Annotated in this window: 30 protein-coding genes, 3 tRNA genes, 1 pseudogene and 2 riboswitches; of the genes and pseudogenes, 26 read left to right on the top strand and 8 right to left on the bottom strand. The window is 59.7% G+C overall.

The annotated features are described in order from the left end of the window. Nucleotides 1-298: 298 nt before the first annotated feature. The 3 genes from HMPREF2874_RS00455 to HMPREF2874_RS00445 form a co-directional block, all read right to left on the bottom strand. Entirely contained in the window at nt 299-1,126 is an 828-nt protein-coding gene (locus HMPREF2874_RS00455; RefSeq protein WP_049347304.1) for an ABC transporter permease, read from the bottom strand. Beyond that, complete coding sequence (locus HMPREF2874_RS00450; protein ID WP_005507251.1) at nt 1,126-2,187, bottom strand: aliphatic sulfonate ABC transporter substrate-binding protein; 1,062 nt, start codon at nt 2,185-2,187, stop codon at nt 1,126-1,128. Before HMPREF2874_RS00450 ends, HMPREF2874_RS00455 begins: the two co-directional genes overlap by 1 nt. 119 nt (nt 2,188-2,306) lie before the next feature. After that, complete coding sequence (locus HMPREF2874_RS00445; protein WP_049347302.1) at nt 2,307-3,146, bottom strand: ABC transporter ATP-binding protein; 840 nt, start codon at nt 3,144-3,146, stop codon at nt 2,307-2,309. Nucleotides 3,147-3,151: 5 nt separating this feature from the next. Continuing rightward, a riboswitch (SAM riboswitch) is annotated at nt 3,152-3,247 on the bottom strand. Nucleotides 3,248-3,422: 175 nt separating this feature from the next. Next, a riboswitch (SAM riboswitch) is annotated at nt 3,423-3,531 on the top strand. A gap of 112 nt (nt 3,532-3,643) precedes the next feature. Here HMPREF2874_RS00445 and HMPREF2874_RS00440 point away from each other — a divergent pair. Both HMPREF2874_RS00440 and HMPREF2874_RS00435 read left to right on the top strand, forming a co-directional pair. Then, nucleotides 3,644-5,071 (top strand): LLM class flavin-dependent oxidoreductase, encoded by a 1,428-nt coding sequence (locus HMPREF2874_RS00440; RefSeq protein ID WP_070648379.1) that lies wholly within the window; start codon nt 3,644-3,646, stop codon nt 5,069-5,071. A 183-nt stretch (nt 5,072-5,254) separates the two neighbouring features. Further along, complete coding sequence (locus HMPREF2874_RS00435; protein ID WP_070648377.1) at nt 5,255-5,683, top strand: YchJ family protein; 429 nt, start codon at nt 5,255-5,257, stop codon at nt 5,681-5,683. A gap of 126 nt (nt 5,684-5,809) precedes the next feature. Here HMPREF2874_RS00435 and HMPREF2874_RS00430 read toward each other — a convergent pair whose 3' ends face one another. Then, a complete protein-coding gene (locus tag HMPREF2874_RS00430; RefSeq protein ID WP_070648375.1) occupies nt 5,810-7,258 on the bottom strand; it encodes an NCS2 family permease in 1,449 nt (482 codons plus the stop codon). Nucleotides 7,259-7,578: 320 nt separating this feature from the next. Beyond that, nucleotides 7,579-9,045 (bottom strand): NCS2 family permease, encoded by a 1,467-nt coding sequence (locus HMPREF2874_RS00425; protein WP_070648373.1) that lies wholly within the window; start codon nt 9,043-9,045, stop codon nt 7,579-7,581. 390 nt (nt 9,046-9,435) lie between these two features. Between HMPREF2874_RS00425 and HMPREF2874_RS00420 the strand changes: the two genes are divergently transcribed. The 9 genes from HMPREF2874_RS00420 (at nt 9,436) to HMPREF2874_RS00380 (ending at nt 16,985) form a co-directional block, all read left to right on the top strand. Further along, the gene (locus tag HMPREF2874_RS00420; protein WP_049343598.1) at nt 9,436-9,825 is read left to right on the top strand and encodes a DUF2218 domain-containing protein; all 390 of its coding nucleotides are present in this window, start codon (nt 9,436-9,438) and stop codon (nt 9,823-9,825) included. A gap of 278 nt (nt 9,826-10,103) precedes the next feature. After that, the gene (locus tag HMPREF2874_RS00415) at nt 10,104-11,507 is read left to right on the top strand and encodes an FAD-dependent oxidoreductase (RefSeq protein WP_070648371.1); all 1,404 of its coding nucleotides are present in this window, start codon (nt 10,104-10,106) and stop codon (nt 11,505-11,507) included. 1,488 nt (nt 11,508-12,995) lie between these two features. After that, a tRNA-Glu gene (locus tag HMPREF2874_RS00410) sits at nt 12,996-13,068 on the top strand. Between the two features lie 69 nt (nt 13,069-13,137). Continuing rightward, nucleotides 13,138-13,211: transfer RNA gene (locus HMPREF2874_RS00405), tRNA-Asp, on the top strand. 73 nt (nt 13,212-13,284) lie between these two features. Continuing rightward, a tRNA-Phe gene (locus HMPREF2874_RS00400) sits at nt 13,285-13,357 on the top strand. Between the two features lie 258 nt (nt 13,358-13,615). Then, nucleotides 13,616-14,566 (top strand): ABC transporter ATP-binding protein, encoded by a 951-nt coding sequence (locus tag HMPREF2874_RS00395; protein WP_070648369.1) that lies wholly within the window; start codon nt 13,616-13,618, stop codon nt 14,564-14,566. Continuing rightward, nucleotides 14,563-15,312, top strand: coding sequence for an ABC transporter permease (locus HMPREF2874_RS00390; protein WP_070648367.1), 750 nt, complete (start codon nt 14,563-14,565; stop codon nt 15,310-15,312). Before HMPREF2874_RS00395 ends, HMPREF2874_RS00390 begins: the two co-directional genes overlap by 4 nt. A gap of 3 nt (nt 15,313-15,315) precedes the next feature. Then, entirely contained in the window at nt 15,316-16,014 is a 699-nt protein-coding gene (locus HMPREF2874_RS00385; protein WP_070648365.1) for an ABC transporter permease, read from the top strand. A 5-nt stretch (nt 16,015-16,019) separates the two neighbouring features. Beyond that, the gene (locus tag HMPREF2874_RS00380) at nt 16,020-16,985 is read left to right on the top strand and encodes an ABC transporter substrate-binding protein (RefSeq protein ID WP_070648579.1); all 966 of its coding nucleotides are present in this window, start codon (nt 16,020-16,022) and stop codon (nt 16,983-16,985) included. 144 nt (nt 16,986-17,129) lie between these two features. Here the strand turns inward: HMPREF2874_RS00380 and HMPREF2874_RS00375 are convergent, their stop codons facing one another. Beyond that, nucleotides 17,130-18,944 carry an alpha,alpha-phosphotrehalase gene (locus HMPREF2874_RS00375; protein ID WP_070648363.1) on the bottom strand — a complete coding sequence of 605 codons (1,815 nt, stop codon included), beginning with the start codon at nt 18,942-18,944 and terminating at the stop codon, nt 17,130-17,132. 402 nt (nt 18,945-19,346) lie between these two features. On the opposite strand from HMPREF2874_RS00375, the gene ilvD reads away from it, so the two are divergent. Together ilvD and HMPREF2874_RS00365 are read left to right on the top strand one after the other, a co-directional pair. Next, nucleotides 19,347-21,191, top strand: coding sequence for a dihydroxy-acid dehydratase (gene ilvD, locus HMPREF2874_RS00370; protein ID WP_070648361.1), 1,845 nt, complete (start codon nt 19,347-19,349; stop codon nt 21,189-21,191). Between the two features lie 253 nt (nt 21,192-21,444). After that, nucleotides 21,445-22,479: a 2-oxoglutarate dehydrogenase gene (locus HMPREF2874_RS00365; protein ID WP_070648358.1), complete on the top strand. Its 1,035-nt coding sequence runs from the start codon at nt 21,445-21,447 to the stop codon at nt 22,477-22,479. A gap of 87 nt (nt 22,480-22,566) precedes the next feature. Here the strand turns inward: HMPREF2874_RS00365 and HMPREF2874_RS00360 are convergent, their stop codons facing one another. Further along, a complete protein-coding gene (locus tag HMPREF2874_RS00360) occupies nt 22,567-22,845 on the bottom strand; it encodes a putative quinol monooxygenase (protein ID WP_049342736.1) in 279 nt (92 codons plus the stop codon). A gap of 255 nt (nt 22,846-23,100) precedes the next feature. Here HMPREF2874_RS00360 and HMPREF2874_RS00355 point away from each other — a divergent pair, with 255 nt between their 5' ends. After that, the gene (locus HMPREF2874_RS00355) at nt 23,101-24,297 is read left to right on the top strand and encodes an RNase H family protein (protein WP_070648577.1); all 1,197 of its coding nucleotides are present in this window, start codon (nt 23,101-23,103) and stop codon (nt 24,295-24,297) included. Nucleotides 24,298-24,503: 206 nt separating this feature from the next. Then, complete coding sequence (locus HMPREF2874_RS00350) at nt 24,504-25,601, top strand: YdcF family protein (RefSeq protein ID WP_246823727.1); 1,098 nt, start codon at nt 24,504-24,506, stop codon at nt 25,599-25,601. Nucleotides 25,602-25,700: 99 nt separating this feature from the next. Here HMPREF2874_RS00350 and cls read toward each other — a convergent pair whose 3' ends face one another. Next, nucleotides 25,701-27,179 carry a cardiolipin synthase gene (gene cls / locus HMPREF2874_RS00345; RefSeq protein WP_070648356.1) on the bottom strand — a complete coding sequence of 493 codons (1,479 nt, stop codon included), beginning with the start codon at nt 27,177-27,179 and terminating at the stop codon, nt 25,701-25,703. Between the two features lie 171 nt (nt 27,180-27,350). Here cls and HMPREF2874_RS00340 point away from each other — a divergent pair, with 171 nt between their 5' ends. The 11 genes and pseudogenes from HMPREF2874_RS00340 to HMPREF2874_RS09430 all read left to right on the top strand — a co-directional run. Then, nucleotides 27,351-28,028: a TetR/AcrR family transcriptional regulator gene (locus HMPREF2874_RS00340; RefSeq protein ID WP_070648354.1), complete on the top strand. Its 678-nt coding sequence runs from the start codon at nt 27,351-27,353 to the stop codon at nt 28,026-28,028. A 128-nt stretch (nt 28,029-28,156) separates the two neighbouring features. Continuing rightward, a complete protein-coding gene (locus tag HMPREF2874_RS00335; protein ID WP_070648352.1) occupies nt 28,157-29,899 on the top strand; it encodes an MDR family MFS transporter in 1,743 nt (580 codons plus the stop codon). Between the two features lie 283 nt (nt 29,900-30,182). Continuing rightward, complete coding sequence (locus HMPREF2874_RS00330; RefSeq protein WP_070648350.1) at nt 30,183-31,136, top strand: phosphoglycerate dehydrogenase; 954 nt, start codon at nt 30,183-30,185, stop codon at nt 31,134-31,136. A 551-nt stretch (nt 31,137-31,687) separates the two neighbouring features. Then, nucleotides 31,688-32,683 carry an ABC transporter permease gene (locus HMPREF2874_RS00325; protein ID WP_070648347.1) on the top strand — a complete coding sequence of 332 codons (996 nt, stop codon included), beginning with the start codon at nt 31,688-31,690 and terminating at the stop codon, nt 32,681-32,683. Next, on the top strand, nt 32,680-33,657 hold the full coding sequence (locus HMPREF2874_RS00320) for an ABC transporter permease (protein WP_070648345.1): 978 nt from the start codon (nt 32,680-32,682) through the stop codon (nt 33,655-33,657). Before HMPREF2874_RS00325 ends, HMPREF2874_RS00320 begins: the two co-directional genes overlap by 4 nt. Next, nucleotides 33,657-35,750: an ABC transporter ATP-binding protein gene (locus HMPREF2874_RS00315; protein ID WP_070648343.1), complete on the top strand. Its 2,094-nt coding sequence runs from the start codon at nt 33,657-33,659 to the stop codon at nt 35,748-35,750. The genes HMPREF2874_RS00320 and HMPREF2874_RS00315 overlap by 1 nt, the downstream gene beginning before the upstream one ends. Nucleotides 35,751-36,163: 413 nt before the next feature. Beyond that, entirely contained in the window at nt 36,164-37,861 is a 1,698-nt protein-coding gene (locus HMPREF2874_RS00310; RefSeq protein ID WP_070648342.1) for an ABC transporter family substrate-binding protein, read from the top strand. Between the two features lie 376 nt (nt 37,862-38,237). Continuing rightward, nucleotides 38,238-39,971 carry an ABC transporter family substrate-binding protein gene (locus HMPREF2874_RS00305; protein ID WP_070648339.1) on the top strand — a complete coding sequence of 578 codons (1,734 nt, stop codon included), beginning with the start codon at nt 38,238-38,240 and terminating at the stop codon, nt 39,969-39,971. A gap of 368 nt (nt 39,972-40,339) precedes the next feature. Then, on the top strand, nt 40,340-42,040 hold the full coding sequence (locus HMPREF2874_RS00300; protein WP_070648338.1) for an ABC transporter family substrate-binding protein: 1,701 nt from the start codon (nt 40,340-40,342) through the stop codon (nt 42,038-42,040). Nucleotides 42,041-42,482: 442 nt separating this feature from the next. After that, complete coding sequence (locus HMPREF2874_RS00295; RefSeq protein ID WP_070648336.1) at nt 42,483-44,192, top strand: ABC transporter family substrate-binding protein; 1,710 nt, start codon at nt 42,483-42,485, stop codon at nt 44,190-44,192. 409 nt (nt 44,193-44,601) lie between these two features. Next, a pseudogene (locus HMPREF2874_RS09430) lies at nt 44,602-45,311 on the top strand (ABC transporter family substrate-binding protein); the annotation flags it as partial.

Below are 45,311 nucleotides of genomic sequence, written 5' to 3'. Positions count from 1 at the left end.
CAGGTCTCTCGGTCGCTCTGGATGGTTTGCCTTCTTAGTAAAGCGCGCCGCGGGGCCCGATGCAAAGGTTCCCGTCATAAAAGGCACACTGTGTAGCGCTTCGTAATATAACGACACATTAAGAACCCCGCCCCGCGCTCACTACTGTGGGGCGCGGGGCGGGGCACATCATCATCATTCAGTAGGCGACAGGTTTCCCCGCCGACTTCTTTTTCCGGCGCATCACGATGACTGACGCGCGGACATCTCTCCTGAAAACTCAGCGTGTGCTGAGCGTTGTGTTTAGCTGCCGGTGGCGCTAGTTACTGGGATACTTTGCCTTGACCCAGCGCTCAAACAGGCCGACGAGGGCGTCCGTAATCTTGCCCAGGATGGCCAGCGCCACGATGGCGAGCAGCAGGCGGTCGGTGCGGCCGTTGTTCTGCGAGTCGGTCAGCAGGTAACCCAGGCCCATGGAGGCGCCCAGCAGCTCGGCGGCGACCAGGAACAGCCACGCCTGAGCGAGCGCGAGGCGCAGACCCGAGATGACGGCGGGCAGAACCGCGGGAAGCTGAACCGTGGTGAACAGGCGCAGGCCCTTCAGGCCGAAGGCGCGGGCCATCTCCACGAGCTTGGGGTCCACGTGGGCGAGGGCTGCGGAAACCGTGGTGTACACGGGGAAGAACGCGCCGATGGCCACGAGGGTCACCTTCGAGTTCTCGCCGATGCCAATCCACAGCAGAAGCAGCGGGACCCACGCGAGCGAGGGGACCGCGCGCAGAGCGCCGATGGTCGGGGCGACGAACACGCGCACCGGGGCTGACAAGCCAATCAGTGATCCCAGCACCAGGCCGAGTACCGCGCCGATGCCGAAGCCAATCAGCACGCGCTGGGTCGAAATCGCGACGTGCTTGGCCAGCTCACCGCGCTGCGCCAGCTCGATACCGGCGCCCACCACACGGTCGGGGGAGGGCAGCTGGACCTGCGTGAACACGCCGTTGGTGCTCAGAATATACCAGAGCGCAATGAGCGCCAGGGGCAGGATCAGGCCCAGGTACTGCTTGCCGGCGAAGGGGTTCGAGGGAAGCTTCGGCGTCGGGAGCTTGGCCGCGCTCTCCTGCGCGGGGGCAATGGTTGCGGCGGTCATTACTTCTCCACCGCCTTGGCAATCTTCTCGACTGCGGCGCTGTCAGCCTTCTTCGCGAACTGGTCGTCCACGATGCTGTTCAGGGCCTTGTCCACGTCGGACTGGGAGGGGACGTCGCCGGACTCGACCAGAATCGGGCCAACGCCCTTGAGTACCTCAACCTGCTTGGCGCCCGGAACCGGGTCGATGTCCAGGTGGGTGCGGTCCATGACGACCTGGGCGGTCTCGTGCTTAATGCCGGACTCTTCCTCCACGATCTTCACGGCCTCTTCGGGGTTCTTCTTGGCCCAGGCGCGAGCGTACTCGTACACGTCCACGATGACCTGCGCGGCGGTCGGGTTGGACTGAATGAACTTCTCGGTGGCGTTCAGGAAGCCGTAGGTGTTGAAGTCCAGGTTGCGGTAGAAGAGCACGTCGCCGCTCTCCACCTCGGCGGCAGCCATGATCGGGTCCAGACCGCTCCACGCGTTGACCTGGCCGTTGTCCAGGGCGGTGCGGCCGTCGGCGTGCTGCAGGTTCTGAATGTTCACGTCGGAGGCGGAAACGCCGGCCTGCTTGAGGGCCTGCAGGAGCAGGAAGTAGGGGTCGGTACCCTTGGTGACGGCCACGCTCTTACCCTTCAGGTCGGTGACCTTGGTGATGCCCGAGTCCTTGCGGGTGACGAGCGCCGACCACTCGGGCTGCGAGTAGAGGCTGATGACCTTGATGGGGGAGCCGTTCGCACGGGCCAGCAGCGCCGCCGAGCCCGCGGTGGAGCCGACGTCGATGTTGCCGCTGCGCAGCGCCTCGTTGGCCTTGTTCGAGCCGGCGGACTTGACCCACTCAACCTTCTTGCCCTCGGCGGACAGGGCGGTCTCGAGCCAGCCCTTCTTGCGGATAATCAGCGAGAGTGGGTTGTAGGTGGCGTAGTCAATGGTCACGGTGTCCTTGCCGCCGCCGGCCGCACCGGAGGCGTTGGAGGAGCCGGAACCCTCACCGGCGCAACCGCTGAGCAGGGTTGCGAAGGCGGCGGCTGCGGCCAGGGACTTGAGGGCGGTACGGCGAGACGGGGAGAAAGTCATGATGGTTCTTTTCGCTTCTGAAGATGATGATGTGATGAGATGGGGAGCGCGGCCCGCAGGGTATAGCTAATTGGCTATATACCCTAGACAGCGCTAATACCGAGAGGGCTTGGGGCGGCTTAGACCGTGGTTTCCTCCACGCCGAGCTCGGCGAGCAGTTCGCTACGCAACGCGGTGATTTCTGCATCCGCGCGGTCGCGGGGGTGGGCACGGTCAACGGTCACGATGCGCTGGATGGTCGCGGGGCCCTCCGGGGTGTCCTTGCCGAGCACGATGACCCGGTCGGAGAGGTAGAGCGCCTCCTCCACGTCGTGGGTGACCAGCAGGATCGTGGTCGGATCCTGGCGGTGCACGTCCAGCAGCAGGTCCTGCATGTTGATGCGGGTCAGCGCGTCGAGGGCTCCGAAGGGCTCGTCGAGCAGCAGCACGCCGGGGGTGCGGGCGAGCGCTCGGGCCAGGGAGACGCGCTGCGCCATGCCGCCCGAAATTTCCTTGGGACGGTGGTCGGCGTACTCGCTCAGGCCGACCAGGCTCAGCAGGCGGGTCACGGTCGCCTCGCCCTCGGCCTTCTTGGTGCCCTGCGGCAGGCCGAGCGCCACGTTGTCGGCGACGGTGCGCCAGGGGAGCAGGCGCGGTTCCTGGAAACCAATGGCCACGCGGGGGTCGAGTCCGGTCACGGCCTTCTCACCGATGCGCACGGTGCCGGCGGTAATGCGGTTCAGGCCGGCCGCGGCGCGCAGGAGGGTGGACTTGCCGCATCCCGAGGAGCCAATCACCGAGATGATTTCGCCGGGTTCGGCGGTGAAGGTGACCTCGCGCAGAACCTCGTGGGTTCCACCGGGTACCGCAAAGGACTGGCCAACGGCATCGAAGACGAGGGGCACTGCGGCGCTGGATACGGCGTGCCGGTTCGCTGAGGATTCGGATGCGCCGGGAGTTACTGCACTGTTGAGTGTCATAGTCACTTCCATCGTTCCTGGCGTTAGCACCGGGGCGGAAGAGTCCGTGCCGGTTGCTGCGACGTCGTGGAGCCAGGTCTCTCGGTCGCTCTGGATGGTTTGCTCTACTCACCCTATGGGCTGTGCCACGCCTCAATCAACCCTGCGGGCGCGTATGAATTTCTATGACTCTTTATTTCGCATTTATCACGAAATATTTCGGTCCCACGTCACAAAAAGATTTTTTCGTCACAAACGTGACCTCCCTCCCGCGCGCCCCGTACACTCAAACCACGAGATCATGAGTCCCGGCGCTAAGCTCTGGCTAGCCGGGCGGCAACCCTCTCCCGTAGCGGGGTGCCCCAGATGATGATCTGGCCTCAACGTAACGAGGCAAGTACGGCGCGAACGCGCCACCTGCACGAAGGCCACCACCGAACGCAGAAGGCATCAGGAGGCGGCGCGCGGGGTGCAGGGTACAACCCGATCGTCCCCGATCATTCGCGAAAGGAAAATCGATGGCTGAGCAGAAGAAGCGCATCGTAGTCAACGCATTCGAGATGACCTGCATCGGTCACCAGAGCTTCGACCTCTGGCGTCACCCCCGCTCCCGTGCAACCGAGTACAACACCATCAAGTACTGGACTGACCTGGCTAAGACCCTTGAGCGCGGCCTGTTCGACGCCGTGTTCATCGCTGACGTGGTCGGTATCTACGACGTGTACAAGAACTCTGCCGCTCCCGCTATCGAGGGTGCTGCTCAGGTTCCCGTGAATGACCCCGCAACCCAGATTTCTGCAATGGCCGCCGTGACCGAGCACCTCGGCTTCGGCGTGACCGCTGCCGCTACTTTCGAGCAGCCCTACACCCTGGCTCGCCGCTACGCCTCCCTCGACCACCTGACCGAGGGCCGCGTCGGCTTCAACGTGGTGACCTCCTACCTGCCCTCGGCTGCTGAGAACCAGGGCCTGCCCACCCAGATTCCGCACGACGAGCGCTACGAGATTGCCGATGAGTTCCTGGACGTCTGCTACAAGCTGTGGGAAGGCTCCTGGGAGGACGGCGCAGTCGTCAAGGACCGCGAGCGCGGCATCTACGCTGACCCCTCCAAGGTTCACCCGATTGGCCACAAGGGCAAGTACTTCTCCGTGCCCGGCATCTCCCTGACCGAGCCGAGCCCGCAGCGCACCCCCGTGATCTTCCAGGCTGGTGCATCCAGCCGCGGCCAGAAGTTCTCCGGTAAGCACGCCGAGGCTGTGTTCATCAGCGCCCTGCGCCCGGACCTGACCCGCGTTGTGACCGACCGTATTCGCGCCGCTGTCGAGGAGCAGGGCCGTAGCCGCGACGACGTGAAGATCCTGGCAATGCTCTCGGTCATCGTGGATGAGACCGAAGAGAAGGCAAAGGCAAAGTACGAGGATTACAAGAAGTACGTGAACCTCGACTCTGCACAGGCTATTGTCGGCGGCTGGTCCGGTGTTGACCTGTCCCAGTTCGACGAGGACGAGGTCCTGAACTACGTGCAGACCGAGTCGATTCAGTCCTTCCTGACCCCCTTCACCCTGCAGGCGAAAGACAAGAAGTGGACCCGCAAGGACATCGCTGAGCACACCACCCTCGGCGGCATGGGCGAGGTCATTGTTGGTGACCCGGTTCAGGTTGCTGACGAGCTGGAGCGTTGGATCGACGAGGGCGGCCTGGACGGCATCAACCTGGCGTACCACGTCTCCCCGGGTTCCTTCGAGGACTTCATCGAGTACGTTGTTCCCGAGCTGCAGAAGCGCGGCCGCTACCGCACCGAGTACGAGGGCAACACCCTGCGCGAGAACATCTTCGGCAAGGGCCACACCAAGGTCGCTGACTCCCACCCGGCCGCTAAGTACCGCGGCGCATACGTGGGCAAGCCTTCGGCTGCCGACACCCCGGCTCGCGCAATCGCTGAATAAGCGGTGCCGTTGATGCGTACCGTGTAGGTTCGCTCAAACTTAACGATTGAAAACAAGAACGCCCGTTCTGCTGAGGACTGTGTCCCCGGCGGAACGGGCGTTTCCTTGCGTTGTGCTTTCTCTATGCTGTGCCTTCTTGACGCGGGGCTTTCTCTATGCGGCGCGTTCCCTATACTGGTTGGCATGACTGAACTGAATCATGATGACCGCTGCCTCTGCTCGAGCGGCGAGGTATACGGCGCCTGCTGCGGCAGGTTCCTGGGCGAGTTTGCCGCCTCCGGCACGCTGACTGCCCCCGCGCCGGAGCAGCTGATGCGCTCGCGTTTTACCGCCTTTGCGACTGGCGACGCGGCGTACCTGTTGGCGAGCTGGCATCCGAGTACTCGCCCGGCGACGCTGGATTTGGAGGATGATATCCGCTGGTACCGCCTGGATATTCTGGGCGCTTCGGGTGGCCCGTTTGATGCGTCCGGTACGGTGGAGTTTATCGCCTACTACCGGTCGGTGCCGGGCACCCCTGCGGAGGAGCGGGTGAAGGGCAGCATGCACGAGCTGTCGCGCTTTGAGAAGGTGGGCGGCGCCTGGTTCTATGTGGACGGTGACGTCCGCTAGCTTTCCCGCCCTCGCCTCCTGTGGGGCAGGCGCATAAAGAAATGGCAGAATCATTTCGAAACCGGAACGATTCTGCCATTCTTCGTATATGCCCCTCAAAGAGGCGGTTATCGGGAGTTAGCGGACTTAGTGGGTCCAGCCGTTAATGATGCCCATACCGAAGTAAATCACGAACACTGCGGAGACCAGGTACATCAGCCAGTGCACATCCTTGCCACGGCCCTGCACCAGACGAATGAAGGTGTAGGACACGAAGCCTGCGCCAATACCGTTCGCAATCGAGTACGACAGCGGCATGAAAATAATGGTCAAGAACGCCGGAATGCCCAGACCCCAGTCGGTCCAGTCAATGTTCACGGCCTGGCGAATCATCAGGAAGCCGACCACAACCAGAGCCGGAGCGACCGCCTCGAAGGGAACGATGGTGACCAGCGGCGAGATGAAAATCGCCAGCAGGAACAGCACACCGGTCACAATGTTCGCGAAACCGGTGCGTGCGCCCGCACCAATACCGGTAGCGGACTCAACGAAAATCTGGTTCGCCGAACCGGAGGCGCCACCACCGACAACGGAACCGAAAGCGTCCACGAGCAGGACCTTGTCGATGTCCTCAACCTTGCCGTCCTTCATGGTGCCGGCCTCGGCGGCAAGACCCACCGAAACGCCCATCGCGTCGAAGAACACGGACAGCAGAATGGTGAACACCAGCAGCGACGCGGCCAGCGGGCCAATGTGGGAGAACGCGCCGAACAGGTCGGCGGAACCGATGAGGGAGAAGTTCGGGGTGGTGAACTTCAGGTCAGCCAGGGAAGGCACGTTCAGGGACCAGCCGGTCGCAGCCTTCTTCACGGAACCGGAGGGGACGACCGCCTCCAGAATCAGGGACAGCGCGGTGGAGGCGAGCACGCCCCACAGGATTGCGCCCTTCACGTTGCGGATGAACAGGGCGATGGTCAGGAACAGGCCGAAGAGGAAGACGAGGGTGGGCCAGCCGAGCAGGTGGCCGCCAACGCCGAGGCTCACCGGAACGGTGGAGCCGGCGGCGTCGGTCATGCGGCGGATAATGCCGGAGTCGACCAGACCGATAAAGGAAATGAAGAAGCCGATACCGACCACGATCGCGGTCTTGAGCGATTCGGGGACCGCCTCGAACACCGCGGTGCGGAAGCCGGTGAGCACCAGAACGGTCATGATCAGACCGGCGAGAACGACCAGGCCCATGATGTCTGCCCAGGTCAGGTTCGGGGTGGTGGCAATGGTGGAGGCGAGCAGTGCGTTCACGCCGAGGCCCGCCGCCATGGCGAAGGGCTGCTTGGCGATAACGCCCATGAGGATGGTCATCACGCCGGCCACCAGCGCGGTCACAGCGGCGACGGGTGCGATGCCGAGGGCACGCTCGGAAGCGTCAGCACCGGTACCGATGACGAGGGGGTTCAGCACCACGATGTAGCTCATGGCGAAGAACGCGGCGAGGCCGCCGCGGAATTCTGCGGCGATGGAGGAGCCGCGCTCGGAAATCTTGAAGTAGCGGTCGAGTGCGCCGGTGGGTGCGGCCGCCTTCTGAGGTTCAGACATGTAAGGATCCGTTGATGTTGTTCGGTGTGTACTGTTGCGCCGCCGGTTTCGCGGGCGAAGCTCGCGGGCTAGGCTCATAACCGGGCGTCATAATGGTTCAACCATTGTAGGCGTCGCCGAGCGGCTCGTGCCGGGGAAACGCGTTGTGCGCGGCGGTTCAGCCGGTGATGTGGTGTTTCCCGACCCCTGCTAAATAGCCAGAATCGGCAACCGGGGCAGAGGGGAGAATAGCGCAGGGCGGGGTACCGGCAACCTAAAGGTGCCGATACCCCGCCCTGATGGTGCCCGCCTCCATGTGCGGAGGCGGGCATCCGATGTGTTTAGTGCATCCAGCCGGTAATCAGGCCGTTAGCGAAGAAGATGAGGAACACTGCGGAAACCACGTACATGAGCCAGTGAACTTCCTTGCCGCGGCCCTGCACCAGGCGGATGAAGACGTAGGACAGGAAGCCTGCGCCGATACCGTCCGCGATGGAGTAGGACAGAGGCATGAAGATGATGGTCATGAACGCGGGGATACCCAGGCCCCAGTCGGTCCACTCGATGTTCACTGCCTGGCGAATCATCAGGAAGCCGACGAACACCATTGCGGGTGCAACAGCTTCGAAGGGCACGATGGTGACCAGGGGGGTCAGGAAGATCGCGACGAGGAACAGCACGCCGGTGACGATGTTTGCGAAGCCGGTGCGTGCGCCCGCGCCGATACCGGTTGCGGACTCCACGAAAATCTGGCTCGAGGAGGAGGAGGTGCCACCGCCGGCTACGGAGCCGAGGGCGTCCACGAGCAGGACCTTGTCGACGTTCTCGATCTGGCCGTCCTTCATGGTGCCTGCCTCGGTTGCGAGACCGACGGAGGTGCCCATTGCGTCGAAGAAGGCGGAAATCAGGATGGTGAAGATCAGCAGAACGGCTGCCATGCCGCCGAGGGTGCCGAAGGCGCTGAACAGGTCAGCGGAACCGAACAGCGAGAAGTCGGGCAGCTTGCTGGTGCTGGAATCCCAAACGGGGACGTTCAGGGACCAACCGGTGGGGGAGGTCTGAACGCTGCCGGAGGGCACGACCTGCTCCAGGATGATGGAGAGGGCGGTGGAGGCAATCACGCCGTAGAGGATTGCACCCTTCACGTTGCGAATGAACAGCGCAATGGTGAGGAACAGGCCGAAGAGGAAGACCAGGGTGGGCCAGCCGAGCAGGTGGCCGCTCACGCCGAAGGAGACGGGCACGGTGGTGCCTGCTGCGTCGGGCATGCGGCGGATGATACCCGCGTTAACGAGGCCGATGAAGGCGATGAAGAAACCGATACCGACGACGATTGCGACCTTGAGCGATTCGGGGACCGCGTTGAACACCGCGGTGCGGAAGCCGGTCAGCACGAGGATGGTCATCAGCACACCCGCCCAGACGACCAGACCCATGATGGCGGGCCAGGTTAGGTTGGGGGTGGAGGCGATGGTGGTTGCCAGCAGCGCGTTCACGCCGAGGCCTGCGGCCATGGCGAAGGGCTGCTTGGCGACGACGCCCATGAGGATGGTCATGACACCTGCGACCAGTGCGGTCATTGCGGCGACCTGCGGCACGCCGAGCGTGTTGCCGGATACGTCCTTGCCGAGGCCGATGATGAGGGGGTTCAGCACGACGATGTAGCTCATCGCGAAGAAGGTGGCGAGGCCGCCTCGGAATTCTGCGCCGAGGGTGGAGCCACGTTCGCTGATCTTGAAGTAACGGTCCAGTGCGCCCTTGGCTTCTGCCTTGGGGTTCTGGGGAGCCGCGGTGTTCTCAGAAGACATTCGTGAAAATCCGTAGATACTCTTAGTAGGGGCGGGCACCGGGGTTCCGAGCCCGCATAAGAAAAGCGTCACGTCCCGCAAAGTGGGGATGTGACGCTGTTGTTACCACGATATTTTACGGCTAAAGGTATTTTCTTCGCTAGTTCAGCAAACTTTCAGGTAGTTTTCAGCCGTTGGAACCGCCCTCGGAGCCCTCCCCGCGGTGCCTGCGAGGGTGTCGAGGGAGGATGCGTCATAGAGGTAGTTATCTCTCGCCCCTGCGCGAACATCGACGAATTATTAGGTTAGTGAACCCTAACTACCTGTTATATTCGAAGTGAAATAACGTGTCGCCGGATGCAGGGTTCCGTGTGGTGAGCCTTTTCCGACATAGATGAGAAGGAGTCCACCGTGACTGAAACCCCGCAGGAAAACACTGCAGTCCCCGCTGAAAACCAGCCTGCCGAGAACTACCCCGCCGCAGAATCCCTGCCGGTACGCCAGCGCGCCGTCGTAGCAACCGACCGCCCCGCCCGATACATCAAGCAGCTCGGCTCCCACATGGGCCGCAAGCTCGGCACCGCAGAACTGCCCGACGGCATCCGTCTCACCTTCAACCGCGACGGCATTTTCCGCGGCTACGGTGACCTGCGCGAAACTGACGGCGCACTCGTCATGGAGGTGCGCGCCGAAAGCGACGAGCAGGCTGCCCACCTGGCGGATGTGCTGGACCGCCACCTGGTCCGCTTCGGTGAGCGCGACGAACTGACCGTGAACTTTGAGGCGGTACCCGCCTCCTAGCAACCGACCCCCTAGTCTTCGTTACCCTGCCCCGCCCTCCTGCACCTCGGAGGGCGGGGCGGTTTTCTGTGCGGAGCGGCTCGCCCGCAACCCGTCCCGCGGTTCTCCACCGAGGCCAGATTAGGTGATAGAAAATTATCCTATTTGCTGAGCTTGTCCCCTTTTCCCCGTAAAGGGGCGCTCCTGCCCGGTAAAATAGGCACGAAGTGAACACTAAGCTCACCGCGCCTTCACGCCGTACCTGGCGTTTGCCGGTGAACTTTGAAAGGAAGATATTCGTGTCTGAAGCAGCACGCCCCCTGCGCGTCGCCGTTATCGGTGCAGGTCCTGCCGGTATTTACACCGCCGACATCCTCACCAAGTCCGAAGAGGTCCGCACCGGCGCCGTTGAGGTCGCCATCGACATCTTCGACCGCTACCCCGCCCCCTTCGGCCTGATTCGTTACGGTGTGGCACCGGATCACCCCCGCATTAAGGGCATTATCACCGCACTGCACAAGGTCCTGGACCGCGGCGACATCCGTTTCTTCGGTAACGTCGAGTACGGTAAGGATCTAACCCTCGCCGACCTGCGCGAGCACTACGACGCCATTATCTTCGCGACCGGTGCCATCCACGACGCAGCGCTGAACATTGAGGGTATCGACCTGGACGGCTCCTACGGTGCAGCCGACTTCGTCTCCTGGTACGACGGCCACCCCGACTACCCCCGCACCTGGCCGCTCGAAGCTGAGCAGGTTGCGGTGCTCGGTAACGGCAACGTCGCCCTGGACGTCTCCCGCATCCTCTCCAAGCACGCTGACGACCTGCTCGTCACCGAAATCCCCGACAACGTCTACGAGGGCCTGAAGGCTTCCCCCGTGACCGACGTGCACGTCTTCGGTCGCCGCGGCCCCGCACAGATGAAGTTCACCCCGCTCGAGCTGCGAGAACTCGCACACTCCCGCGACGTGGACATCGTCCTGTACGAGGAAGACTTCCAGTTCGACGAGGCTTCCGAGGAAGCAATGGAGAAGAACGCGCAGACCAAGGTCATGATGAAGACCCTGCGCGGTTGGCTGGAAGACCAGAAGAACAACGAGCAGACCGCATCCCGCCGCCTGCACCTGCACTTCCTGCAGTCACCGCACGAGGTTCTCGGCGAAGACGGCAAGGTCGTGGGTCTGCGCATGGAGCGCAACAAACTGGACGGCAAGGGCGGCATCATCGGCACCGGCGAGTACGTGGATTACCCCGTGCAGGCCGTCTACCGCGCCATCGGCTACTTTGGTTCCGAGCTGCCCGAGGTCGGTTACGACAGCAAGCGCGGTGTGGTCACCAACGTTGAGGGTCGCGTCGTGGACGAGAATGGTGAGGTTGTTCCCGGCCTGTACGCAACCGGCTGGATCAAGCGCGGCCCCGTGGGCCTAATCGGCTCCACCAAGTCTGACGCACTCGAGACCATTACCCACCTGCTCGAGGACCGCGAGAACCTCTACACCGCGCCCGAGCCGGACGCCGAAACCTTCAGCGCCTACCTGGATTCCAAAGGCATCAAGTACACCACCTGGGAAGGCTGGCACCGCCTGGACGACCACGAGAAGGCACTGGGCGCAGCATCCAAGGACGCTGCCGGTGAGCCTCGCGCTCGCGTGAAGGTTGTGGACCGCGACGAGATGATTAACATCTCTCGTGGCGAGTAATCCTCGCGTTTAGAACGTAGAGCGTAGAAATCGACCCCGCACCGTGAGCCGGTGCGGGGTCGATTTTTGTCTCTGCAGGGATGCGGGGGGAGGTTAAAGAAAACCCACCCCGCATCATGAGGTAATGCGGGGTGGGCGGGGTAGGTGCCGAAGACACTCGAGGACATACCCTCCGGCTACCCTGAACGCGCGGCGAACCCATGCAGTGGCTCCACGTGCGGCGCGTCCTCTAACGGGGTCTAGAAAGCTAAAGAAACACCAAGATTAGCTCTCTAAACAAGCACGCGGTCCTACGGTGTGTAGACCGCGCACACTTATTCAAACCTGGGATGCTACTGGCGGCGCGGCATGATCGACGCGCTCAGCGAGCTAGGGACACAGTTGGAGGATCCAGGGTTGCATGCTTCGTACGGGATGGTGCCCGTGCCCGTCACGCGGTGATTCGTGGCAGGCGTTGCTGCTGACGCTGGATCCCCCATTAGATCTCTATGCGGTTTATCGGTAAATAATGTGCGGCGACTTTCGTCATTGGGACTTATCGGAAGCAGTCCCGTGAGGTCCGGAAGTGATCTCACGTCTCCTATAGTACGGTGCTCAAAGAGGGGGCTTCAAGCAATATAGGGGGCTATTTCGGGACGGATATTATCTCGCCTTGTCAATCGCTGGAGGTTTATCAAATCTTTATATTTGTGTGTCGTCATAAATCTCAATTTAAGTGCACGGCTATAAAAATATGCCTCTGACAAGCCGGTTTATTGTATTCCCTGGAGTGAATATTTGCATTATGGTGCACACTGTGAGGCAAGAGACGTAAATTTCTACCAAAAGTGCATTTTCACTCAGTGCATTGTTGGGTGGGCATTTGATATGCATGATGGGTATATCGCCATTTTTATTTAATATGCACAAAGTGCATTTTTGGTAAATGTCAAAAAGAATAAAAGTAATCCGGGTTCGCCCCGCAAATAGGGGAATATCGGTGGGGGTCTTTCGGTGGCATCGGGGGCACGGGATTGCGCGGGGGCCGAGACGATCGGGACGGTGGGGATTTTGGGTTTGCGCGAGCTCTCGCCGGCTCCTTTCTCTAGCTTTCCTGGGTTCCTCTTGCTGGCCCCTCCGCGAGTTCACGACAGGGGAGCGCATCTTCTCGGGGTTTCTAGTTCGGGATGTCGGAGAAAGGACAATGCCGACCTCTTTGCGGAGAGTCGTTGGGGACAATTTGAGGGTGGTTTGGGAAGTGGGGAGGGGGTTTGCAACCTCAAAAGTGCACTCAAGAGGGGTTTTCGAAGAAAATTTAAAATTTTTTTGATATCCGCTTAATCCTTTCTGACCTGTTAGAATGATGGTGTCATGGGGCATAAATACCTGCATTTCGGCCTTGAAAACACCCAAAATCGAACAAAACGATTTGCGCACCTTTTTGAACCTGGCGTAGACTAGTGGAGGTTCGAACGACGGGATGAACAAAGAACCTGTTCGATCGACTAGGCCCCCATCGTCTAGCGGCCTAGGACGCCGCCCTTTCACGGCGGTAGCACGGGTTCAAATCCCGTTGGGGGTACTTGCAAATCACCTCGATTTGCAAAGCCAAGTTAGATGACGTAGGATTTACTCCTGTTGATTCCAACAAGGCCCCGTAGCGCAGTTGGTTAGCGCGCCGCCCTGTCACGGCGGAGGTCGCGGGTTCAAGTCCCGTCGGGGTCGCTCTGGCCGCGTAATTTCAGATGAGAGATCATCGAAAGACGCGGTCATTGCGTATCTAAAACAAAATACGCAAGGCTCTGTAGCTCAGTTGGTAGAGCGTACGACTGAAAATCGTAAGGTCACCGGATCGACGCCGGTCGGAGCCACGAAATCCGCCTCCAGGCTTCTACAGTGGGGCGGGTTTTGTTTTTAAAAAACTTTGCGGTTCCAGATATTGCAAAACCGTCGAAAAGGCGGCATCTTGGGAATAAAACCCTGAGATGCCGCCTTCTTCTATACAGTACGGACCCACCGCACTGCTGCGGATAGCTCCTGTAGATAGCTCCGCGCCGGAACCTAACCGGGTAATTCCTGCGCACAGGCACACACATACACGATGGCCAGCAGAAAGGATCACTGCACCCATGACCGCTCAGAATCCCAGCTCACAGCCTCCGGAGAGCTCACCTCAGATTCCGAGCTCAGCCCAGATTCCCTGGGCAAAAAATTCTGCCGCTGACAGCAACCCCGCAGGCGGAATCCGCTTCGAGAACATCACCAAGAACTACCCGAGCCGAACCGGCGAACCCACCACGGTGCTGCAGAACCTGAACCTGCATATTCCCGCCGGGCAGATTACCGTGTTCGTTGGCCCCTCCGGCTGCGGTAAAACCACTAGTCTACGCATGATTAACCGCATGGTGGAGCCCAATAGCGGCACCATCACCATTGACGGCGTGAACGTGCACGAGAAGAACCCCTACGAGCTACGCCGCGGCATTGGCTACGTGATGCAGCAGGGTGGGCTCATGCCGCACCGCACCGTCGCGCAGAATATTGCCACCGTGCCGCGCCTGCTCGGCGCCTCCCGCAAGGAGGCGCAGGTTCGCGCCCTCGAACTGCTTGAGGTCGTCGGTCTGGATTCTTCGTACGCCAAGCGCTACCCCTCCCAGCTTTCGGGCGGTCAGGTGCAGCGCGTTGGTGTGGCGCGTGCTCTCGCCGCCGATGCACCCGTCCTACTGATGGACGAGCCGTTCTCCGCGGTGGATCCCGTGGTACGCACCGGCCTGCAGAAAGAGCTGCTGCGCCTACAGGCTCGCCTCGCCAAGACGATTGTGTTCGTCACCCACGACATTGACGAGGCGCTCCTGCTCGGCGATACAATCGCTGTCTTCGCGGAGGGCGGTCGCCTCGCGCAGTTCGGCACTCCCGAAGAGATTCTGTATAGCCCCGCCGATGATTTTGTGCGCTCCTTCGTGAGCCGCTCCGTTGCCGGTCTGCTGGATGAGCAGACGGTGCGCCAGGCGCGTGCACGCCGACTTGCCGCCTCCCGAGAAGAGCAGAATAGCGCGGCAGAAGGCGAGAAAAACGAATGAGTATTCTAGAAAATAGTGTGCTCGCGGCACCACCTCTCGCTGCAAGCGACATGCATTGGGAGTGGGTCGCCACCAACAGCCAGCGCATCCTCGAGCTGACCCTCAGCCACCTCTACCAGGGCATCGTGCCCGTCGCGATTGGCGCTCTCGTCGCGCTGCCGGTCGCCTACTACGCGAGTCGTCGCCGTGACCGCGGTTCCGAACGCCGCATCGGTGCGCGAACCCTCATGCACCTCTCCTCACTGCTGTACACCATCCCCTCGATCGCGCTGTTCGTGCTCATGCCGCTCATTCTGGGAACCTCCATTATTTCCCCGCTGAACGTGCTCGTTGCCCTGAGCGTCTACTCCTTCTCGCTCATGGTGCGCTCCGGTGTGGATGCCTTCGACTCCGTACCCGATAGCGTGCACGAATCTGCACGCGCCCTCGGATACACGCCCCGACAGGCGCTGATGGAGCTCTACCTGCCCCTCGCTACGCCCGTCATTATGGCGGGAATCCGCGTGGCAACCGTGGCAAATATTGCGATGGTGTCCGTGGGTGCCCTCATCGGTGTGCCCTCGCTCGGCACGCTATTCACCGACGGCCTCGCGCGCAATATCCCTTCGGAGATCCTGGCTGGCGTAATCCTCAGCCTGCTGTTGGCGCTGATTCTTGATCTGCTCCTTATCCTTCTGACGAGGGCACTTACGCCCTGGCGGGTGGCTACGGTTGCGAACCGCCGCAGCCCCGAAAGGAAGGCATAACCCGTGAACGTCATAGAACGAACCTTCGCCTACCTCATGGACGGCGCCAACTGGCAGGGAAACGGCGGAATCCTCGTGCGCCTGCTCGAACACCTGAGCGTCACCGCCCTCGCCACCGCCTGCGCGGCACTCATCGTCGTGCCCCTCGGTCTCTGGGCAGGGCACCACCGCCCGGGTTACGGCACCAACCGCGGCCGTAGCAACCTGCTCATGAGCGCCGTAGCCGCCACCCGCGCGCTACCCGCGCTCGGTCTGCTCACCATCCTGGCGCTCTGGCTGGGTGTCTCGACCCTGCCCTCCCTCATCGTGCTCATTATTATTGCGGCGGCACCCCTGCTCGCCGGAGTTCTTGAAGGCCTCGCCGCCGTACCGGAAGACCTCGTGGACGCGGCCCGCGCCCAAGGCCTCACCGAATGGCAGATCCTGACCCGCCTCGAAATCCCGCTCGCCGCCAACATGATGCTCGGCGGGCTCCGCTCCGCCCTCGTACAGGTCATCGCAACCGCGACCATCGTCGCCTACCTGAGCGGCGGAACCCTCGGCAGGTACCTTTTCGATGGGCTCGCCGTGCGCGATTACCCGCGCATGCTCGTCGCAACCCTGCTCGTAGCGCTTCTCGCCTTCGCCGTGGATGCGCTCATGGGCCTTGCGCAGCGTGTGCTCACCCCCGCGGGGCTCACCATCAACCGGAAGAAGGCATGAACCCGATGAATCAGACGCCTCAAACCTTCTCGCGCCGTACCGTATCTCGTCGCACTGCTCTCACCGCCGCCGGTGCACTCGGCATGGCGGGTATTCTCAGCGCCTGCGGGCTCAGCGGCGACAAAGTCTTCAGCGGCGAACACGAAGGAATCATCGTCGGCTCAGCCGCCTTCGCCGAATCCCAGATTCTTGCTGAAATCTACGCCGGAGCCCTCGCCCGGGCGGGATTCAACGCCCGCACCCAGCTAAGCATCGGCGCCCGTGAGGCGTACCTGGGAGCACTCGCCTCCGGTGCGGTGGACGTTATCCCGGACTACTCCGGCAACCTGCTGCTTTACCTGGATCCGAAGGCTACAGCTAACACTGCGCAGGAGATTCTGCGGGCGCTACCCGCCGCCCTCGGCACCCTCACCACGGGTGGCTCCGGGGCTGAAATCCGCGCCCTGAACGCCTCCGAGGCGGAGGATAAGGACTCCCTCGTGGTCACTGCGCAGACCGCCCAAAAGTACGGCCTGCGTAGCATTGAAGATCTTGCCTCCCGCTGCACGAATCTGAAGCTCGGCGCCGCCCCGGAGTTTGCTGAGCGCGCCTACGGCATCCCGGGTCTGAAAGAAAAATATGGATGTATCCCCGCTGAGTTTGTACCCCTCTCGGATGGCGGTGGCGCGCTGACCGTCAAGGCTCTGCTGGATGACACCGTGCAGGTGGTTGACCTCTACTCGACCACCCCCGCGATTGAGCAGAATCAGCTGGTGGTGCTGGAGGATCCGAAGAATATGATTCTGGCTCAGCAGGTGCTGCCCATTATCAATACGTCGCGAGTTCCCGACTCCGCGGCGGAGGTCCTGAATCGTGTCTCGGCGAAGCTCACCACCGCCGATTTGCGCACTCTCAATGACCGTGTTTCGGGCACCTCCAAGCAGGAGCCCGCGCAGGCGGCGGCTACCTGGCTGAACGAGCACGGCTTTTAAGACTCCGCCTGATATTCCGTATAAATTCCTCTACAGGAATGGGTATATATAAAACCGACCTGGGAATATTCTAGAAATAGAATATTGCCAGGTCAGTTTATATCATCCCGCCCCACAGGCTAGGGGAGAGGCGCGGAACCGCTTTTAGCCCTCAACCAGCAACGCAAGCGCCTCGTAGGGGCGCAGGCTCAGCGTCACCATCTCAGCCGAATCAAATACAGCAGAATCCGCCGCAGCGGAATCGACCGCAGAATTCTTGTAATTACACACCAGCACGCGACCGGAACGAACAAACTCAGCCGGAACCTCAACCTCGGTCGGCTCACCGTAGAAGTTCGTCAATACCAGCAGGCGCTGCGCCGGGCTATCCTTCTCAGCTTCAGCGGGAAGCTCACGCAGGTACGCAAACACCCGCTCGTGATCCAACGCGTAGGGCGCGTACGAACCCGCAGAGATGACCGGGTACTGCTTACGCAGGGCAATCAGGTTGCGGTAGCAGGGCAGAATCACGCCGTCACGTTCCTCATCCTCCACCGAAATACCGGCACCGGTTGCCGCATCACGCACCGGGGCGGGAGCCAGCCACGGCGACGTGGAACCAAAACCGGCAGTCGCAGGATCCGCGGTCCACTGCATCGGCACACGCGAATTATCGCGAGCCTTCGACGCCACAATCTCCAGGGCCTGCTGCTCGTTCAGGCCGCGCTCACGCAGCATCGCGTAGGCGTTGTGCGCCTCCACATCCACGTACTGCTCGATCGAGGAGTAGACCGGGTCAATCATGCCGATTTCCTCGCCCTGGTACACGTACGGGGTGCCGCGCAGCAGGTGAATCACGGTCGCCAGCATGGTTGCCGACTCGGCACGGTAACGCTCAACGTCACCAAAACGGTTCAGCGCGCGCGGCTGATCGTGGTTATTCCAGAACAGCGCGTTCCAGCCGCCGCCGGCCTGCATACCCAGTGCCCAATCGTTCAGAATCTGCTTCAACTCGGCAAAACGGAACGGCACCTTCGACCACTTCTCGCCGTTCTCATAGTCCACCTTCAGGTGGTGGAAGCTGAACACCATGTCCAGCTCGTGGTTTGCCGGGTTGGAGTAGCCCACGCAGTTTTCGATGCTGGTCGAGGACATCTCGCCCACGGTCACGGTGTCGTCGTGCTGACCGAAGGAGGCGCGGTTCAGCTGTTGAATACGAGTGTGCACAATCGGGGTGTCGGTGTATTGTGCCTTGTCCACGGTGCCTTCGGGGGCGTCGAGCAGCTCCTCGCCCTTGCCGATGACGTTAATGACGTCGAAACGGAAACCGCGCACGCCCTTCTCGTACCAGAAGTTCACGACCTTAAACAGCTCGTCGCGCACAACCGGGTTGTACCAGTTCACGTCCGCTTGGGTGCGGTCGTATAGGTGCATGTAGAACAGAGGAGTGCCGTGCTCATCCGTGTACTCGCCGAAACGGGACCAGCAGGGGCCGCCGAACTTCGACTCCCAGTTGGTCGGTTCACGCAGCTGACCGTCCTCGGTGTATTTGCCGGGGCGAATGTAGAAGTAATCCCAGTACTCGCGCTCGTTGGCGAGCGCACGCTGGAACCATTCGTGCTCGGTCGAAACATGGTTGAGCACCATGTCGAACATGACGCCCACACCGTGCTCGGCGAGGGCGGCGATCATCTCTTCGACATCCTCCATGGTGCCCAGGTCGGGGTTAATGGCGTAGTAGTCGGAGATGTCGTAGCCGTTGTCGTTCTGCGGGGAGGCGAAGAACGGGTTGAACCACACCATGTCCACGCCCAAGGAAGCAATGTAGGGCACCTTCTCGATGACGCCGCGCAGGTCGCCGTAGGCGCCACCGGCGGAGGAGTAGAAGGACTTGGGGTACACCTGGTAGATGACGGAGGACGCGAAGTCCTTGCCGCCTGCCGGGGTGAGGGTGAGCGATGCGGTGGGTGCCTGTGTCATGGAAACCTTCTGAAATATATGCAGGGTTCAGCGTGTATAAAAGCGTGTATAAATCAGCGTGTTGGCAACGAACCGCGTCGGTGCTACATATGCGCAGCGAGGTTCGTCCGCGGCAGACACAGACGCCTGCCGCCTCCCGGTGCGTTCGCCGCTTGAATATCGCCGCCCGCAACCTGGGGTCATTCCAGATTAGGGGGCATAATGGGGTGATGCCCCCCATCTACCCCAAAGGGGGCAATTCTGCCGCAGATCCGGCACAACTCCGTGGCCTCAGCCCTCCCACCGATAGGCGGTTGCAGGCTCGTGCGCGTTTCGATGCATGAAACCAAAGTGACCCTGAGCTGAAGAGCGTTGGACGCCGCGCGTAAAATCAGTACTTGCATCACTACGGAAGGTAAAACAATGCCAGAACTGCGTTCACGTACTTCAACTCACGGCCGTAACATGGCTGGTGCCCGCGCCCTGTGGCGTGCCACCGGCATGGGCGATGACGATTTCGGTAAGCCCATTATTGCTATCGCGAACTCTTTCACCCAGTTCGTGCCCGGTCACGTGCACCTGAAGAACATGGGTGAACTGGTCGCCGGCGCTATCCGTGAGGCTGGCGGCGTCGCCAAGGAATTCAACACCATCGCCGTTGATGACGGTATCGCGATGGGCCACGACGGGATGCTCTACTCGCTGCCTTCCCGCGACCTGATTGCTGACTCGGTCGAGTACATGGTTAACGCGCACCGTGCCGACGCGTTGGTCTGCATCTCTAACTGTGACAAGATCACCCCCGGTATGCTTCTGGCGGCAATGCGCCTGAACATCCCCACTATCTTTGTGTCCGGCGGCCCGATGGAGTCCGGCGAGGGTATTGAGGGCGTTGTTGAGCACCGCCTCGACCTGATTGACGCCATGGTGATGGCTGTTAACGACAGCGTCAGCGATGAGGCGCTCGCTCAGGTTGAGAAGAATGCCTGCCCGACCTGTGGTTCCTGCGCGGGTATGTTCACCGCGAACTCCATGAACTGCCTGAACGAGGCGATTGGCCTGGCGCTGCCCGGTAACGGCACCACTCTGGCTACCCAGGTGGCTCGTAAGGAGCTGTTCCTGGACGCTGGCCGCCGCATCGTGGAGCTGGCTAAGCGCTACTACGAGCAGGATGACGAGTCGGTTCTGCCCCGTTCGATTGCCACCAAGGAGGCATTCGAGAACGCTATGGCGCTGGACGTGGCGATGGGCGGTTCGACCAACACCGTGCTGCACACCCTGGCGATCGCTCACGAGGCGGGTGCCGACTTCACTCTGGATGACATTGACCGTATTTCGCGTCAGGTTCCCTGCCTGGCGAAGATTGCCCCGAACTCCACTAAGTACCACATTGAGCACGTGCACCGTGCCGGTGGTATCCCCGCCCTGCTGGGTGAGCTGAACCGTGCCGGCCTGCTGCACAAGAACGTTCATTCTGTTCACGCTGATTCGCTGGACGAGTGGCTGGACGAATGGGATATCCGCGGCGGCAAGGCCAGCGAAAAGGCCAAGGACCTCTTCCTGGCAGCCCCCGGTGGCGTGCGCACCACCCATGCGTTCTCGACCGCGAACAAGTACGAGTCCCACGAGACTGACTCCGAGAACGGTTGCATCCGCGCCGTGGAGCACGCGTACACCAAGGACGGCGGCCTGGCGGTCCTGTACGGCAACATCGCCCAGGACGGCGCAATCATCAAGTCCGCTGGTATTGATGAGGAGCTGTTCCACTTCAAGGGTCGCGCTTTCGTGGTTGAGTCGCAGGACGAGGCTGTGTACGAGATCCTGTCGAAGAACGTGAAGGAAGGCGACGTTGTCGTCATCCAGTACGAGGGCCCGAAGGGTGGCCCCGGCATGCAGGAGATGCTGTACCCGACCTCTTACCTGAAGGGTCTGGGCCTCGGTAAGAAGTGCGCACTGATTACTGACGGTCGTTTCTCGGGTGGTACCTCCGGTATTTCGATTGGTCACGTCTCCCCGGAGGCGGCTGCTGGCGGCGCAATCGGCCTGGTGCAGACCGGCGACGAGATTGAGATTGACGTGAACAACCGCATCCTGCGTGTGAACGTTTCGGATGAGGAGCTGGCTGCTCGCCGCGAGGCGAAGGGTACCGCACCGTGGCGTCCGACCAAGCCGCGTGAGCGTCAGGTATCGAACGCCCTGAAGGTGTACGGTATGTTGGCTGCTTCGGCTGATAAGGGCGGCGTACGCATCCTGCCCGAGGACGCATAAGCCCCTCACGTATCCTGTGAGAATTTAATATCTTGCCCTGATGGGCTGGCGCCCCGTTCCGCGGTTTTTCTGCGGGCGGGGCGCTGCTCTTTGTTCGCGTCTTTGTCTACCGTCGTGGGGGATACCCGGTGCGGCGTATTGCCTTGTCAGTTGCGGTGCAGTAGGGTGTAAGAAGGTATTTAGGTACCCGATTCACCGACTCAGCACAACCACTCAACACAATGCAATTCGCAACCCTCACGAGGACGTATTCATGATTACCCTGCCCGCACGCGCACAGCGTGCCTTTACTTGCCGTGCCCTGGCGGCTCTTGCCTGCATCGGTGCGCTCGCTTTGAGTTCTTGCTCTGCCCAGCCTCAGGCTGATGATTCTGAAACCGCCCCGATGAAGGTCGCGACTTCCTCGGCGTCCGTTGATGCGAAGACCCTGTTCACCGCGGCGGATGGCTCCTGGAAACCGAATACCGTGCAGATTGCTGCCGGCTTGGATTCCCCTGCAACCTACGATTCGGTGGCGACCCCCACGAATGAGCCGAGCACCAACGCCGAGTACGAGGCGGCATACGCCACGGCGAGCGGCTCCGTGAGCACTATCGATCCTGGTACTCGCTGTGGCGTGACGAGTCTGCTGGGTGGTTCCGCCGGTATTTACGTGTATGACGGTTCGGATTGCGCGAAGGCTCAGGAGGCGGTGCGCCTCTTCAATAACCGCAAGAACCAGGACGGCGCGGCGAGTGTTGAGTGGTACCAGTGCGCTACGAAGGTGCAGGGCCGCGACTACATTACGGGTGCCTGCTTCACGCAGGGTGGTAGCGTTGAGAAGCCGCGCCTGGCGCTGATTCCGGCACAGACCCGCATGCTGTCGGGTACGCTGACCTTCGCCGAGGCGTACGGTGGCGGCACCTTCGGTCAGGGTGATTCTGCGAAGACTGTTGAGGCGCTGCGTTTCACCAGCCCGGACTCTAAGGTCGCGTGTTCGGTGACCCCGTCGGGTGTGGACTGCCAGGCGCTGGTGGGCGTGACCCTGCAGGGATGGGATGCCGCATCCGGTAAGGCGCAGCAGCGCGTGCACATGGTGCAGGGCCAGGCGCCCGAGGTGAGCCTGGTCGGTCAGACCGCCACCCCGGAGCCGGTGAATACTGAGGGTATTGTTGCCCTGTCTACCGGTCAGGTGGTGACCGCGTACGGGTACACCTGCAAGTCGGTGAATACCGGTAAGGTGCACTGCGTGAGCGAGGGCAACGGTTTCACCCTCGACTCGGTTGAGGTCGGCCTGGAGCGTCACTAGCGGGTGCGCTCGCCTTCGGGACTTAACACACGGTGCCCGGCACCCCTCAGCGGAAGGGGTGCCGGGCACCGTATGTTTAGATGTTGCTTAGCGGAAGTTGACGATACGCACGTCCAGCTCGGAGGCGAGCAGCGGCTCCCATGCGGCGACGGCCTGGGTGAAATGCTCGGTGGCCATGTGCACATCCAGTAGAGCCTGGGACTCCCAACGCTCGATGAAGGCGAACTCGGTTTCGGAGACGGCGCCGAAGTCGTAGCTGACGTTGCCCTCGTCCTTGCGGCTGGCGGTCACGAGCGGCTCAATGGTCTTGAGGAACTCCTCGACGTGCTCGGGCTTGACGGACAGTCCTGCGTAGACACCAATCATGGTTTCTCCTTTGGGTGGGGCGGCTGGTGCCGCATCGTTGATGACTCTCTTACGGTACACCTTTGGGGCGGCGGCGTGGTTCAGGCACGACGGATGTCCACACCGGCGGGAGGGGATGTTTGCCGGCCCTTCGCTGACTGGAAAAAAATCTCACAAATGTTTGCGACTCCTCCAGCTTCGACCTATAAAAGAAAGGTAAGTCAATCCGCACGCATGAAAGGAGAAGCGGAATGGTAGTCACGGGAGGTGACCGCGTTGGTATTTTCACCGGCTCATATCAAACGATGCGCCCTGACCTGGGAAGCGCCCGACTATAGTGCTTCCTACCCGGCCGGATACACCGATCAGGGGGTTGCCGTCATTGCGGTAGCTCAGGAACACCGCCAGGCGCAGGGTTTTTGCTACTCGGCGCTGTCGACGGTGGTTTTTATTTCGAAGCAGGACGGCACCCGCGCCGTCATTAATGAGGAGCCCCTGCTCTTTCAGCACACTCATTCGCTCATGGAGTCCTGCGATGAGGTGCATCCCCGTCTGCTGGGCCGAGCCGTGTTGGCCGCCTGGGATCACATCCCGGAGCAGTACCGTCGCAACCTGGTGACGATTGCGGCCGACCGTAAGCACCTAAAGCACCTGTTCCGGGATTGCGACCACCTGAAGACGATTATGGAGTACCGCGCTTTCGAGAAGGTGCTGGACCCCTACGATAATCACTCCCTGGGTGAGGTGCACGTGAAGCTGGCCGGCACCCCCGCCTACGAGCGGATGCAGGCCGAGGTCACCCGTACGCGCGAGACCGTGGACGCCATGGTGCACGACGCTCTTGCCCCCCGCCCGCTTGAACAGCTGGAGGATTACAGTGTCTTTACGGACTGCTCGTTTCGTTCCACGCACAACAAGAAGTACCAGCGCGGTGGCCGCATGGGCATCGCCGGAGTGAGCGAGGACGGCTTTTACTTTCACTCTCACTATGACGGCGTGAATATCATGACCGGAGAGCTGTCGGCCGTGCTGGCCGCATATACCGTGTTTCACAGCGGTTCGCGCCGCCTGATTATCAATACCGATTCCTTGGGCGCCATCACCTTCGTGTTGCGCCTGGCGCACAGCCGCTGGACCTTCGAGACCTGGGCCTCCGAGGGTGTGCAGGATGAACGCGTGGTCGCCCAGATGCGCTCCCTCACCGAGGCAATCCGCGAGAAGCGCGTGCTGGTTAAGCACGTTCCGGGCCATACCGGTCACGGCCTGCAGGAGAGCAGCGACTCCGTGTCGAAGATGCACCGGCACTTTCCCGGACAAATTGTTGATAAACGGCATCAAAGCGAATTTAACCAGCGCTGTGAGTCGATTATTACCGCTCTGGCGGGGTGCGCGAAGGCGGTTCGCCTGATGGCTCCCGACTGGGTGCAGATTAAACCCTCTTCAATTCACGCGGGAAACCGTTTGTGGCGTTAGAATAGAATTGGGTAGAAATGAACGCGCGATGCGTCCACCGTATAGAATCTATGCGTCGAGTGGAGGCCTCGCGTGTTTCTTTTACCCTTTTTCTGCCCAGCGCTTCCGAATGGGGTGGGTGCAGGCAGGCATAGAATTGGGGGAAGAATTTCTGAATCTCCCGATTTTTAGCGGGCACGCACTTCACTTATTTTTTGGGACCCTTTATGCCTTTTCAGCTTCCCGACTCTTCTCTATCTATTCCGCTGGTGGTGCTGTATGCGCTGACGGTGTTTTCGCTGGTGCTCTTTATCTGCCTCTACCTGCGGGAACGCCGTAGCGTGTTTGTCGGCTGGTTGCTGATTGCGACCGTGGGGTTGCTGGGTACGAGCCTGGGCGTAACGGCGATTGTGGCAGAGAACCAGATTTTGCTGATGTTGGCGTTCCTCATTGTTATCGTTCCGGCGATCCTTTCGATTTTTACGCCTTTGGGTTTGACCGGTCTTTTCCTTTATAGCGGTGTGCGTCTTATTGTTCGTGAGGGTTTTTCGCTCACTAATTCTTTGGCATTGGCTGCCGGTATTGCCCTTATTGTGGGCCCGTTCTTTGCTCCCGGTCCGGCGGAGAACACTCCGTTGGGCGGTGTGTGGGGAACAATTTATTTCTATTTTTCGCTGGTGCTGACCTATTTCACCATCTACGCGGTGGGCTTTACTGTGTCGGCAGTGTTGAACCTGGTGAATTTCCGTCAGCAGGCTGACTATGTGGTGGTGCTCGGCTCGGGTCTCATGGGGGATCAGGTGACTCCGCTGCTGGCGGGTCGTATCGATCGCGGCATTGAAATTTACCGTAAGAACCCCGGCTCGAAGCTGATTATGTCTGGCGGTCAGGGCCCGGATGAGGATGTACCCGAGGGTGTGGCGATGACTCGCTACGCTGTATCCCGTGGTATTCCCGAGACGGACATTATTGTGGAGGACCGCGCGGTGAATACCCGCGAGAATCTGCTCTTCTCTTACGCTCTGATGCCGGAGGTTGCCGAGGGCAAAACCCCGAAAGTTGCTGTGGCAACAACCAGCTACCACCTGTTCCGTGCGTTGCTGCTGGCGCGTTCGCTGGGCCTGAAATGCTGGGGTGCGGGGGCTCGTACGAAGGTGTATTTTGCGGTGAACGCGTTTATTCGCGAGTTCATCGGCTATTTGAGCATGACGCGCCGCCGTCACATCATTACCTTGAGCCTGTGCACGGTCCTCTACATTGCAGTGGTGCTCTTCGTGTGGTGGATGCACTCCGCAGGTTTGGTGGGCCCGGGCGAGCCGATCTAGCCTCCAGCGGCGGCTTTAGCTTGTAGCCAGGTGCATCCTGCGATAGCGCCTCATACAATAAAACTGCCCACCCGGGGTTATCCGGGTGGGCAGTTTTATTTAGAGGAGCGATGACCACAATCGGCAGAGGTTCTCAATCACCTTGATGCGGCGCGGACGCTCAGCCCACTGGGTGTACAGCAGCTCAGTGCACTTGCTTTCGTAATCGGCCGTGACCTCCTCAAGCATGGTGACCATGGCGCGGTCGGTAATAAAGGTGGAAACCTCCATGTTGAGCGAGAAGGAGCGCGGGTCCATATTCGAGGAGCCGATGAACGCCAGGTCGTCGTCCACGAACATGAACTTGGAGTGCAGCACGGTCGGGCTGGGGTACTGCAGGATGCGCACACCCGCCTGGAGTAGCTGCTCGTAGTAGGAACGCTGCGCCATGTTGGGCAGGAACTGATCGCCCTTTTCACACACAATCACGGTGGTTTCGATGCCTGAGTAGGCGGCGTTGGTGAGCGCCTGAAGCAGGGTTTCCTCGGGCACGAAGTAGGGCGAGCAGATGGTGATACGCCGCTCGGCGTTGTAGATCATGTAGTTGATGAGGCGCAGGTTGTTTTCCGTCTCGAAACCGGGGCCGGAGGGCACAACCTGGGCGCGCATCCCATCACCCGCATAGGGGATATCCGTGTTAATTTCGGCGAGCAGCAGCTGGTTCGTCTCGGAGTACCAATCGGAGACGAAGACGGCGTTGAGCTCTTCGACGATGGGGCCGGTGCAGGAGAACGTAAGGTCCTTCCACTGCAAACCCTTTTTGATGTTTTCGGGGGTGTCGTAGGAACGATCGATGACGTTCTGCGAGCCGGAGAAGGCGACCTGTCCATCCACGACGAGTACCTTGCGGTGGTTACGCAGGTCGGGTCGCTGCCACTTGAGCTTCCAGGGCTTAATCGGCAGCATGAGCTTCCACTGCATGCCGGACTCGTTGAGCATCTTCAGAAGGTGCTTGTAGGAGGGGTACTTGCGCGAGCCGATGTGGTCGATCAGCACGCGTACCTGCACTCCGCGGCGATGGGCCGCAAAAAGGGAATCCCAGAGCACGGCGCTGGATTCGTCGTAGGCGGCGATGTAGAACTCGAAGTGCACGTATTCGGTGGCCCGGTCCACGGCCTTGGACATTTCAACCATGGCCTGGTGGTTGTCGGTGTGGAGGGTGAACTGGTTACCGCCGACGAGGGGGAGAGAACCGAGGGTGTAGTTGAGCTGGCTGGCTACCTTGGCGGGGTCGGAGAGGTCGTCGGTGCGGGTGAGGGCCGGCTTGTTTTCGGTGGCTTCGCGAATCATATCGTTCATGGCGTGCTGCCGGGCGCGTCGGTACGCGGGCAGGCGTGAGGAACCGAAGACGAGGAAGACGAAGAATCCCGCGTAGGGGATGAAGAAGATGGCCATGAGCCAACCGAGGGCGACCACGGGCTTGCGATTGTAGGGCAGCCAGAAGAGAGCGATAAGTCGAATCAGGATATCGAGAATACCGAGGGTGAGGCGCAGCCAATCGGGCAGGAAGTCGAGGTATGCGGGGGCAAATAGGTTCACCCGTCTATTATGCCGTGGCCGGTGAACTCTTGTGGGGGGAGTGCGGTAGCGCCTCACGATTCGGGTCGGGGGTGCCGTTTGCAGGGGGGAGATGAAAGACACAGAACGGCTAATTGCAATAGCGCAAATATTCACTTGAGCATCCCGTGCAGGGATGAAATAATTGCACTCATGCAGAAAAAGGAATTGAGCCTTCGAGAACGACGACGCGAACAGACCTGGCGCGCCCTCCACGAAGCGGCCCTCAAGCGCGTCCGCGAACACGGGATGCGCGGAACCACCGTTGAGGAAATTGCCCGTGAGGCCGGGGTCTCGCCCCGTACCTTCTTCAACTACTTCCCCTCCAAAGAAGACGCCGTCCTGGGCCTGCGCGAACCGGTCGTCAGCGAGGAAATCCTTGAAACCGATCGTCTCCACGAGGACGAAAACACGATTATTCGTGTCACCCACTTGCTGTGGCAGATTATTTTCCATAGCTTCTACTACATCAAGGTCAAGAGCAACGATTTCCAGACCCACTGTCGTGAATTCCCCGACTCGGCCAAGCGCTTCAAGATGCACCACATGCGGTGCGAGCAGGTGCTCACCGAGTATCTGAACACGATTGACTGGGTTGCCTTTGACGCTGCCGGCCGCCGCGGCCCCTTCCCGCGTCGATCCCCGTCGGACCCGCTGACCGACCACCTGCAGGAGCGTGCCCGCGCCAAGGTGCAGCTGGCCTCGGCGGTGTTGCGTCAGCTGGAGTTTGCTCGCCATCTGGAGGATGAGGAAGAAATTAACCGCGGTATTCGACAGACGGTGAAAACCTACCAGTTCCTGCTTTTTGAGCAGAGTAGGCCTGCAATCTAGCGGCGGTTCACCACCCTGAGCTATACACTGCTATACACGGGCTACAGAAACCCGCCTGCTAGAACCAGAACGTGAATCCCGGCGGGCACCCGCAACAGACATATATTGAACGTAACTAAGGATTATCGATGAGTACAGAGGAAAAGAAGCTACCTCAGCCGCCAGCCGGCGAGGCCAAGCAGGAAAGTAAAAACCGCATCCGCGCCATGTTCTTGGGCTTGGTCATTGTGATGCTCATGTCCTCGCTGAACCAGACGATTCTGGCGCCGTCGCTGCCCACGATTGTGGGTGAGCTTCACGGCGTGGAGCACATGAGCTGGGTGATTACTATTTTCATCCTGCTTTCGACGATTACGATGCCGGTCTACGGCAAGCTTTCCGACCAGTTCGGACGCAAGCCCTTCCTGATTTTCGCAATCGTCTCCTTCATGGCGGGCTCCGTGGTTGGCGCGCTCGCCCAGGATATGAACTGGCTGATTTTTGCTCGTGCCCTGCAGGGCCTGGGCGGTGGCGGTCTGATGATTCTATCTCAGGCCGTGATTGCTGATGTGATTCCTCCCCGTGACCGCGGCCGTTACATGGGTATTATCGGTGGCGTTTTCGCGTTCTCCTCGGTGGCTGGTCCGTTGATTGGTGGCTGGATTACTGAGGGCCCGGGCTGGCGTTGGGCGTTCTGGCTGAACCTGCCGCTGGCTGTTCTGTCGATTCTTGCGGTGATTTTCTTGTTGCCGCACCGCCCGTTCCGTGACCGTGAGAAGCACAACATCGACTACCTCGGTTCGCTGATTCTCATGGCGGGTACGAGTGCGCTGGTGCTTGCCACGATTTGGGGCGGTAACCAGTACGAGTGGACTTCGCCTGAGATTATTGGTCTGCTGGTCTTCTCCGTGGTTGCTGCGCTGGTGTTTATCCCGGTGGAGAACCGTGCGGCTGAGCCGGTCATGCCCATGTACCTGTTCAAGAACCGTAACTTTGTGCTGACTCTGGGCGCTTCGCTGGCGCTGGGTGTGGCGATGTTCGGTGCTGTGGAGTACATCCCGACCTATCTGCAGATGGCATTGGGTGTGAGCGCTACGGTGGCTGGTCTGCTGATGATTCCGATGATGGGCGTCATGCTGGTGGTGTCGATTGTGACGGGTCGCCTGGTGTCGAAGACTGGTCGTTATAAGGGTTACGTGACGAGCGGTACCGCGATTGTGGCGCTGGGTCTGTTCCTTCTGTCGACCGTGACTATTGATACCCCGACCTGGCTGTTCTGTGTGTACCTGGGGGTGATGGGTGCCGGTCTGGGTATGTCCATGCAGTTCTTGACCCTGATTGTTCAGAACGCGTTCCCGGTGAGCGTGGTGGGTACCGCGACGGCGGCGAACAACTTCTTCCGTCAGGTGGGTGCTACTGTGGGTGCCTCGCTGGTGGGTGGTCTGTTCACCTCGCGTCTGACCTCGCTGATTTCTGAGCGTATGCCGCAGCAGGCGTTGCAGTCTTCGGGCGGTCACGCGTCTTCGTCGTTGACTCCTGAGCTGGTGGCGTCTTTGCCCGAGCCGGTGCACGGCATCATTGTGAATGCGTATAACGATGCGCTGATTCCGCTATTCCTGTACCTGGTTCCGTTGGCTCTGGTGTCTACGCTGCTTCTGTTCTTCATTCGTGAGGATGCGCTGGCGACGACCCTGGAGACTGAGCCTGCTGTTGATGTTGCCCGTGCGGCGACCGGCGCGATCCCGGTGATTACTCCGGAGATGGCGACGAAGGATGCTCAGGCGCTGAAGAGCATGCAGGGTTCTGCCCGCACTCGTATTGATGAGTCGTTGAGTTCGGAGGCTTCGCCCGAGCCTGGCTCTCAGGAGAACGGCGGCGCCCAGCGTCCCTAGGCGTGAGATGACGAACGGTGCACGCTGGAGCGGTTCGTAGCTTTTCGTCATAAAAAACTGTTACCCCTAACCGGTGTAACTTATGCGTGCAACGGCTTGCCCTTGGCGGATATGCTGGGGTGAGCCGTTGCTGTATGCGAAGTGGGGAGGGCGGTGAGCCCCTCGGATTTCCGTATTCTCGCGTCCCAGATTTTTGGGCGTGGCACGTCGATAATAGCTGCGCCCCGCCGATCCCGCGCCGGCTACATCCCGGTACCCCTTGAAGACTAGAGGAGTTTCAACCATGAAGATTCTGCAGCCTACCTCCATCACCCTTGACTGTGAGCACCTGGGCTTGGAGCCGGGCGATACCGTGCGCCTCTACGACCCCGCCACCCCGATTGCTGAGGAGGACACCGACGCAGACGTGTTCATCGTGTGGGCGAACACCGCGGAGCAGCTGGCTGATTCTGCTTCTCGCCTGAAGAATGTGGCCCTGGTGCAGGCACTGCTGGCGGGCCCGGACGCTGTGCGCGCCGCGGGTTTCCGTCCCGAGGCTGCCATGTGCTCGGGGGTGGGTCTGCACTCGAAGACCGTGGCTGAGCACGCTCTGGCGTTGACCTTGAACCTGGTGCGTTTCCTGCCGACCCTGGCTGTTGAGCAGGGCAAGCGCCGCTGGGCGGCTGAGTTGGGCGGAGCCCAGGAGCTACACCCCGAGAACCAGGTGACCACTCTGCTGGATGCGAATGTTATGGTGTGGGGCTTTGGCTCGATTGGTCAGGAGATCGCCCGCCTGCTCAAGGCTTTTGGTGCGAAGGTGACCGGTGTGGCTCGTTCTGCGGGTGAGCGTGCCGGCTTCCCTGTGATTGCGACCGAATCGATTGACGAGTACCTGCCGAGCACCGATGTGCTGATTATGGTGCTGCCCACCTCTGATGAAACCTTCCACGCGATGGATGAGCACCGCCTGGCCCTGCTTCCTTCCCGCGCGTACCTGGTGAACGTTGGTCGCGACACCACCGTGGATGAGCCCGCGTTGGTTAAGGCGCTGAAGGAGGGCAAGCTGGCCGGTGCAGCGGTGGATGTTGCTCAGAACGAGCCGCTGCCCGCCGAGGACCCGCTGTGGGATGCCCCGAACCTGGTGATTACCCCGCACGCGGCTGGCGGTCGTCCGGTGGATCCGGAGTCGCTGATTGCTCATAATATTGCTGCCCTGCGTGCGGGTGCTCCGGCTGAGGAGTACCGCAACCGCTTCTAGGCGCTACCCGGGCTTGTTTTACTTTTAGTTCCTATCCCCGCAGGTGCTCTGCACGCGGGTAGGAGAGAGACGGAGGCGGCGCCCCGCCGCGAGTAGCGTGCTCGTGTCGGGACCCCGCCTTTGGCTGTTTTGCCTTAAAGGGCGTGTTTAAGAGGTGTGCCTTAGCTTCTGCTACTGCCTTCTGAACTGTTGGTTTAGCCAGTGAATTAGTGGGTTTACGTGGTGTTTTACCCCGGTAATACCCCTATCGAAAGTGTCATAACGTCCTTATGTCGCGGAGAATGTTTCCGATGTAAAATTTTCGTAAAAATTATTAATTCACCCCTTTGCCCCGGTAATTCCGGGGTATTTTTTCGCACAGTCTCCTTCCAGCCCTCGTACAGGCTGTTCTAAGGGGTGAAAGTGCCCAATGTGGGTTTGGTGGAAGTGTTGCAGGCTATATAAGATAAAGTAACTATGCTCCTAGTGACAGTCATCACGAAGCAGTGCACTGGGACAGCATGACACACATGCCTTAATACCGACATCTACACAAGGAGGGGAACCGTCCCATGTTTAGGTACATCCTCCAGCGATCGCTGACGTATCTCGTCATGGTCTTTATTACGACCACGATGGGTTACTTCGCCGCGGTTACTGCCCTGAAGCCTGCTCTGCTGGAGCAGGAAAAGGTTCCGAAGCCCAGCCCCGAGCAGGTGAACCGCAACTTCGCATCCCTGGGTCTTGACCCCGAGATGAACCCCTGGGACCGTTACGTTCAGTGGCTGACCAATGTGGTCACCAAGTTCGACTGGGGTCGTAGCCCCAACGGCGCGTACATCAACCAGGAGTTCGGCCAGCGCGTGTGGGTTTCTACCCGCCTGCTGCTGGTGGCTACCATTCTCTCGATTGTGATTGGTATTGCCCTGGGTGTGTACTCGGCAGCTCGCCAGTACAAGTTCTCTGACCGTGTTATTACCGGTTACTCCTACCTGGTCTACATCATCCCCGCTCCCGTTGCTTACTTCGTGGTGCAGCAGGGCGCGACCACTATCAACAACATTGCTGTTGCTAATGGTGGAGAGAAGATTTTCTACGTGACCGGTATTTCGACCCCGGGCCTGACGGGCTTCTGGGAGATTACCATCGATATGGCCGCACACTACATCGTGCCGACCTTCTGTATGACCATCTTCGGTTGGGCTGGCTACCAGATTGCCCAGCGTCAGTACCTGCTCGATAACGTGAACGCAGACTTCGTGCGTACCGCTCGCGCTAAGGGCCTGACCCGTAACCAGGCTATTACCCGTCACGCTCTGCGCGTGTCCTTCATTCCCGTGGCGCAGTCCATCGCCTACCAGATTCCGCTGATCTTCGCGGGTGCATTCTTCGCCGAGAGCGTGTTCGCGTGGCCCGGTATTGGTAAGTGGTCGATTGACTCCATCTCCTCGCAGGATGTGAACGCTGCGACCGTGACCCTCGCGTACGGTTCTGCACTGTTCGCTGTAGGTGCGATTATCGCTGATATCGCGACCACCATCGTTGACCCCCGAGTGAGGATCTCATGAGCCAGGTAACTGCAACTTCCTCCGTGCCGGTGGTACAGGAGAACGGTGACTTCAAGGTCATCAACAAGAACGTCATTATTCTGCGCCGCTTCCTGCGTAACAAGGCGGCTGTCTTCGGCCTCGCGGTCTTCATCGGTATGGGTCTGTTCGGCCTGTTCGGTAAGTACCTGACTAAGTACAAGCCGAACGATATTGACTACATGGCTCTGGGTGAAGGCCCGAGTGCCGACCACTGGTTCGGTACCACCATTGCTGGTAACGACGTGTTCGCCATGATGGTGGAGGCCGTGTGGACCTCCCTCGAAATCGGTGTGATCGTTGGTCTGGCAACCGTGCTGATTTCCGCAGTGTACGGCTGTGTGATGGCCTACTTCGGTGGCTGGATCGATAAGATCATGCTCTTCATCCTGGAAACCCTCATCATGGTTCCCTCTCTGCTGATTCTGGCTATCCTGATCAACGGTCAGGTTGGTAAGCAGATTCAGAAGAGCGTGCCGACCTGGATTCTGCTCTCCGCCGTGCTGATTGCCTTCGGCTGGATGGGTAGCGCCCGTGTGATTCGTGCAATGGCACAGTCCCTCATCAGCCGCGACTTCGTGAAGGCTGCACGCTACATGGGTGTGCACCCCCTCAAGATTGTGATGCGCCACCTGGTTCCGAACATCGGCTCTCTGCTGGTTCTGAACTTCACCAGCGGCATTATGAATGCTGTGCTCTCCGAGGTCGCCTACTCCTTCATTGGCATCGGTATTAAGTACCCGAACTACTCGCTGGGTTCGCTGATTTCGGATGCTTCGCAGCAGATTAACACCCTGCCGCACATGTTCTGGTTCCCGGTTCTGTTCTTCTTCCTGCTGGTTGGCCCGCTGGCCCTCATGAACGACGGTCTGCGTGACGCCTTCGACCCGACCTCCATGTCGGTCGGTAAGATCAAGAAGTCTAAGAAGAACGAGAAGAAGGAGGCGAAGAACTAATGAGCACCTCTCCCGTTCTGAGCGTTAAGGACCTCAACGTCCGATTCAACACCGAAAACGGTGTCGTGCACGCCGTGCGCGGTGTGAACTTCGACCTGTACCCGGGTAAGACCCTGGGTATCGTGGGTGAGTCCGGTTCCGGTAAGTCGGTGGCTTCGATGGCCATCATGGGTCTGCACCCGACCACCGCGGACATCACCGGTTCGATTAAGTACAACGGCACCGAGCTGCTGGGCCTGAACGACAAGGAAATGTGTGCCTACCGCGGCAAGCACATCTCCATGATTTTCCAGGATCCGCTGTCCTCGCTGACCCCCGTGTACACCATTGGTGACCAGATTGCCGAGGTGCTCAAGGTCCACAACAAGGGCATGAGCAAGCAGGCCATCAAGGACCGCTCCATCGAGCTGATGCGCATGGTGGGTATTCCCTCGCCGGCCGATCGTCTGCGTTCCTTCCCGCACGAGTTCTCGGGCGGTATGCGCCAGCGCATCATGATCGCTATGGCGATTGCGAACGACCCCCGCGTGCTGATTGCTGACGAGCCCACCACCGCGCTGGATGTGACCATCCAGGCGCAGGTGCTGGAGGTCATGCAGAAGGCCCAGGAGGAGACCGGCGCGGCTACCATCATGATTACCCACGACCTGGGCGTCGTGGCGGGCATGGCTGACGACATCCTGGTGATGTACGCCGGTAAGCCGGTGGAGATTGCCAAGGCCGAGGACCTGTACAAGTACCCCTCGCACCCGTACACCATCGGTCTGCTGGGTGCGGTGCCTCGCGTGGACCGCTCCGAGAAGGTTTCGCTGGTTCCGATTGAGGGTACCCCGCCGAACCTGATTAAGCCCGTGACCTGCTGCTCCTTCCGTGAGCGTTGCCCGATTGCCAAGAGCGGCGGCCAGTGCTGCCAGGACTCCAACGGTGAGCCCGATCTGCAGCCGCTCGAGGGTGTGGGCGAGGGTCACTACTCCTCCTGCACCATCTCGCAGGATCTGGTGGGTAAGACCGCGGAGGAACTGTACCCGGTTCCCGAGCCTCCCGTATCCAGCTTCGACGGTATTCCGCGTGAGGAGCGCGCTCCCGTGCTGGAGGTGCGCAATGTCAAGAAGCACTTCCCGCTCATGAAGGGTGCTCTCATCAAGCGCCGCGTGGGTACCGTGAAGGCCGTGAACGGCGTGACCTTCGATATTCGCGAGGGCGAGTGCTTCTCTATCGTGGGTGAGTCCGGTTGTGGTAAGACCACCACCCTGCTGGAAATCATGGAGTTCAACAAGAACACCGACGGTGAGATTCTGATTAACGGCGTCTCCACCAAGGACGGCAAGTCCGCCGGTGAGATTCTTGCACTGCGTAAGAACCAGCAGATGGTGTTCCAGGACCCGACCGGTGCCCTGGACCCGCGCTTCACTGTCTTTGAGGTCTTGGCTGAGCCCCTGGAGAACCAGGGCATGAAGAAGTCCGAGATTAAGAAGCGCGTCGTCGAGCTGATGCGTACCGTGGGTCTGCAGCCCGACCACGTGAACCGCTTCCCGAACCAGTTCTCGGGCGGTCAGCGTCAGCGTATCGGTATCGCCCGTGCGCTGGCTGTGAACCCCAAGCTGGTGGTTCTGGATGAGCCGGTGTCGGCGCTGGATGTGTCGGTTCAGGCGGGTGTGATTAACCTGCTCGAGGAGCTGCGTGCCAACCTGGGCCTGAGCTACCTGATGGTGGCTCACGACCTCGCGGTGATTCGCCACGCCTCCGATCGCGTCGCGGTGATGTACCTGGGTCGCATCGTGGAGATTGGTGACGTCGACCGCGTGTTCGACAACCCGATTCACCCGTACACCCGTGCTCTGCTCTCGGCCATCCCGGTTCCCGATCCCGAGGTTGAGGCTAACCGCCACCGCATCATGCTGGAAGGCGATCTGCCCACCCCGGTGAACGCTCCGAAGGGTTGTGGCTTCTCGAGCCGTTGCCCGATCTTCAAGCTGCTGCCCGAGGATAAGAAGCAGCGTTGTCTGGAGGAGATGCCCGAGATTACTCACGTTGAGGGTGAGGATCACGGTTATGCTTGCTACTACCCTGAAGCCGAAGCGGCCATGGTATAGCTCTAGAGTCGGCTGAAAAGTCGCATGTGTGCCGAGGGGCGAGTATCCATTGGATGCTCGCCCCTCGGGTTTTCTGCTCTCCGCGGTGTTTTCGACCGAGGTAGCGGCCCGGGCTGTGCTTTCTTATGTGGTTCTCGGCACTGAGGATGCACTGATGTATAAGTTAATTTCCCCTCGACAAGGCGTAACCTTTCTCAATATTCAAGATATGAATATTTATGGGAGGGCATCTGAACGGAGGGTGGGTAATAATTAACCCTAGGGGCGCGTCGCTAGGGGCGCACCCGATGGAACACATTCATAGACCGGCACTAATTCATCGCTCACCGCACCTTTAGGTGGCGCATGAGCAGGGAATCCTTGATGCTTTCCTGCGGGATTATTGAGGGTCATACATATAAGAGGACACTCTCATGGAGAAGAATTTCATCCTGAATCGTCGTACCGTTCTCGGTGGCGCTGCAGCGCTGAGCGCTGTGGGCGTACTGGCAGCGTGCGGCTCGTCGAAGGACTCCAAGGCAACCACCCAGGGCGCAACCGCAGGTACCGATTCCAAGGAACTGTACGACCTTGCTGAGACCGCTGTTTCTGAGCTGAAGGATGGCGGCACTCTGCGCCTGTCCGTGACTTCGCTGGGCCCGGACTTCAACCTCCTGGGTACCGGTGTTACCGCCTACACCCAGGCTGCTCTGAGCCCCGTGTACTACAACGGCATTTGGCAGGCAGACCCCATGGGTAAGCGCACCCTGTCTCCCGAGTTTGCTAAGAGCTTCGACGTTTCCGAGGAGAACGGCGTGCCCGTGGTCTCCATCGAGCTGAACCCCGTGGCTAAGTTCAACGACGGTACCCCCATTGACTACAAGGCTCTACAGGCTACCTGGAACATCCTCAAGAGCACCGATGGCGACTACAAGATCGAGACCAGCGGTATCTACAGCAGCGTCGGTTCCGTGGAGCGCGACGGCGACGACTTCAAGGTGAAGGTCACCTTCGCTAAGCCGTACTACCCGGTTAACATCCTCTTCGGTGAGATTCTGCACCCGGCTCTGCTGGACAAGAACGTCTTCAACGAGGGCTTCGTGGATAACCCGCACCCCGAGTACGCTGCCGGCCCCTTCACCATTGCTGAGGGCGGCTGGAACTCCTCCGAGAAGACCCTGACCCTGACCCGCAACGAGAAGTGGTGGGGCGAGAAGCCCATTCTGGAGCGCATCGTCTTCCGTCAGATGGATTCCGCTGCTGAGCGTGCAGCGTTCAAGAACGATGAGATTGACGCTGCCCCCGCTACGGCTGCTGCAAGCTACAAGGAGCTGAAGGAAGTTGCTAACACCGAGATGCGTCGCGGTGTTCGCCTCTTCTCCGGCGGTATGATCATGAACCCCGCTCGCATGCAGGACGTTGCTCTGCGCCGTGCGGTTATGGCAGGCCTGAAGCGCGAAGCTATTTCCAAGGTGCGTTTCCAGGGTCTGGATTACGAAGAGAAGCAGCCTGGCTCGATGATCCACATGCCCTTCTCCGAGTACTACCGGGACGTTTACCCGACCCCGAACAACGATGCAGCTGCTGCTTCCAAGATTCTGGAAGAGGCTGGCTACACCAAGAACGGCGATTACTACGAGAAGGGCGGCAAGCAGGCTACCTTCAAGTACTCCGTCTTCGGTGATGACCCCACCTCTAAGGCTGTGGCTCAGACCATCGTGCAGCAGCTGAAGGATGCCGGTATTAACGTTGAGCTCGACGCTCGCGCTGCTAGCGAGTTCGGCAAGGCAATGCAGGCTAAGGATTACGACGCTACCGCATCGGGCTACGGTCTGACCGATCCGGACGCTACCCAGGCTACCCAGCAGTTCTACCTGCGCGAGAAGCCCGAGGAAGCCGGTACCGACGAGATCAACAAGCTGATCGAGAAGATGAAGCTCATTGCTGACGACAAGGAACGTAACCTGGCTTGCGACGAGATTGAGAAGAAGCACATGGCCGAGGTTGCTGTGATGGTTCCGCTGTTCAACGGCCCCGAGTACAAGTTCGTGAAGAAGGGCCTGCGCAACTACGGCGTGTCCCTGTACCAGGGCAACGGCATTCACTGGGAGAAGGTTGGTTGGGCTAAGTAAGTCCTCACCCCTTCACCTACTAGGTGAATAGCCCAGAGCTATAGAAAGTGTCCACCCGGATGATCCGGGTGGACACTTTTGTGTTTTCCGAGGTTTTAGGGGTGCTTCTGTATACCGATACATAGAGGGGACGAGAGGAGCGGTGGTATAGCTATCCGGTAAAATCCGAAAATTTCGCATAAAAACGGGGTATTCATGGTATGAATATTCAAAAAACACGATAAATATTAAGAAATTTTGCGAAAATGCTTGGTTTTTGCTCCGAGGGTGCGCTACAGTGGGGCCATACAAAGTTATGCAGTACCCTGCATAAATAATCATTACTTCGGGAATATGGGGTATACCCGCCCGCTCACAACAGAAGGAAACCACTCCCATGACCACCAAGACCGCATACACTGCGAGCAGCCACGAAGCGACCAAGAGTAGCTTCAGCCGCCGCGCGCTCATTGGCGGCTCTGCGGCTCTGGGAGCTGTAGGCCTGCTCAGCGCCTGCGGCAACGGCAGTGCAAGCTCCGAAAAGACCAAGGCAGCTGGCGCCGGTGCCAACATTGAAGACCTGTACAACATCAACGCTCAGGACGTAAACAGCCTCAAGAAGGGCGGCACTCTGCGCCTGCCCGCCGGTGCCATCGGCCCGAACTTCAACTTCCACACCCAGAGCGGTAACACCACCGATAACGTCAACGTTATGAGCACCATTAGCCAGGCGGGCCTGTGGAACCTCGACTTTGACGGTACCTACAAGCTGAACACCGACTTCGCTGTCTCCTTCGAGCACAGCAAGAAGGACGACAAGATTCAGGTTGCCATCAAGCTCAACCCCAAGGCTGTCTTCACTGATGGCACCCCCATCACCTACAAGGCGCTCCAGTCCACTTGGAACGTCTTCAAGAGCCTGGATAACGGTTACAACATTGTTGCCCCCGGTATCTACGAATTCGTTGAATCCGTCGAAAAGGGTGAAGATGACTACAGTGCGACCGTCACCTTCTCTAAGCCCTACTACCCGCTGCAGAGTCTCTTCTCCGTGATTCTGCACCCCGCGCTGGAGGATGTTGAGCTCTTCAATAACGGCTTTGTGGATGCGCCCCACCCCGAGTACTGGGCGGGCCCCTTCACTCTGGCAGACAAGGGTTGGGACTCCACTGCGAAGACCTTCAGTGTCGTGCCCAACGAGAAGTGGTGGGGCACCAAGCCCCTGCTGGACAAGATCGTCTTTACTCAGATGGAGTCCAGCGCTTCGCGTGCAGCCTTTAAGAATGACGAGATTGACGCTATTGGTGCGAACACCTCCTCTATTTACGCCGAGGTGAAGAATGTGGCAGGTACCGAACTGCGTAAGGGTACCCGCCTCTATGCCGGTGGTCTGGATATTAACCCCCGCCGCGTGAAGGATGCCGCCCTGCGTAAGGCAATCTTTGCCGGCACCAACCGTGAATCGCTTGCGAAGATTCAGTTCCAGGGCCTGCCCTACGAGGAAACCATCCCCGGTTCGATGATTCACATGCCCTTCTCGCCCTACTACCAGGACTCCTACCCGACCCCGAATAATAGTGTTTCGGAGGCGCAGAAGATTCTGGAAGCTGCCGGCTACACCAAGAACGGCGACTACTACGAGAAGGGCGGCACGAAGGCCGGCTGCGCCGTGGTGGTTTTCGGCGATGATCCGACCACCAAGGGTAAGGCTCAGACCTTCACTCAGCAGATGAAGGACGTCGGTATCGAGATCCGCATCGACCAGCACGCTGATAGCGAGTTCGCCACCGTTCTGGGTAACTGGGACTACGATATTTCCTTCAGTGGCTACTCGGTCTCTAGCCCGGATGCCACCGAAGGTACCAAGCAGTTCTACTACTCCGAGAACAACGAAGGTATCGGCAGCAAGGAAATCGATGCCCTCATCGACGCCATGACCCTCATTGAGGATGACAAGGAACGTAACCTTGCCTGTAACGAGATTGAGAAGAAGCACATGGCTGAGTTCGCCTTCCTGGGTACCATTACGAACGGTCCTGACTTTGTGATGGTCAAGAAGACCCTGGCTAACTACGGTCCGAGCCTCTACAAGACTACGGACTGGACCGCCGTGGGTTGGATGAACTCCTAACGGCTTCTGCCTATAAGCGGGTCGAATGTGTATGCGCACATTCGACCCGCTTTGTTGTGCCTGCGGGGCTTTTCTGGAGGCGGGGGAGGGGCGTCTGGTCTCTAAGGTGCGGGCCTAAAAAAATTAAGAAATATATATCGTGTTGTGCACCTGCGGCGAGGTGTGTGGTGTACACTACTAAAAATAATAAATGTGGCTTAAGACATAGTTGTAGGTCACATTCTTTTGTATGGCTTCACCTGCCCGCCCCATCACCGCAGATAGCAGGCGCTCCCGCAGACGGAAACCCCGCCTCCAGAGCACGCGAGCCACCCACTCTACACTGCAAACACTGCATCAGTGCAGTCCACACCCACAAGGAGCCCATCATGAGCCCCCAGCCCACCCCCTCCCTCTCCGGATTCAACCCCATCATGAGCCGCCGCGTACTGTTCGGCGGCGCAACCGCCGTCGCCGCAGCCGGCGTACTGAGCGCTTGTGGCTCCTCGTCCCCCAAGACCGAGCACAAGGCAAGCGAAACCCCGTTCTATGAAATCAACGAGCAGGATGCCTCGAAGCTCAAGCAGGGCGGTACCCTGAACCTGAGCACCTACTCCCTTGGTCCGGACTTCAACCGCTTCTCCCAGAATGGCTCGAGCACCTCCGTCTCCGAAACCATGGGCATTATCGCCGGTGCCGGCATCTGGCGCAGTACCTTCAAGGGTGAAGACGAGCTCGACCCCAACTACTGCCTCGGCTTCGAAGCTAAGGAAGTAGACGGCAAGATCACCGCAGAGGTGCGTCTGAACCCCAAGGCAGTCTTCAACGACGGAACCCCCATCGACATCGACGCCCTCAAGGCAACCTGGCAGATCCAGCGTGACCCCGAGGGTGAATACAAGATTGGTGCAGCAGGTATCTACGAATTCATCGAAAGCGTTGAAGCAATCGACGGCGACCGCTACCACGCACGCGTTGTCCTCAAGACCGCACACAACCCCGTCAAGGGTCTGCTCTTCGGCGGAATCCTGCACCCGGCAATGCTCGACGTCACCCTCTTCAACGAAGGCTTCGTGGACAACCCCCACCCCGAGCTCGGTTGCGGCCCCTTCACCCTGGCACCCAACGGCTGGAACTCCTCCGAGAAGACCTTCACTGCTGTGCCCAACGACAAGTGGTGGGGTGAGAAGCCCAAGCTGGACCGCATCGTCGTGCGTGAAATGGCAGACGCCGCAGCACGCGCCGCCTACAAGAACGGCGAACTGGACGTCGTGGAATCACGTACCCTCAGCGCCTACAACGAGATGAAGGACGTTGCGAACTCTGAAATCCGCCGCGGTCGCCGCCTCTTCGCCGGTGGTATGAACCTGAACGCACAGCACATCACCGATGTTGCTGTCCGTAAGGCAATCTTCCTGGGTATCGACCGTGGTGCTCTGGCAAAGATTCGCTTCCAGGGTCTGCCCTACGAAGAAGAAGTTCCCGGCTCGATGCTTCTGTTGGGTTCCTCCCAGTACTACCGCGACAACTACCCGGCACGTAACCCGGAGGAAGCACGCAAGGTCCTGGAGAAGGCAGGCTACACCAAGTCTGGCGACTTCTACGCGAAGGACGGCAAGACCATCACCCTGAAGCTGACCACCTTTGGTGATGATGCCACCACCAAGGGTCAGGCACAGACTTTCATTCAGAGCATGAAGGAAGTCGGCATTAACTTCGAGCTCGATTCGCGTGCACAGTCCGAATTCTCGAAGGTTGTTGGTAACCGCGAGTACGACGTGAGCATTTCGGGCTTTGGCGTGAGCTCCGAGCCGACCAGTGCTGCCGAGTACTTCTACCACTCCAAGAACTGGAACGGCGTCGGCACCCCCGAAATTGACGCTATGGTCGACGAGATGGTCACCATCCTCGATGACGCTAAGCGCGCCGAGAAGTGCAACGAAATTGAGAAGAAGCACATGAGTGAGGTCTGCCTCTTCATCCCCTTCCTCAACGGCCCGGACTTCAAGGCATGCCGCCCGAAGCTCGCTAACTACGGTGCATTCCTCTTCAAGACCACCGACTGGTCTACCGTCGGCTGGATGGCATAAGCCGCAGTTTTGAGCTCCCCGCTCCTATACGTTTTCGCAGTGTCGTATAGAGGCGGGGAGCTTTTTCTTTTGAGTCCTATTTGCCCTTCGGAGTGCTGAAATGGTGGCTTTAGTTCGTAATAATTCTCAGAGAGGCATCGCCGACGCGCTCGCATGCTGATCGGGCATAATATTTTATTTTTTAGTTTTTATGCATGTGTTCCTTGTAATGGCGCGGGTTGAAGATACCGTATACACCATTTTTATACACTGTACGGTTTGCGTGGAGGTTGTAATGTGGTCTGCGCCGCTTCTTTTGGGGGTATACTGTGTTTCAATCACAAACAATGTGGGGGCTCTCACAGGGATTGATGGCAGGGGCTTTGCTGTCACTGCGCACAAGGGCACACAACATCGTGCGCCACAGGATGTAAACCCGAGCCCTCCGGCACAAGGAGAACACATGACTCACCTGCGTATTAACCGCCGTACCTTGCTCACCGGCACTGTTGCCCTGGGCACCGTCGGCCTGCTGGCTGCATGCGGTGGCGGTTCGGATAAGAAGATTAGCGGTAAGGCTGCTTCGAGCACCGAGGAAATCGTCAAGAACATCGAAATCAACAAGCAGGACCGCTCCTCTCTCAAGCAGGGTGGCGAGTTCCGCGGTAGCGTCTCCGCAATCGGTCCGAACTTCAACATCCTGACCCAGAGCGGCTACACCACCGAAAACCTGACCGCATTCGGTGGCGCCTGCAACATCCCCTCCGCTATCGGCTTCACCTCTCTGAGCCCCGCTGGCGACTATAGTCTCAATGACGACTACGTCTCCGATTACAAGGCAGAGACCGTCGACGGCGTTCAGACCATTACCTTCAAGCTCAACTCTAAGGCTGTCTTCAACGACGGCACCCCCGTTGATATTGAGGCAATCCGCGCCGTATGGACCGTCTACCGCAACCCCGATGATGGCTACAACGTTATCGCCGCTCCCTTCTGGCAGCAGGTAGCATCCATCGACCCCGTGGATGGCGACAAGACCCGCGTCAAGATCGTCATGTCTAAGCCGATCTACCCCGCTGAAACCCTTGGCCTGCTCGGTCTGCACCCCGCACTGACCGACAAGGAGCTCTTCAACAATGGCTTCGTGAACAAGCCCATGGATCAGTACTGGTCTGGCCCCTTCAAGGTGGGCGAGTGGAACTCCTCCGGCAAGACCCTCACCCTGGTCGCTAACGACAAGTGGTGGGGCGAGAAGCCGCTGCTGGACCGCATTATCTGGCGCGAAATGGGTGACGAGGCAGAGCGTGCAGCGTTCAAGAATGGTGAGCTGGACAGCATCGGCTTTGCTGGTCTGGCAACCTACAACGCCGTCAAGGATCAGCCCGGTGTTCAGATTCGCTCTGGTCAGAGCGTTGGCGTGATTAATCTGCAGTTCAACCCGACCCGCGTGACCGACACCGCCCTGCGCCGTGCAGTCTTCGCTGCGGTTGACCGCTCCCAGCTGGCTAAGGTCAAGTTCGGCCAGATTAACTGGGAAGAGCCGCTGACCGGCTCCATGATTGCTATGCCCTTCCAGAAGGGTTACCAGGACGCTATGCCCACCAACCCCGGAGCCGAGGCTGCGGCAAAGATTCTGGAAGCGGCAGGCTACTCCAAGAACGGCGATTACTACGCTAAGGACGGCAAGACCGCTGGCTTCTCCATTACCTACTTCGGTTCGGATGCCACCTCCCTGGCTCAGTTCCAGAACCTCGAGCAGCAGCTCAAGGCAGCCGGTATCAAGCTCGAGCAGGACAACCAGCCGCAGTCCCAGTTCAACTCGGTGATGGGCTCCAAGCAGTACGACTGCGCCTTCTCCGGTTGGGGTATTGGCGCTGACCCCGCAGATAGCGTTCAGTACTTCTACACCAGCGAAATCAACGAGGGTGTGGGCGATCCCGAACTGGATAAGTTCATCGCATCCATTTACGAGAAGGAATCCCACGATGAGCAGCTGAAGATGGCTGCTGAGGCTGAGAAGTGGCACATGGAGAAGGTTGCTATTTACTTCCCCTACGGCAACGGCCCCAGCTACGCAGCTGTGAAGGAGAAGCTGGCTAACTACGGTCCTTCCCTCTTCGCAACCAGCTACACCGACCCCAAGCGCTGGGTCAATGTGGGTTGGCAGAACTAAAACCACAGGTTAATTTTCTGGATTCCTATTCGGTAGTTTCTGAATTTTTGGAGGCGCCGGCATAAGACTCCGGAAGGGTAAAGTCCCGCGGTATTCCGCCTCAACGGTGGGGTACCGTGGGACTCTTTTGTTTCTCGGGGGAAGGTCGGCCGAGATTGAGGGCAGAAAAGTTTCTGCTGAAATATTTCCTCGTAAAAGGTGAGGCGGGTCATGGAGTATGGGTTTTGTGTGTATACTAATCCCAATGCAAATGTGTGTTCCATCATAGATATGAGTCACGAGTATGCGGGGTGGGTTGTGTTCCCCCACCCTCAGATTGTCGAGATGGCACCACGTTTCAACACTCATCCCGGGCCGGGAGCGCACGGTACCTCACGTGCGCATCCCGGTCCTCAGACAAGGACAGATTATGACCACTTTCACCCTCAACCGCCGCGCCCTGCTCACCGGCACCGTCGCCTTGGGCACCGTAGGCCTGCTCGCAGCCTGCGGCGGCAACTCCTCCAAGACCGAAACCAACGCGCTCTCCGCGGGCGACGACCTCTCCAAGGCAGTCTCCTACAACGAGAAGGACCGCTCCGCCCTCAAGGACGGCGGCGAGCTACGCCTGAGCGCTGACGGCATCGGCCCGAACTTCAACATCCTCAACACCAACGGCTACACCGCCGGTAACCTAAACATTCAGGCAGCCATCAACTCCGCATTCACCGGCGGCTTCTACGCCGACTTCCGCGGCGAGTCGCACATGAACGAGGACTACGTCACCGAGTACAAGGCGCAGACCGTTGACGGCGTGCAGACCGTGACCTTCAAGATTAACCCCAAGGCAGCCTTCAACGACGGTACCCCCATCGACGTGAACGCCGTCAAGAGCTACCAGACCATCTACACCGCCGCGGCATCCGGTTCGGACTACCAGATCACCCCCTCGCCCATCTGGGAGCAGGTCGCAAGCGTCGAGGCAGTGGACGGCGATACCCGCCACGTGAAGGTCACCATGTCCAAGCCCTGGTACCCCATCGAAGGCAGCTTCACCTCCTTCCTGCACCCGGTATTCACCGAGGTTAAGTTCTTCAACGACGGCATGAACGACAAGCCCCTCGACCAGTACTGGGCAGG

This window comes from Rothia sp. HMSC068F09 (assembly GCF_001812775.1).
GTDB lineage: Bacteria > Actinomycetota > Actinomycetes > Actinomycetales > Micrococcaceae > Rothia > Rothia mucilaginosa_A.
This window is presented reverse-complemented; position numbering and strand designations above follow the sequence as displayed.

Bases quoted from the DNA above. Each gene is read 5' to 3' on its own strand.
- HMPREF2874_RS00455 (WP_049347304.1), bottom strand. From the start codon at position 1,126: ATGACCGCCGCAACCATTGCCCCCGCGCAGGAGAGCGCGGCCAAGCTC.
- HMPREF2874_RS00450 (WP_005507251.1), bottom strand. From the start codon at position 2,187: ATGACTTTCTCCCCGTCTCGCCGTACCGCCCTCAAGTCCCTGGCCGCA.
- HMPREF2874_RS00445 (WP_049347302.1), bottom strand. From the start codon at position 3,146: ATGACACTCAACAGTGCAGTAACTCCCGGCGCATCCGAATCCTCAGCG.
- HMPREF2874_RS00440 (WP_070648379.1), top strand. From the start codon at position 3,644: ATGGCTGAGCAGAAGAAGCGCATCGTAGTCAACGCATTCGAGATGACC.
- HMPREF2874_RS00435 (WP_070648377.1), top strand. From the start codon at position 5,255: ATGACTGAACTGAATCATGATGACCGCTGCCTCTGCTCGAGCGGCGAG.
- HMPREF2874_RS00430 (WP_070648375.1), bottom strand. From the start codon at position 7,258: ATGTCTGAACCTCAGAAGGCGGCCGCACCCACCGGCGCACTCGACCGC.
- HMPREF2874_RS00425 (WP_070648373.1), bottom strand. From the start codon at position 9,045: ATGTCTTCTGAGAACACCGCGGCTCCCCAGAACCCCAAGGCAGAAGCC.
- HMPREF2874_RS00395 (WP_070648369.1), top strand. From the start codon at position 13,616: ATGACCGCTCAGAATCCCAGCTCACAGCCTCCGGAGAGCTCACCTCAG.
- HMPREF2874_RS00390 (WP_070648367.1), top strand. From the start codon at position 14,563: ATGAGTATTCTAGAAAATAGTGTGCTCGCGGCACCACCTCTCGCTGCA.
- HMPREF2874_RS00380 (WP_070648579.1), top strand. From the start codon at position 16,020: ATGAATCAGACGCCTCAAACCTTCTCGCGCCGTACCGTATCTCGTCGC.
- HMPREF2874_RS00375 (WP_070648363.1), bottom strand. From the start codon at position 18,944: ATGACACAGGCACCCACCGCATCGCTCACCCTCACCCCGGCAGGCGGC.
- ilvD (WP_070648361.1), top strand. From the start codon at position 19,347: ATGCCAGAACTGCGTTCACGTACTTCAACTCACGGCCGTAACATGGCT.
- HMPREF2874_RS00365 (WP_070648358.1), top strand. From the start codon at position 21,445: ATGATTACCCTGCCCGCACGCGCACAGCGTGCCTTTACTTGCCGTGCC.
- HMPREF2874_RS00360 (WP_049342736.1), bottom strand. From the start codon at position 22,845: ATGATTGGTGTCTACGCAGGACTGTCCGTCAAGCCCGAGCACGTCGAG.
- HMPREF2874_RS00350 (WP_246823727.1), top strand. From the start codon at position 24,504: ATGCCTTTTCAGCTTCCCGACTCTTCTCTATCTATTCCGCTGGTGGTG.
- HMPREF2874_RS00340 (WP_070648354.1), top strand. From the start codon at position 27,351: ATGCAGAAAAAGGAATTGAGCCTTCGAGAACGACGACGCGAACAGACC.
- HMPREF2874_RS00335 (WP_070648352.1), top strand. From the start codon at position 28,157: ATGAGTACAGAGGAAAAGAAGCTACCTCAGCCGCCAGCCGGCGAGGCC.
- HMPREF2874_RS00330 (WP_070648350.1), top strand. From the start codon at position 30,183: ATGAAGATTCTGCAGCCTACCTCCATCACCCTTGACTGTGAGCACCTG.
- HMPREF2874_RS00325 (WP_070648347.1), top strand. From the start codon at position 31,688: ATGTTTAGGTACATCCTCCAGCGATCGCTGACGTATCTCGTCATGGTC.
- HMPREF2874_RS00320 (WP_070648345.1), top strand. From the start codon at position 32,680: ATGAGCCAGGTAACTGCAACTTCCTCCGTGCCGGTGGTACAGGAGAAC.
- HMPREF2874_RS00315 (WP_070648343.1), top strand. From the start codon at position 33,657: ATGAGCACCTCTCCCGTTCTGAGCGTTAAGGACCTCAACGTCCGATTC.
- HMPREF2874_RS00310 (WP_070648342.1), top strand. From the start codon at position 36,164: ATGGAGAAGAATTTCATCCTGAATCGTCGTACCGTTCTCGGTGGCGCT.
- HMPREF2874_RS00305 (WP_070648339.1), top strand. From the start codon at position 38,238: ATGACCACCAAGACCGCATACACTGCGAGCAGCCACGAAGCGACCAAG.
- HMPREF2874_RS00300 (WP_070648338.1), top strand. From the start codon at position 40,340: ATGAGCCCCCAGCCCACCCCCTCCCTCTCCGGATTCAACCCCATCATG.
- HMPREF2874_RS00295 (WP_070648336.1), top strand. From the start codon at position 42,483: ATGACTCACCTGCGTATTAACCGCCGTACCTTGCTCACCGGCACTGTT.